This window comes from Clostridium fungisolvens (assembly GCF_014193895.1).
GTDB lineage: Bacteria > Bacillota > Clostridia > Clostridiales > Clostridiaceae > Clostridium_AR > Clostridium_AR fungisolvens.
Genome location: NZ_BLZR01000001.1, coordinates 3,575,627 through 3,633,297 on the forward strand (window position 1 = coordinate 3,575,627; position 57,671 = coordinate 3,633,297).

Genomic DNA, 57,671 nt, shown 5'->3' on the forward strand with positions numbered 1-57,671 from the left:
GTATACTGATCCATCATTAGGGTTTTGAACTAAAACATATTCTTTTTCTTTATATTCAAAAGCATCTATAACTTCACAACTTACTACATTGCCGTTTTCATCTTCTAAATCTACAACGAAGCTTTCATGATCATGATCATGGTCATGGCCACATCCACAGTCTTCGTCTCCGCAACCTTCGTCGCCACAGCCACATGTATTTTCTTCTTTTAATTCTAAACCATTATCTTCGCAGCCACAGCCACATCCGCAAGTATCTTTTTCTTTATCTGACATATGTGATTCACACAATCTAAATGATGTGTGAAATTCACCTCCTTTAATAAAATAGTATGTTTTAATTTTACCCTAATATTAGGATTAATAAAAGCTTTTTTTATTCTATAATAAATATTATTACTTTTAACGAGGCTTTATACATAGAAAATTAGTGTATATCCCTATTATTTACTATAACAACTTCATACTATAGAAAAAAGATTTTATATTATCTAGCTTCCAACCTTCATATTATGATAAATTTTCATCCTTGTCATGCACAATTTCATAATTTTCTCATAAAAAATCACTAAAGAATTTCTATATTGAAACTTAAGTTACACTCGTTCTATAATCACGGCTTCAGGTGATTATCTGGCACGTATAACTTAATAGTTGAGTTAAGAATTCTATAAGCTCATACTTTTCAAGAAAACAAAGGAACTAGCAGAGCTAGTTCCCTTATTATTATTCAACTATTCTTGAGTAGCAAGTCTCTTATAGTTATCTAATCTTTCCATAGCATCTTCGTAAGTCTTTTCAAATAAAGCATCTGCAGCTTCTGGGAATGCCTTAGCAAGAGAAGCATATCTTACTTCGCCCATTAAGAATGCCTTAAAGTCAGCAGTTGGTTCCTTAGAATCAAGTGAGAATGACTTCTTTCCTTGTTCCTTAAGTGTTGGGTTGTATCTGTACATTGACCAATATCCACACTCAACAGCTTTCTTAGCTTCTAATTGGCTGTTACCCATACCAGCTTTTAATCCATGGTTTATACATGGAGCATAAGCTATTATTAATGATGGACCTGGATAAGCTTCAGCTTCAGCTATAGCTTTAAGAGTTTGGTTCTTATCTGCACCCATTGAAACTTGAGCAACATATACATAACCATAGCTCATAGCCATCATTCCAAGATCCTTCTTCTTAGTTCTCTTACCGCTAGCAGCAAATTTAGCTATTGCAGCAGTTGGAGTTGACTTAGAAGATTGTCCACCTGTATTTGAGTAAACTTCTGTATCAAATACAAGAACATTTATATCTTCTCCTGATGCAAGAACGTGATCTAATCCACCGAAACCGATGTCGTAAGCCCAACCGTCTCCACCGAAGATCCATTGTGATCTCTTAACTAAGAAATCTTTTTCTTTTAATATTTCTTTTGCTATTTCAGCAGTTTCAGTTTCTAAAGCAGCTATAACTCTATCAGCTCTGTCTCTAGTACCTTCACCGTTGTTCATGTTTTCTAACCAGTCACCTAAAACAGCCTTAGTTGTTTCACTTAAATCAGCTTCTAATGCAGATTTAACTGTTACAGCTAATCTTTCTCTTATAGCAGCAACTCCAAGGTACATACCCATTCCAAACTCAGCATTATCTTCGAATAATGAGTTTGCCCATGCTGGACCATGTCCAAGATGATTCTTAGTGTATGGAGTTGAAGGAGCAGATCCTCCCCAAATTGATGAACATCCAGTAGCATTAGCTACCATCATTCTATCACCGTATAATTGAGTTACTAGCTTAGCGTATGGAGTTTCTCCACAACCAGCACAAGCACCTGAGAACTCAAGTAATGGTTGTTCAAATTGGCTTCCTTTTAATGTTGTCTTACTCATTGGGTTAGCTTTTGGAGCTACCTTTTCTGTTGCATATTCCCAAGCTGGAATTTCAACATGTTGTGAAGCTTGTGGCTTCATTATTAAAGCTTTTTCTGGAGCTGGACAAACTTGAGCACAGTTTCCGCATCCTGAACAGTCAAGAGGGCTTACTGCCATTGTGAATGACATTGGTTCAGCAGTCTTAAGAGCCTTAGCTGCAACTATCTTCATTCCTTCTGGAGCATTGTTCTTTTCTGTTTCACTTAATAAGAATGGTCTGATTACAGCGTGTGGACATACATATGAACATTGGTTACATTGTATACACTTATCTGCTTGCCATTCTGGTACGTTTATAGCAATACCTCTCTTTTCGTAAGCAGCTGTACCATTTTCAAAAGTTCCGTCTTCCATTCCACCTAGGAAAGCTGATACTGGAAGTGAATCTCCTTCTTGTCTGTTCATTGGTTCAACTATCTTAGTTACGAATTCTGGCTTAACCTTAGTTTCAACAACTTCTGCATCAACTGCATCAGCCCAGCTTGCAGGCACTTCTATAGCAACAACTGAGTCAACACCCTTGTCTATAGCAGCATTGTTCATATCAACAACGTTTTGTCCCTTCTTACCATATGAAGAAACAACTGCGTCCTTTAAGTACTTGATTGCATCTTCTACAGGGATTATGTCAGCTAGTTTGAAGAATGCTGATTGCATTATCATGTTTATTCTTCCACCAAGACCGATTTCTTGAGCTATCTTAACAGCATTTAAAGTGTAGAACTTAATGTTGTTCTTAGCGATATATCTCTTATAGCTTGCTGGTAATTTTTCTTCTACTTCTTCTGGTGTCCAGATAGTGTTAAGTAAGAATGATCCATTCTTCTTTAATCCATCTAGTACATTATACTTGTACACATATGATTGGTTATGACAAGCAACGAAATCAGCTTTGTTTATTAAGTAAGGTGATTTTATAGCTTTCTTACCAAATCTTAAATGTGATACAGTTATACCACCAGATTTCTTTGAATCATATGCAAAGTAACCTTGAGCATACATATCAGTATGGTCACCGATTATCTTTATAGCACTCTTGTTAGCACCAACAGTACCGTCTGATCCAAGTCCCCAGAACTTACAAGCTTTAGTTCCTTCTGGAGTAGTATCTATATCAGCTGTTACAGCATCTAATGATGTATTAGTAACATCATCTACTATAGCAACTGTAAATCCATCTTTAGGCTCGTCCTTAGTTAAGTTTTCATAAACTGCAACTATATGAGCTGGAACAGTATCCTTTGAACCTAAACCATATCTTCCTCCAACTATTACTGGAGCATTTTCTTTTCCATAGAAAGCATTCTTAACTTCTAGGAATAATGGTTCTGCAGCTGATCCTGGTTCTTTAGTTCTATCTAAAACAGCTATTTTCTTAACTGTTGAAGGTATAACCTTTAACATTCTTTCAACTGAGAATGGTCTGAATAGTCTAACCTTTACAAGACCAACTTTGTTTCCATTTGCATTTAAGTAATCTATAGTTTCTTCTACAAGGTCAGTAACTGATCCCATAGCAACTATAATTCTGTCAGCATCTGGTGCTCCATAGTAATCGAAGCAGTGATACTCTCTACCAGTTAACTTAGTCATTTCAGCCATGTAGCCTTCAACTATTTCTGGTACTGCATCATAGAATTTATTAACAACTTCTCTTTCTTGGAAGTATACATCTGGGTTTTGTGCTGTTCCTCTTGTTACTGGATGATCAGGATTTAAAGCTCTTCTTCTGAATGCTTCTACTGCATCTGTATCAAGAAGTTTAGCTAATTCATCATACTCTAAAACTTCTATCTTTTGTATTTCATGTGATGTTCTGAATCCATCGAAGAAATTAACAAATGGTATTCTTGATTTTATAGCTGTAAGGTGAGCAACTGCTGATAAATCCATAACTTCTTGTACAGAACCTTCAGCTAACATTGCAAAACCAGTTTGTCTTGCAGCCATAACGTCTTGATGGTCACCGAATATATTTAATGAATTTGCAGCTAATGCTCTAGCTGAAACATGGAATACTCCTGGTAGTAATTCACCAGCAATTTTATACATATTTGGGATCATTAATAGTAAACCTTGAGAAGCTGTAAAAGTTGTAGTTAAAGCTCCTGCTTGTAATGAACCGTGAACTGCACCAGCTGCACCAGCTTCTGATTGCATTTCCATTACCTTTACCTTTTGTCCAAATATGTTCTTTCTTCCTTGAGCAACCCATTCATCAACATGCTCTGCCATTGGTGATGATGGTGTTATTGGGTATATAGCTGCTACGTCTGTAAATGCATATGCGATATGTGCAGCAGCAGTATTACCATCCATAGTTTTCATTTTTCTAATTGCCATCGAGTTGACCCCTCTTTCTTATATTGTTTTGATAATTGTTTTGTATGATGAGTTATTCTAAAATAATAAAATTTTAGAAAAATAAGATTGACTGTTATTTTTGATTATTTACTGAGAGTTCTATCTTGCAAGCTCTTTTCCTAGTTCTCTAGCTTTTCTAAGTTGCTCTTCACTAGGTGATTCTTTAACTGCAAGAATATCAACTACATTAAAACCATAATCTTTCATTCTATCTGACCAATCGATTATGAATTGACCTTCATCCCAACCGTATGATCCAAAAAGAATTAGTTTTTTGCCATTGTTAGGCAGTAACTTAAATTGGTTTATGTAAGGTTCCATCTCTTGTTGTTCTATTCTATTACTGTCCATTGATGGACTTCCAAAAGCAACTGAATCGGCATTAATAACATCATCAACAGTAGCATCAGTTACATGTTTAATCATAACTTGTGCGCCATTTTCTTTGGCACTTGCTGCTATTGCATCTGCTAAAACTTCAACGTTTCCCCCGTTGCTCCAGTAAATTATTGATACTTTCTTCATCGTAACAGCACCTCATTCGCTTGTTAAATTCTTAACAACTTGTTGTGGCTACAAATTCTGCCCTTTGTCCACATAAATATTATACAGTATGGAAATTATTTTTCAAGTTTCATATTTTAATATATTTCGTAAATTTATTCATGCAGAGCACAAACCAGTATAATACCACCTATTTTCATTACAAAATCCCTTATTTGCTTGTTAATACTAATTATTCTATTTTATCGAACTATTTTTTAAATTTTCTCTCAATTCCGCATTTTTGGAAAAATTATTTTTTCTCTTTAACACAATTCATTATTACTGCAACTATATTAGATACTCCGTCCTTACCCTTACTCTCACGCATATTGCTTATATATTTATTTCTGTCATTTTTTAATATCTCCAGTTGCTCTAAAAGTTTTTCTTTTGTTAGCTCTTCATCCTCTATAACAAGACTATATCCGTTTTCCTTAAATGACCTCGCATTTAAAACCTGATCTCCTCTGCTAACCTTTGCTGATAACGGAATGAGAATATTAGGTTTTTTTAAAGCTAGTATTTCAAATATTACATTTGCTCCTGCTCTTGAAATAATATAATCTGCGGCATTCATTAAATGTGGCAACTCTTCAGAGACATACTCAAACTGAACATATCCCTTTATATCTTTACAAGATGAATCAAAGTTCCCTTTTCCGCATATATGAATAATATTGTATTTTACTACCAACTCTTTTAATGAACTTCTTATAGTTTCATTTATTACTTTTGACCCAAGGCTTCCACCTATAACAAATAGTACCGGTTTATTATCATTAAATCCACACAATCTCTTTCCTTTTATAGCACTGCCTTCAAATAATTCTTTTCTTATAGGCGTGCCTGTATAAACACCTTTGTTATCTTTTATATATTTTAGACTCTCTGAAAAAGTTACACAGAGCTTATTGCAAAATGGCGCTGCAAGCTTATTAGCAAGCCCAGGAGTTATATCTGATTCATGAGATACCACTGGTATTTTTTTAATTGATGCGGCTATAACAACAGGAACAGTAACAAATCCTCCCTTAGAGAACACTATATCTGGTTTTTCTTTTGTTATTATTTTATAAGCCTCTACCATTCCTTTTACTACCTTAAATGGATCCGAGAAATTTTTCACATCAAAATATCTCCTAAGCTTACCACTAGATATCCCAAAGTACTCCATATTAGAGGAGTTTTTTATTATATCTTTCTCTATCCCATCTTTACTTCCTATGTATTTTATATCAAAGTTTTCTTTCATCAGCTCAGGTACTAGCGCAAGGTTAGGAGTTACATGTCCTGCAGTTCCTCCACCAGTCATAATTATTTTATATTTTTCCAAAAAATCATCCCCTTAAATTTTTCCCTAATTGAATTATAGCCAACTATATTATATTAAAATCAGTTAAAAAGATGAACTAGATTTTTTAATATAGACTTAATTAATTACTTTTATACCATCAATATTATAATATCAATTTATAACATTAAGGACAAAATATTATTGTGTTCTTAAACATTGTCTAAAGCTAATTAAAAAATATAACAACACAGTTAATTAAATGGGAGGTGTATTATATGGCTCAAAAGGTATTGATACCAGAATCTAAGAACGGATTGTCTAAATTTAAATATGAAGTCGCTAATGAACTTGGGGTTCAATTTTCAGACTATAATGGAACTATTTCTGCAAACCAATGTGGGAAGGTTGGTGGAGAAATGGTAAAGAGAATGGTTGAACAGTATGAAAAAAGTTTATAATTTTCAAAGCAACAGGGATACGATAAGCATATCGCACCCCTGTTTATCATAGTCTAATACTTTTAATTATCGCTTGAATACTTCTATTACCGTTATACTCATTTACAGAAGGATAAAAAAGGAAATCCATTTTAAAGTTACAAAATGAAGTATCTAAAGCCCTAAGAAATTCATTTTCTCCATATTTATCGATGAATTGCTCTTTAAATTCTTCATATTTATTAAAGCAAATTCCATCCATGCTATAATTGCTACCAAGCATCTTAAACCTAAACTTTAATATATTCTTTTCTTTCCCTATAGTCCATATTCTAAGAGTTTCCACAGACTTTTCTCCAAACAAAGGAGTATTATTCCCTTTTCCAAATGGCTCAAGCTTCTCTAATTCATCTACAACTTGTTCATTTACATATGCTAAAGGAAGTCGCAAGTCAATTCGAACTTTTGGAACTATATCTTCATCCTTTAGCTTACAGCTTTCTAGCAACTTTTCTCTAAGTTTAGGTATATTCTCTTCCTTAACTGATAATCCTGCTGCCATTGGATGGCCACCAAACTTATCCAACAATTCTTTGCAATTGGATAATTCCTCAAACATATTATATTCTTCTATAGATCTTCCTGATCCTTTAGCCATTTCTTTTCCTTGCGTCAAAATCAAAGCCGGAACATTATACTTTTCTCTAATTCTACCAGCTACAATACCCGCAATACTTTCATGAATTCTATCATTATAAACTACTAACACCTTATCTTTTTCCATATGATTTCTTAAAATTTGCTCTTCAATTAGCTCAACACTCTCAGTAGTCATTTCTTGTCTTCTTTGATTTAATTCATGTAGTTCTTTTGCAAGTTCAGATGCTCTATCATTCTCATTTGTAATAAGCAGCTCAACTGACAAATCAGCGGTTTCTAATCTACCAGTAGCATTTACGCAAGGTCCTATTATAAATCCTAGATGATATGCTCCTACAACCTTACCATCTAGATTAGTTTGCTTCATCAAAGCTTTCAAGCCTATGTTTTTAGTATTATTAATTCTTTTTAAACCTTCTTTTACTAGTATCCTATTTTCATCTATTAAATCAACCACATCACATACAGTAGCTATAGCTGCAAATTCAAGTAAATCATAAGCCTTATTGTTTGAAATCCCCAAAGCTTCGTATAAGCACTGAACTAATTTAAACGCTACCCCAGCACCACATAGCTTTTTAAATGGATATTTACAATCATTTCTTTTAGGATTAACAACTGCATCTGCATTAGGGAACTTCTCAATGGTAGTCCCATCATCCTCTTTAAAAATCGGAATATCATGGTGATCAGTAATTATTACATCCATTCCTAGAGACTTAGCTAAATCTACCTGCTCAAAAGCAGCAATTCCATTATCGCAGGTTAATATTAACTCATATCCCTCTTCCTTTAACCTTCTTATTCTATTACTATTCATTCCATAACCTTCGTCTTCTCGGTTAGGGATATAATAATTATAGTTTGCATTACAGTTCTTTAATGCATTATTTAAAATTACTGTGCTGTTGACACCATCACAATCATAATCTCCATATATTATAATTTTTCTATTATTTTCAATAGCAAGCTTTATCATAGCTACTGCTTTATCCATATCTTTCATAAGGTGCGCATCATACAAATCATTTAGCTCGCCATATAAAAATTTCTCAGCCTGCCTTACATTAGTTATATCTCTATTTACCAACAATCTCGCAGTGAATTGGCTTATATTTAGTTCCTTTATAAGCTTATTTGCATCTGCAATTCCTTTATTTATCAAAAGCCAATTTTCACTCATATATATCTCCATTACCAAAGTACTTGCTTTGAAGGGTTCACAAATACTTTCTTTATCACGTTAATTATATCTTTCTTACTAATTTCGTATTCAAATTCTAACTCATCGAAAACCATTTTACCTCTTTTGTACATAAGTTCGTAGATTGTGAGCCTATTTGCTAGCACAATACTCTTTTCTAATTCTAGAGCACGCTTAAGTTTCAATCTCTTTATTAAATAATTAATATCAGCTTGTGTTAGCGTATTAAAATCACCAACTACATTATCAACAAGCAAATCTATGATATTAAGACATCTATCCACACTATTTTTAGATGTACTACAGTTAATAGAAAGCAACTTTATATTAGCTTCATTTTTCACAGCGCTGAATATCTCATATGCCAATCCACCTTTTGTTCTAACCTTATCAAACAATCTAGAACTTACACCTTCACCAAACCACATATTAAATATTCTAAGAGCTTCCACTTCTTTTGCGTCTAACATACTTATATCATATATATATTGTATTTTTGCTCCCTCAAATCCACTAACTTCCTTATAGTAAAGCCCTGAACTTATAGACTCACTGTTATCTACCGCTTTACTATATTCTCCTTTAAAATTAGAAAATATATTTTCAACTACTGTTTTTATATCCTCAAAAGAAATACTAGTAACTACTGAAATGACACAGTTTTCCGGCACATAGTATTTTTTGTAAAACCTTTTTAAATCATCTATATGGATTTCTTTTATTGAAGATTCAGTGCCGATGATAATATCTTTTAGCCTTTTTCTTTCATATGAATTATAAAACAACTCATCTTCACAATACTGGCTAAAATCTTCCTTCCATTCATTAAATTCTTGTATTATTACTTCCATCTCTTCCTTAAATCCAGCTTCACTTAAAGCAGGATTTAGTATTATATCAGCATATAAAGAGAAAGCTTCAACAAAATCTTCATTAGAGGAAGTTCCGTAATAAATACAATATGGAAAATTTGTCATTGCATTATTAAATCCCAAAAGTCTATCGCATTTCAAATTAATTTCATCTTCATCTAGAGTAGTTGTTCCCTTAAATAGCATATGTTCAAGTGCATGTGCGGTTCCAAGCTTGAAACCCACTTCTGCATTAGCACCAGCTTCAAACCCAATACAAAATGAAGTTACATAAGATTCTCTATGTTCATATAAGAGCCTAACTCCATTATTTAAAACAAACTTTTCCATAAAAACCTCCAAAAGAAAATTTAAAAGTTCCTAGAGGATCCCCTCTAGGAACAAATACTATTGGCTAAGTAGAAAATTAAACATCATACCTTCTTTTAAATCATTAGCTTCTTGTTCATATCCTAGTTTCTCTAGAAGTTTGAATGCAAAAGGCAATGTAGTAGCTGGCCCTCTACTTGTTATTATGTTTCCATCTACCACAACTAGCTCATCTTTATAAATACAGTGCTCTAATTGCTTATCAAACGATGGATATGAAGTTAATAGCTTACCGTCAATTATTCCTGCTTTAGCTAAAACGATTGGTGCAGCACAAATTGCTGCAACAATTTTTCCGGAAGCATAGTAATCTTTAACAAGCTCAATAACTCTTATATTTTCTTTAAGATTAGAAGCTCCTGGCATACCTCCTGGCAAAACTATAGCATCATAGCTATTTAAATCTTCATTTTCTAAAGTCATATCCGCCAATACTAATATATCATGAGATCCAGATACCTCTTTATCTTTAATGCTGCATGTTTGACACTCTACATTTGCTCTTCTAAGTACGTCAACTACAGTAAGCGCTTCAATTTCTTCAAAACCTTCCGCTAGTAATACCAATACCTTTTTCATATAACTTCTAACCTCCTATTTAAGTTGTACTTCTTTAATATAATCATTTTGCAGTACAACAATTAGACAATTCCCTCTACCAGCTCTATTTTGTGTCTTAATTTCCTCTAATATAATCTCTTTTTTGTCACCACTATTTGCAACCAAAATAATTTTCTCTGCTGCAGCCATTTCCGCTGCAATTTCATTATAACTCTTGTTATTTTTACTTTCAATAACCGACCTTAAGACTGACCCAAAAACAACAGAGTCATCTTCCTTTAAACTTATCCCAGTTACTCCAGATGCAACCCTACCCATAGGTGAGACATTTTCTTCTGAGAACTTTATAACCATACCCTTTTTGGTTACCATTAGAATGTCTGAATTACCTGTGTTTTTATATACCTTCACTGCAACTACTTCATCATCATTGCTTTTTAACTTGTAGGCTACCTGGCTGCTACTATTTCCTTCAAACTCCTTCATTATGGTCTTCTTTACTAGTCCATTCTTTGTAAAGAACATTACAGACTTTTCATCATTAAAGTCTTTTTCAGAGTTCAAACTTAAGACCATTTCATCTTCACTAAATCCATCTACTAGCATTCTTATATTTATCTCATCTGAAATATTTTGTACTAAATAACTTGGAATTTTGTACATATTACCTTTTGATGTAAATATCAAAATTTGTTCGTTTGACAGTGTAGCACTCTTCATAAAGGAGTCTTTTAATGCCTTCTTATATATTTTCATATTTCCTTTTTTATTTACACCAACTATAAAATCAGCAAAATTATACTCGTCTATGTACTCTATTTTCACAACTTCGTCTTCTTGGCTTATAGGACTTAACGGAATTCCTATTATATTTCTATCAACAAGCTCTAATTCAGGTTCTTCAACTTGAAAATCTAAACCTAACTTCGTTTTCAAATGTATAAACTTAGCTTCTTTTTCAAAATCCACTAATCTTACATCTACAAGCTTTTCGTTTTCCTTTAATCTAATGGCCAAAAGTTTAGAGTATGCTGTTACGAATTTATCCATAGCAGTCTTCTTTATAACTGCCTTTGAAGTTATAAATTCAAAACATTTATTCGGCATAAAATTATCTACCGATAAAGCCATTATTATCTTTTCTTCATCTACAGATAATACCTTTATAATTTCATCAATTCTTTCTCCCTTATCCTTCCACTTGTACTCTGGTATAAGGTTACACTTAGCTTGATACATATTCCCCTTATCAGTGAAAAATAATATGTTATCCTTTGTATTAGAACTGAAACAATACTTAAGGTAATCTCCTTCTCTATATTCAATATCTTCCGGATTTGAGTTTGACCTATTATAAGATTTTAAAGGTACCCTCTTTATAAATCCATCATTTGATAATGTCACCATAACATCTTCAGCAATTATAAGTTCTTCAATGTCTATTTTCGCTTCACTATCATCTTCTATTACTGCCGTTCTTCTAGCACTAGCAAATTTATCAGTAACTTCTTTTAGCTCTTCTTTCACTACCTTCAGAAGCTCTTTTTCGTCACTTAATATTTTTCTTAAACTCTTTATAAGCTTATCTAGTTCTTTATGTTCCTTTTGGAACTCTTTTATTTCAAGACCAGTTAATCTATAAAGCATTAACTCCAATATAGCTTCAGCTTGAATTTCACTAAATCCAAATCTGTCTATTAGATTTATAGATGCATCTTTTTTAGATTTAGAAGCTCTAATTGTTTCAATTATTTGATCCATTATATCGATAGCCTTTATAAAGCCTTCCACAATATGGAATCTCTTTTCTGCAACTTCTAGCTCTCTTATAGTTCGTTTTGTAACGATATCCTTTTGATGGTTAACATAGTGACCTATTATAGTCTTTAGCCCCATTGTTTCAGGTTTTCCGTCTGCAAGAGCAACCATATTAAAGCTTATATTACACTGCAGGTCTGTCTTTTTAAATAAATATTTGAGAACTTTATCAGCAATATTTTCATCGGCATTTTTTCTTAGCTCAATTACAGCCCTTATACCAGTTCTATCAGATTCATCTCTTATATCTGTTATAGCCTCTAACGCTTTAGCATGCCTCTTATCTCCTGTCATCTCGGAAATAAGCTGAAGAAGCTTAGCCTTATTTCTTCTATACGGAAACTCAGTTATAACAATACCCAATCTTCCGTTTTCTAGTTTCTCAATACTTGTCTTAGCTCTCAGCGTAACTTTTCCTTCGCCAGTCTCATAGGCAGAAAGCATAGAATTTTTACCTATTAATATGCCTCCAGTTGGAAGGTCAGGCCCTTTTATAAAGTGCATTAGCTCTTTCGTTGTTATCTCTGGGTTTTCTATATAAGCCAAAACCCCATCTGAAACCTCTTTTAGATTATGAGGTGGAATATTTGTAGCTAAACCTACCGCTATTCCGAAAGCTCCGTTAACTAAAAGATTTGGGTATCTACTAGGTAAAACCTTAGGTTCTAATTCAGTGTCTGAATAGTTAGGAACCATCTCAACTATTCCCTTATCAATATCTCTTATCATTTCCATTGCGATAGGCGCAAGTCTCGCCTCTGTATATCTCATAGCAGCTGCACTATCACCATCAATTGATCCCCAGTTTCCATGACCATCTATCAATGGTTCTCTAGTAGTAAAATTTTGAGCCAAGATTACCATTGATTCATAAACAGATGAATCACCGTGTGGGTGGAATTTACCTAAGATATCTCCAACTATTCTTGCAGATTTATAGTATGGCTTATCAGGAAAAGCTCTTAGAAGGTAAGCTCCATAAAGAATTCTTCTATGAACTGGCTTTAATCCATCCCTTACATCTGGCAAGGCTCTATCCTTAGCCACCTCAACTGCATACGGCAAATAGTTATCAGGCATAGCCTCTTCTATAGCTATAGGAATTATATTATTATCCTTAGGAATTGCTTCATTCTTTTTCGCCATTTAAATACTCCTCCTATCTAAAACTCAGCATATTTATAAAGATACTTTTTACGAGGCTCAACAATGTCCCCCATAAGTAAAGAAACCATTTTTTCAGCCTTAGCAGCATCATCTATGTTAACCTGATAAAGTGTTCTTGTCTCTGGATTAAGTGTTGTATCCCACAACTGTTCTGGATTCATTTCTCCAAGTCCTTTATATCTCTGTATCAAAGCACCTTTTCCGATGGCTTTCTTTGCTTGGTCTAATTCCTCATCACTATAAGCATACTTAGAAACCTCGCCATTTTTTGTATTCTTATATACCTTGTACAGTGGAGGTTGTGCAAGATATAGATGTCCATTAGCTATTAATGGCCTCATATATCTATATATATATGTCATCCACAAGGTTCTAATATGATATCCATCAACATCTGCATCACTCATTATTATAATCTTGTCATATCTTAAATCTTTTTCTTTATAGTTGTCTAAAGTTCCAGTACCTATTGCAGCATTAAATATCTTTAACTCCTCACTGGCAAGTACATTTTCTAGTTTTTGCTTTTCGGTGTTCATTATCTTTCCCTTTGAAGGCATTATGGTCTGAAATCTTCTGTCTCTAGCCTGTTTAGCAGAACCACCAGCAGAATCTCCTTCCACTACTATAAATTCAGTTTGAGTATTATCCTTCAAAGTGCAAACTGCTATCTTTCCCGCAAGAGGTGCAGCACCTTTGCCTATCTTTTTCTTTTCTGCTTCATTTATTTTTCTTATTTTCTCTCTTCTAGCTGCAGCATCAAGAGCATTATTAATTACAGCTGTAGCTATTTCTTTATTATCTTCAATCCATTCAGAAAATCCAACATAAGCTAGTTCATTCATCATTGTATAAGCTTCATTATTGCCAAGCTTAGTTTTAGTTTGGCCTTCAAACATAGGATTAGATATCTTTATTCTTACAATTGCAGTCATGCCTTCTCTTAAGTCATCACCTTCGAATTCCTTATCTTTCTCTTTAACTAAACCAAGCTTTTTAGCCCATTCTTTGTAGGCTCTTGTCATTCCTGTCTTAAATCCAGTTTCATGAGTACCAGCTTCTGTTGTAGGTATATTATTTACATAACTAGCGATATACTCAGTTGATGAATCAGTAAACTGTATGCATGCCTCACCATACATATTTATACCAGCAATTTCTTTTTCACCTGAAAACAGTATTGGTTCCGGATGAATAGGTGTTTTACTCTCATTAAGATACTCTATAAAGTCTAATAGACCTCTTTCTGAATAATATTCTTTTACTACACTTTCTTCTTTTCTATCATCAATAAATTTAAGCCTTATTCCTTTATTTTGAAAAGCCAGTTCTTTTAATCTTTCATCTATTACGTCAAATTTAAAATCTGTACTAGAAAACACTTCATCATCAGGCATGAAAGTTACTTTAGTACCAGTCTTATCAGTTTCACCTATAATCTCCAGCTTAGTTACAGGTGTACCTGGCATAAGTTTTTTTAATTGCTTATCCATTGCATACTCAAATCTTTGTCTATATATCTTACCATTCTGATAAACTTCCACTTCTAGCCATTTTGACAATGCATTAACTACAGCAGCGCCAACTCCATGTAAGCCTCCAGAAGTCTTATAGTTCTTATTATTGAACTTACCACCTGTATGAAGCTCAGTATACACCATCTCTACACCAGATTTTTTCTTAATTGGATGTATCCCAGTTGGTACTCCTCTTCCATTATCAAGAACTGTTACACTTTTATCTTTATTTAATAATACAATTGCTGTATCTCCAAATCCATTTGTTATTTCATCAATAGCATTATCAAGAACTTCCCACACACAATGATGCAGCCCTTTACTACCAGTAGACCCAATATACATTCCAGGTCTTATCCTAACTGGTTCAAGTTTTTCAAGTGACGTAAGATCAGTAACATCATAACTGCTATTTAAAATTTCCTTTTCCATGATTCTCCTCCAAAGTAATTAATACCTATACAATTCACTATATACTATTCTTTCGTATCCTATCTTCCAATTCTTGAATTATTGGTACAGGATTGAATTTTCATTTGCAGCAGGCAAACATACTTATATAAATATTTCTATTCCTCATTATCAAAGTATAAATACTTTAAGAAATTATGTCAAACATTTGTTCGCATACATCTATTTCGTCTTAATATTAGTAGATATACTACATCATGTAATTGTAATTAAAATTTCAACTATTATCAAGATAATTGTAATAATATTGAAATTTTATATATCTTGAAAACAAAATACCCAATGCTTAAGCATTGGGTATCAATCTATACATCATATATTCCAATTTGTCTTACATGTTTAGTATGTGACCACTCTTTGTTGTTTTTATTCATTATTCCTTGTATTGTTATTGGTACCCAAGTTAAAGTGTATATTCCATATAAAAGGTATCTAAAAAACATCAAAGTAGCTTTCTTGCCCATAGCAATCATAATAACAGCTATGAATCCAAGCGTAAATACTATGTTCACTGATGCTATAAACGTAAAGTCCTTAGTCTTTTCCATAATTCCGATAAACCATGGCAGAACTAAAACATTTGTTGAATATAATAGCAGAGCAGCAAAAAATTTCTTTGTAAGTTTTCTATCCATTATTAATATGAAAGGAGTTAGTAGAAATTGAAACATACTAAAACTTCTCCATATCCATATACTATCTCCGGAGAACATTTGATCCATTGTAAACAACCCTATACCAAAATTACTTTGAATAACAGTAAGACAAAGTGACAATGCTACCATCAAAGTCATAAAAGGTTGAGCCACATAAAGTGCACAATCAAAAGCTACATAATCTCTATCTTTAACAGCCTTTTTTATAAGTCTAACAAAAAATCTTGAAGCTACATCTGAGAAACCTTGCATCCATCTTTTTCTCTGATTCCATGAGTCTTTTAAAGTAAGAGGTTTTTCATCAAATACTATAGCATCATGAGCCCATCCTACTTTTTCTCCATTTAGTACTAGTTTACAAGTGAACTCTAAATCTTCAGTAAGGCATGTTGCGCCCCATCCTAATTTTTTGAGTATTTCTACATCCACTGCGAATCCTGTGCCACCTATCTGATTAGATAGTCCTAGATTAGCTCTAGCTAACTGAAAGGCCCTATTTGAAGACCAAAAGGATATAGAGTAACTTTGAGTAATCCATGAATCCTCTGGGTTTTTACTGTCCAAATATCCTTGTACAACCTTGTATCCTTCACACATCTTTGAATTCATTTCTTTGATAAAATTAGGTGAAACTAAATTATCAGCATCAAATATTGCTATAGCATCATACTTCTTGTCCATTTTAAATATCTTATCAAACATCCATTCAAGTGCGTAACCTTTACCTCTTTTTTCCTTATTCATTCTTTCAAAGACCTTAGCGCCATGTTTCCTTGATATATCTGCAGTTGAGTCAGTACAATTATCTGCAATTACAAAGATATCATATAGCTCTTTTGGATAGTCTTGATGTTTTAAGCTTTCAATAAGGTTTGCAATAACCACTTCTTCGTTGTGAGCAGCAACTATCATAGCAAATTTTTTATTTGGTGTATAGTTCTTCTTCTCTTTTCGTCTGTATAGCCCAAACAAGCTTAACATTAAATAATACAAAGTTAGTGTGTAGACTACAATCTGGAATACCTTGGTAGCAGCGGTTATATAATAAACAAAATTCCCCATGTAATTCACTCCCATTTTTTATTAGTACCATGTACTGGAATTTGTATTTTATAACAATAAATATTAAAAATCTCGATTATAAATACAGTTCAAAATCCTTATATACTATATTTCAATCACAAGAAAAAATCAAGTCCATTTGCATATTAATATTTATATTTTTTCATTTTAAAGCGGTGCTGTATTTACATATAAAAAATGTAATCGTTTGTTTATTGATATTTTCATCTTTTTTTGACTTTTAAATATAAAATTCTTATTTCCCAAAAATATTTTTCCCAATAATTATTAATATTATTTGTACACAAAATAAAAATGGTAGTCCATATTTGAAATACCAATGCTTAGTTTTATGCCTAAATAAATTCATTGAGATAATTGCTCCTAAACTTCCTCCAATTATGGCAACCAAGAACAAACTCTTTTCAGAAATTCTCCACTTACCCTTTATGGCTCTTCTCTTGTCTATATACATAATTAAAAAACCTATAAGGTTTATAAATAAAAAATAATATATTATCATCTTTACTCCTCTAACATTATTTATAGTACTTATGTGCTAAATACTGCATTTATATCATAATTTTATATTGAATACAAGTTTGTATATTTTCAAACTATATATCCAAAATAATAGATTGTGGTGATTTTATGAATAATAAGTTTTTAGTTATTAATTTCAGTAATAATATTTTTTACATAAAACTTAAAAATGCATCTATAGAATTATTTAATTCTACATTTCATAGGGTACTACAACAAAATGTAGAGATGTTCGATGTAAAATATAGTACAAATTTTATTTTTATATTATTTCTAACCTTTGATTCTAAGCTAGGGTTGCTTAAATTTAATATTTCAAAATTTGATGAAGTAGAAACTCAGTGGCTTAAAACCTCAAACTATTCATATAGAAAAATTGACTTTATATCACTAGCAATTACTAAAACATCAATCCATTTTTTCTATAGATTATCTAATTTAAAAAACACTATATCATATATTTACCATGGAATTGTGTCAAATAGTTGTCAATCATATGAATTATGTAAAATTAATTCCTTAAAATATTCTTGCCCATTATATACTACGTTATTAGATGACAAATTAATTTTATTAATTTGCGAAGACTATAGCAAAAATATTTATTCACTACGAGTTATACATGACAATAACTCAACTAAAATACGATCCTTCGATATCCCTAACGCATTTACTATAAATGTTTTATCTGCTGAAAATGAAATTGTTATTTTTTACAACAAAACTATTAATAAAGATATTTTTCTTTTCCAAAAATCTATCACTTGTTTCCAAGACAAATTTCTTTTTTCTGATGAAAATAAGATTAATGTCAATGTACCTATAACAAAACCTATGCTATCTTTTTATAACAACAAATTTTATATAAATTGGTCTACTGGGCTTAACTTTTATATTACAACTTCATATGATCTCAAAAATTGGACAAGTGTCGTTGCTATTGAAAATAACAACAACAACATTGCAGCAACAATATTTAAGATATCTTCTACTTTGTCTGTGTTCAACGGCTTTATATCGGAAAAAGTCTTTGCTAAATCGCTATTTGATAACGAACTTCTAAAAAACAATGATGCTTCTAGTCCACAAACTATACCACCTTTAATTACACCAACTGCAAATACCGATAGTCAAAAAAATACATTAACAAAAAATAATGATAAATTTATTAATTACCTATTATCTACTATGAACTCCCTTAGTTCAAGTTATATAAAATTACTTTATCAAAAAAATAAGGAAATTGATATTTTAAAAAACTCTCTTGATTCAACAAATAAGCAATACGAGAAAAAGTTATCTAAATTTATCAATCTTAATATTAAAACTAGAAAATACTATGAAGACTTGATATCAAACTTATTAAATGTAATTGATGATAAAAGTAAAATTATAGACGAACTATTGAAACTTAACAGTAAGAATAATAAGTAAAACAAGTACTATCTCCATATTGTCACTGCATATTCTATATTAGTAGATTTATCATTTCGAAATGAAAATCACTTTATAATTATACCTACAGTTAGAGTAATTTAATGCTTAACTTAGTTATTATTAATATATAAGTATGGAGGATGCAATTTTATTATGTTAGCTAATAAATATAACGAATACGCCTTAGAAATAGGTAATTCTATCTGGTATTTCTATCAGAATGAATCTCAAATTTGTCTTAGAGTTTTTGATAATAATGGATTTGGTAATGAAAGAGTTATTATTGACAGTTGCAAAGCCTTACTTAGCGTTATTTTAACAAAGAACGATACTATATATATCTTTACTCAAAACCTCAATAATAGCATAATCATGCATTGCATGAATGATGAAACACTAACAAGTTCAATAATTACAAACAATCATTTATCTAACGATTACATAGAGATAATTTCACTTAATAATTATTTAAATATTATTTATTCAAAAACAACAGATAGTACAACTTTTTTATATCATAGACTTATTACATCTGATTTAAAACTTACTCCTCCACTTATGTTGGATCTAATTGATAACTCTATTCCTTACTCGTTTACATCCTGTACCGTAGGCAATAACATATATCTATGCTATAACAAAAAAATGAAAAATAGCTGTCTAGGCTTTAGAAAATATGATGCTGTAAAAAATAACTGGGAAGGTTTTAACATCTTAGATACCTCTTACCTGCCGATTGAAGACTATTCTTTTATTGTAGCTGATGGTGAAATACTATCATATTGCTATAAGGTTAATAGCCAAAAAAGAGGCCAACTTAAGTATGGGTATGGAATTCCTTCCAACTTGGTTAGAAATTCAATAAATAGCAATTCTAGATTACTAGCCTGCTCAACAGCTTTTTTTCACGGCAAATTCTTTTTTACTTCAGTGACTGATCAAATAATATCAACCAAGATTATAGACTTTTTGAAAGGAGATTCTGGTTCCAATGATATTCAGCTGGAACCAAATAATCTAATATTTAAAGTAAAATACCAGTCAAATAATCCTATAGTAGTTAATGATATATTCTTTTCAAAAAATAACAACAGTAACATGATTATTGGAAGTTCTTACTACATAGATCTTTCATTATCAGATAAAGAAAGACCTGATGTTACAACAGATCCAATTGGAGACAACTCATTGAAAATGAGTGCATTAAAATTGGTTGAATATGAAAAACAACTCTTTGAAAGACAACAGTATATAGCTACACTTGAAAATACAATTAAGGATCTGAAATATAAAACAACTCTCAATGAAGATAAGATGAAAAATTTATCAAAAGCCACCAATACAAACGATGAAGAAAATCTAAAGTTAAAGGCCAATATTGCATCTTTGTATCAAAACTTACTTAACAAAGAAACTAAAATAACCGAACTAGAAAAAAGACTTGCGGATAAACATAGCGCCTTATCCACATATAAGAATAAAATAGAAGAGCTAAATAAGGTAATATCTGATTTAGATAGTCAAGTAAATGCCAACAAAAGCAACTCTAATTTTAATGAACTACAATCTTTAAAATCCTCCCAGGCTAATCAAATAGCTACACTAACTAAAACAATCGAAACTCTAAAAGAACAGTTAACAAGTAAAGAAAAGACTTTATCATCCATTACTCAAAAGAACTTAGAACTTCTTAATCAGGTAAATAACTTGAACAGTGCTTTAGAAGAACTTAGTGCTAAGCAAAAGAGATCCTCATTTATAAAACGTATATTTAATGATGAGGATTAATTATATAGGAAATAATCTTCTTCATTTTTCAACTTTTTTATCTCATAACATGCAATTACATTTTCAACCTATAATTTAGGAGGAGTATCAAAGATTATAATCTTTGATACTCCTCCAACCTTTATATATTATATATTTTTAAGTCCATACAAATCTTTTACTGCAGACAATAATTTTTCTACGTCTTCCATTGTATTAAAATATCCAAAACTTGCTCTAACTGTACCTAAATTCTTAGTTCCTATTATATTATGAATAATAGGAGCACAGTGATATCCTGTGCGCAAGTATATATCTTTATTATTTAAAAACGCTCCTACTTCTGAGCTATCATACCCATCTACATTGAAAGAGACTACGGGACACTTCTTTTCACACTCATCTTCTCCATACATAAGAATATATGGTAGCTTTTGTAGTTCTGATGTTAGGTATAAGGCCAAATCTTGGTCATGCTTTCTTATTTCATTAAGACCTACTTTTGAAATAAAATCTATTCCAGCACCAAGTCCAACGATCCCAGGAGTATTCAAGGTACCACTCTCAAATTTGTCTGGCATAAAACTTGGTTGTTCCATTATATTTGAGTTACTTCCAGTGCCGCCTTCCTTAAAAGTATCAATTTTAACAGAATCTCCTATATAAAGTCCTCCAATTCCTTGTGGGCCATATAAACATTTATGGCCCGGAAATGCCATAATATCAATATTCATTTTTTTCACATCTATATTAAAAACGCCAGCTGTTTGCGCTGCATCTACAATAAATAAAAGATTATTTCCTTTTGCTATCTTTCCTATTTCCTCAATATTTTGAACAGTGCCCAATACATTTGAGCCATGATTTATTATCAATGCCTTAGAGTTTGTTTTTATATTTTTTTGTAATTCCTCTAAATTTATATATCCTTTTTTATCAACAGAAACAATTGAGACTTCAACTCCTATTTCTTTCAATTTTCTTAAAGGTCTATATACAGAATTATGCTCAATAGAAGTTGTTATTACATGATCCCCACTCTTTAATACCCCTTTGATCGCTATATTCAACCCTTCAGTAGTATTGCTTGTAAAAATAATATTCATAATATCATCTATATTGAATAGCTCACTTATCCTTTGTCTTGTATCAATTATTTTCATCTCACATTCCAGTGATAATTTATGTGACCCTCTTCCTGGGTTTGCACAATATCTTTTCATGCAATTTAAAACCGAATCATAAACAGCCTCCGGCTTCGGGAAAGATGTGGCGGCATTATCTATATAAACCATATTAACCTCCCTAATATTGCTTTAAATATCAAGTTCAGAGTAATAATAACGTCTTGTACTTTCGTTTAAAGTTTTTCTATATATCCCCTTAATATCAATTTTACTTTCTTTTATTTCATTTACTATGGCCTCTAAATCTTTCTCTTTAATCTCTATTGATCTAGCACAGCCTGCTGATATAGTACAAGGTGTTTGTATCATATACACATTGTATTTCTTATTTTTTAATATCTTATAGAGATTTACACTCTGACTCGCGGAAGAAAAAGCTATTATACATACATTTAAGTCTCTCATTTAATTCACCTGCTATAAAACAATTTAATATAATATATTCTACAAAAGTTAAAAATTGCACTGAAATCTAAAAATAAAGTATATAGTATTTTTTTCAGATTTTGTTCTTACTGTGTATATAAATGTACCACTTCGCCCCGAAATCTATTTTAAAAGACTCACGGCTTCTGGTGAGAGAATTTAAAAATATAAATTTCATCGCAAATTAGTACATCCATATTACATTAGTAACCAAAATACGACAAATATCATAATATATAATAGATTTGCATGAAAGGGAGGTTTTTAATTCATGGCTACACCTTTTTTAATTGAGACTCCAAGTAATTTTGCTACAATAACAGGTTCAACAAATATTACTATTCCTGTCCCTAACACTGGCGCAGGAACTCCAGTTACTATAGGAACTTTGACATTGCCTTTATCTTCTAGGAATGATGTAGTTTTTATTGAAGGTACAATTCCTTTAGTATTGTCTGTAACTTCTACTACTGCTGCTATAAACTTAGGATCTCTAGATGTAATTTTAGAAGTGTTTAGAAGCACTACTTCAACCGCTCCAATATTTAGATCCAGACAGACTATAGTTAGTGGATTAACTGTTGCTACAGGTACTTCAACAACAATATATGATGTTCTACCTTTCCAATTTGTAGATGATCCAATTCTTCCATTATGCGGAGCCGAAGCTGATTATGTGTTTAGAATGTATGTAGTTGTATCTGGACTTACTGGTAATGGTAGCGTTACAGTAACTGTTAACAGTACTACACAAGGATTATTCTACAATATAACTGCTGAAGAAAAATTAGTTGCAGGTGCATTAGGCGATCCTATAATACCTGAAACTATTACACCATAATTTTATAGGGACTGCCTCTTGGCAGCCCTTTTTTACTGTGAATAAAATATACAGTCTTTATGCCAGATAAATCAAGGTATTTAGATAACCTTACAATTTTTTAAAGGTATATAGTAAAAATATAGCCTAATAGCTAAAATTATATTGGACTTATCTCCTATATATTAGCTTTTTTAATTTTATATACAAATAGTGCCAACATATCCTGAAATATGTTGGCACTATTTATTCTATTTATTCTATAAAGTTGTTGGTGGGTCAAAATCTTCAAATGGGAATGGCAAGCTGTTAAAGAATTCACATGGATCTCCTGTAACAGGTTCACATTCTGGTATATCACAGTCTCCACTTGAACTAACTGTCATGTTAACTATTCTGTAAAGTTTAATAATTGTAAATAAACCTATAACAACATCAGCATGATATTCAATTGTTCCTGGAGCATTTTCATAAACTCCAATTACAGGTTGCTGTAATGGATTAGCAATAGCTTGAACAAGTGCGTATGGAAGGTTGCCATAGTTTACATTTACTGTTTGTGGGCTGTATAAAGTATTAGCTGTAGTAATTGTTTGTTCACTAGCTTCTCCACCGAATAGACACAAAGTCTTTGTGTAAGTTGTGAAAGCACAAATATTAGTAATTGCAGTTGGTGGTTCTCCTGTTACAGTAAGAGTAACTGGTATTGCAGTTCCAGTGGCATCAAGCAAATTGATTACATACGTAAAAGTATATACTATTGTTACGTCATAAAATCCTTCTTGTCCAAATGCGCTTGGGTTAACTGTAACTCTTATGTCAGATACTCTGAATGATCCTGGCACAATCCTAACTGTAGCTACTGAGCTATTGAAAGCAATTATCTCACCTGGAGTGATAGGTCCTCCAACTATTACACTACCATTGATACTTCCTGCTTCTCCTAATCTAGATGAACTTATTTCTATTGCTCCTGGAGGTGGTGTTAAAACTGTGCTATCAAATGGTCTCAAGCAATCTTGTTGTCTACATTTCCCGTATACTCTCTGAGCTATTATACATTCATCGCTTATTGGTGAAGGGCATGGAGCCATTCCTTTTACCTCGAAATTTTCTTGCATAACATATCCTCCTATTCCATTTTACGTTAGACACTTCAATAATATATTATGTTGCTAATATAAAAGTGTTCTTAATTACCTTGTGATATAGCACAATTTTGCTAATTTTTTTATATTTTCTTCAATTTGTTTAGATAATCAGTTAACCGTAAAAAGATTTTTGCAAATTATTAAATATTGTGAATAAATATGTCATCATTTAAGACTTTTTTATACAGTAAATTCCTACTGAATTAACCCTTGCATATAATTACTTAATCGTTCGGTATATAATATTCAATAGCACCACAATTTGCTATCCAAAATTCATAAAAATATGAAGTTTTTTATAAATTTAAAAAAATAAAGTCCACTACCAACTCTATTTTCTAGAATCGATAGTAAACTTTAAATAAGTTAGCTTATTAATCTAATTTTATGTGGCAATAACCGCCTGGGTTTTTCTTTAAATATTTTTGATGATATTCCTCTGCATCATAAAAACATTTTAGTGGCATTATTTCAGTCACAATAGGTTTATCATAATTTTCTTGCTGTTCTTGCTTACTTTGCTCAATCACTTTCAAATCATCTTTATCAATATAGTAAATTCCAGTTCTATATTGATGTCCTATATCATTTCCTTGCCTGTTAATTACTGTTGGTTCTACTATACTCCAATATTCATCTAGTAGCTGATTTAAAGATATGTTTTCTTCATCGTACTTTACATAACAAGCTTCTGCATGACCAGTAGTTCCTGTACATACTTGTTCATAAGTAGGATCATTTTTTTCTCCATTTGCATATCCAACTTTAGTTTCTTTCACACCATCTTTTCTAGACATGAATTCTTCTACGCCCCAAAAGCATCCACCTGCAAACACTATTTCTTTCATATATATAACCTCCTTATTCCTATATTTTATATAGGATTTTCTGCACAATTCTAATTTATACCCAATTCACTAAATTACAAAAACAACTTGTAGTTAATATTAGTTAATTATAATTATATTTTATCAAAATATACCTATAATACAATATTTTAATTATTTATTTATATTTTTTCGACTTTTTTCTATTTCAAATTACACTTTTCTTGCATATATGTATAAGAGAGAAATAATTACTTAAAGACTATTTCTTTACTAAGGAGGTTTTTTTATGCTACATCATAGATTAGGCTGGATTCCTGACTACAATGACATAAATGATTATACAGAGGATACCCCTGAAGTCAAAGCTATTTTAAACAACATTTATTCATCAAGTAAAAAAACTGAAGACAATCTCCCAAGTTTTATAGACCTCAGAAAATGGTGTTCACCAATAAAAAATCAAGAACTACTCAATTCTTCCACTGCTGAAGCATTAGTAAGTCTAATTGAATATTTTGAAAATAGGTTGTTCGGAAAAAACTCTGATGGTTCATCACTTTTTGTTTATAAAAATTCTAGGTCCCTTTTGGGGAACATTGGAGATACTGGTGTATCATTTCGATGCGCACTAAACTCCTTAATCCAATTTGGTATGCCTCCTGAAAGATATTATTCCATAAGCTCTGCTCAAATTGATGAAGAACCAAAGGCCTTTTGTTATGGTTTTAGAGATAAATATAAAGATTTGATTTTTTTCAAACTGGATATAAATAAGGATTCAGAGAATCTTCTCAAAAGGGTTAAAGAACTATTATATTTACAGCTTCCATGTATCTTTGGTTTTTCCGTATACGACTGCATAGACTTCGCCGAAAAATCAGGAGAGATATTATTTCCAACTATCCATAATCAACTAATTGGTGGACATTCAGTTATGGCTGTAGGTTATGATGATAAATACTGTGCAATTAATAAGTTAACTGGACATTCTAGCTCAGGAGCTTTAATAATAAGAAATTCCTGGGGCGAAAACTGGGGTGAAGATGGTTATGGTTATCTTCCTTACGAATATATATTAAAAGGATTAGCCAGTGATTTTTGGTATGTTCTAAACAAGGACTGGCTTTTTAAATAAACTTATATAACCTTATTATAGAAAAACTATGTTGTACTTGTTCGAAAATCATGTTATTTACTGATTTTCGAACATTTATAAATTCTAGGTTTGAAAAATATGAATTGGTATATGTAAATTTAAGCTTAAGTTTTGAATAATAACTTTTTCAAGAAGCCTACTTTTATTTTAATTTATACCATCCAATTTCTGTAACACATATCTATTCTCTCCAATATATTAAAATTAAGTCACAAAGGAGGGATAACATGAATTTACTTGCAATAATACTATTTGTTTTTACAAGTAGTATCGATAACTTTACTGTAGCTCTCGCCTATGGAGTAAAGAATATAAAGATAAGTTTTTTTAGTAATTTAGTCATAAGCGTAGTTTCTTCCTTAGGTACATTTATATCGATGTCTCTAGGTTTAGCTCTTGCAAATCTACTTGCTCCCCATACAGCCAATATTATCGGTAGTACTATTTTATTGCTAATTGGATTATGGTTTTTATATGATTATTATAGATCCATTAAAAACATAAAATCAATGAACCAATCAGATTCTAGTAGTAAAAGAAGTTGCATGAATCTACTGGATAATCCTGAAGTAGCTGATTTTGATCACTCTGGTACAATAGATTTAAAGGAATCCTTTTCGCTATCTGTAGCATTAGCAATTAATAATGTAGGACTTGGCATTGGTGGAAGCATAGCAGGTTTAGATATTATTAGAACCACCTTATTTACCTTTATCTTTAGTATAATTGTTATTCCAATTGGTATGTTTTTAGGTAACAAGTTCCTAGCAAAAAAATTAGGTAGTACAGCTCCATTAATTTCAGCATTAATATTAATAGCTTTAGGATTATTTGAACTTGTATTAAATTGAGAAGATAAAACCCACAAGTTTTTAACAGATAATAATATACTCCCAAATAATAAAACACCAATTTAAAACTTTTTTAAATTGATGTTTTATTATTCATTAAATTATAAATGAACCACTTCATAATTAAATTTATATTTTTAAATTCTCCTCTCAGAACCCAGAGGAGTTTTGAAAATAGATTTCGGATTGAAGTGTTTCATCTTTATTTATTATCAGCAGGGAACTTGACACCTGTTTGACTTCTTATCTCGTCTACTACCTTCATCACATTTAGAGAATGTTCGTGTGAATTAACCTTTGATTCGAATTTTCCTTCATTTATGAGGTTAATAAATTCCTCTGCCTCATAAAACATATTATCTTCTATCTGAGGTACAGTCAAAACTTCTCTTTCACCATTCCTATAAACTATTTCAATATTTTCTGGAGACCCTATCTTGTCTATAATCATTGTTCCATTCTCACCTTGTATCTCACTTGGTGAATAAGAATATGCTATCTTTGAGTGCATTACAACAGCATCCATATCATCATATTTTGCTAGCACCGAGCCTTCTCCATCTACCCCTGACTTAAGAAGATACGCAGATGCAGTTATTTGTTTTGGAATCCCAAAAAGCTTTATCATTGGGTGAATACAGTATATTCCTATATCCATGATTGATCCATTTGAGAAACTTGCATCGAAAGTATTAACTCTTGTTCCGGATTTATAAGTATCATATCTCGATGAGTACTGACAATAATTTCCTAAATATCTTCTTATTTTACCTAACTTATATATATTTTCTTCTATAACTTTAAAATTGGGTAAGAAGTGTGATTTTAAAGCTTCCATCAATACAACCTTGTTCTTTATTGCCTCTTTTATCATAACTTCCACTTCCTTTGAGTTAGAAGCAAAGGCCTTTTCACATATTACATGTTTTTTATTCTTAAGAAATATTATTGACTGTTCGTAGTGTAATGAATTAGGACTTGCTATATATACTGCATCTATAACATCACTTTGAGCCATTTCTTCTAACGACGTAAAATATGTTATTCCATCATATCTTTTACCAAATTCTTTAGCTTTCTCTAAATCACGAGAATAAACAGCTGATAGCTTAAAATCATTTACATTACTAGCCCCTTTAATAAATGCGTGAGTTATCCAACTTGTACCTATAACACCAAATCTAATCATACTTTCCTCCTAATGTGAGAATAATATTAGAGAATCCAACATTATTACAATCTAATCATATAATTGTATATTAAAACAATTGTAATATTAATAGTACAGCATTTCAACTTTATCTATTTTCATATATATATTTAGAAAGCTTTGCTATAAGTTCATCGGGATCTCCATTAGTATCCTTTGTAAATATTGTTAATATATAAGGTTCATCAGCATATATTATTCCTATATCATTTACGTAATCTTCGTAATCTCCAATCTTATGTGCAACAATTTCTTGTGGTATGTACTTATCAATCCTATCATGATAGACTGTATTTTTCATGTCATCAATAATTGTCTTGTAATACTCATTATCGTCATTATTAAAATATAACTTTTTTAGTATTTCTAAAGAATCCAAAGCTGATGATTCATTTTCCGCTCTGTTTACTGTATGCTTGACTATATTCTCAATGTAAGAGTACTTGTACTCTGCTGTTATAGTCCTTAAAAGCATATTTACAGCTATATTGTCGGAATACTTTATGGAATAGTCAATTAATGTACTTATATTTATAGGCTTTGTAAGTCTGCTGCTCCCCTGCAATATACCAGCTCCATCCTCATAATCCTGAGAAGAGTAAATAACACCTTGATCCATAGTTAATTTTTTTTCTTTTATAAGATCAACAGTAGCCATGCTAATTGGAACCTTTACAGTACTAGCAGCTTTAAATGTCTTATCTCCATTTATGCTAAATCCTAAAGACGAATTTAAATCATAATAAGCTATTCCAACTTTATCCTTATTATCTTTGATAAATTCTTCAACCTTTGCTTTAAGTTCATCCAGTTTTTTTTGTTTGTTTATTTTTATTTCCTCAGCCTCTTTTATTTCTGCTATCTTTTCATGGTCTACTTCTTTATGCTCAGCTATTAACGTATCTGTATCTTCTATAGCATTTGTATTAGAATTTGCAGCAACTGCATTTTGATTAGCCAAAACCTCAGCCTGTCCATTATTTCTATAGCCTATAAAAACTATTAAGATTATAGCTACAACCATACAGGCATACAAATATTTCTTTTTCACACCTATCAACCTCTCATATAATATTACCTTCTAATATGTAACAGTTCGTACCGAAATCTATTTTTAAAACTCTCACGGCTTCTGGTGAGAGAATTTAAAAATATAAATTTTATTACGAAGTGGTACATCCATATTAATTTATTATAGAAGGTATTTTTATAATAACTGTGAGATGAGTATGTGAAATTGTGTGCCTTTAAATAATTGTTACACAAATTTTACACATAATTATATAATCAGTCTATTAATTTACCTTGTTTATACAAATCATCTTTTGGGTTAATTTTAAAATAAAAACTATCTAGCAAATATTTTGTGTTATACTTGCTAGCTAGTTCATAAAGGAATTCTTTCACTTCTTGTAAAGTACATTCATCATTCTCGTACATTTTTAGACAACTAAAAAACCTTATCTTTTCCTGTTCATCCGCGATCTTCTTAAAATAACCCCATACATGCTGCAATGTGTTTATTACCTGTCCTTTAGATAAATCCATAAGCAATACATTGCCTAAAATTTGTCTAATCTCACTTAAGTTAACGTTCTCCCTTGAAAAATACTCACTTATTTTTTTATATTCATAGTAAGATCTTTCCATTATGCAATATTTATATTTTGCCCACAATTCTTGTGCTTCCCTTATATTGTTATTTCTCATAAAAACCTCTAACAACTTTTTAATAGTATTATAATAATTATATCAAAACTAACCAACTAGTCATGCCTTTTCTCTGTCAACAACAAGTACTAAAACAGTCCATACAACAATAAGAACAGATATGGATGTAAAAATTATTTCTACATATTTTCCAAACATAGAAACACCCCTTTCTTCTCTTGAATATAGACTTAACTTAAATGGATTATTTTATTCGAATTGTATATTAAATAACTGCTCTACTTCTACTGCTGGTAAAGCCTTGCTGTATAGATATCCTTGACCCATATCGCAACCATTTAGCTTTAGAAATTCCTTTTGCTCAATGTTCTCAATACCTTCTGCAACTACCAACAAATCTATACTATGTATTAAATTCATAACTGCCATTACTATGATTGCATTCTTATCTTTATCAAATATTGATTTTATAAATTCCTTATCTATTTTCACTACGTCCATTGAGAGAGAATTTATATATGTGAGCGACGAATATCCAGTTCCAAAATCATCTAATGCAATTTTGAACCCCATATTTCTTAGTTTATTTAAAACTTCACTGGATGTTTCTAAATTATCTATTACCGAAGTTTCAGTTACCTCTAATTGTATTTCTGATTTATCAATCTCCAAACTATTCGTCATCGAACATAATTCATCTATAAAGCAATCATTAGATATTCTCTTTGATGATAAATTAATAGATATTTTTATTGCTTTATAACCTTTTTCATTCCAGAATTTCTTTTGCATCAATGCTTTTCTAAATACCCATTGTTCAATATTATCTATAAGACCTATGCTCTCGGCTAAGGGTACAAAATCCATTGGCGACACAAATCCTTTTTTGGGATGAATCCACCTGATTAAAGCTTCAACTCCTATTACTACATTTCTTTTCAAATCCACTATAGGTTGATAGTATAAACTAAACAATTCATTTTCAATAGCATGTATAATCTCATTAATAAGATTTATTTTTACTGTGTTTATTTCTTCAATTTTCTTATTATAAAATGAAATTTTATCTTTTTCCAAAGTTTTTACTTTTGATAAGGCCATATTTGAATTCTTTAATAGGTCATTAAAGTTATTTGCATCAATAGGGTATATAGAAATACCTAAATTATATGTAATATGGAACTCTTGATTATTTACTTTCCAGCCTCTTTTTAATTTCAAGAGAATTTTATTCACTTTATTTACAACTTCATCTTTATCTTTAATATTTACTAATACAATAGCAAACATATCTTCTTTTAATTTAGAAACTTTATTTGAATCGAAAACAATATCTTTTAGTGTATCTCCTACATCTTTTATAAGTAAATCACCATACTTGTGACCTAGTATATCGTTTATATCTTCTAAGTTATCAATTGCTAGGCATATAAATGCAAATTTATCAGCTGAACTTTCGCTTTTATAATTATTGATTAAGTTTATTATCTCTTTTTCTAACATGAGTTTATTCGGTAACTTTGTAAAGGTATCATAGTATGCCAATATATGAAGTTCTTGAAGTTGTCTTTCAATTTCTCTCTCTAGTTCTAGTAAAGTTTCATGGGATTTATTTAGTTCATCATAATTTTGGTAGATCTCATTTATAGCTTTATCAAAAAGCATTAAACTATTTCTAATAGATATATATATAACCAAAGTTGTTAATAATACAAATCCCCACCCTTTATAGGTTTGAATTTGCTCATATAAATTATCACGCCCTGCTAGCTGTATAGCTAAGTTGTCAGATGTTATGATCCAAATAACACCCACTATTGCATAGACTAACGCCACCTTAAATGATTGCATCTTAGGATCTATCTTATTTGAAGAATCCAAGTAGTCTTGTATATTTTTTGCATCTATTTTGTAAATTTTATTTATGCCTCTCAAAAAAAATTCACCACCTCTATATTATATTGTTTCCATAATTTCATAATTAATTAAGTCAAAACTTTGCAGAAGTGAATTTTCTTACAGTAAAAAAGTCGCTGAAGCGACCTTCTTCAGTGAGTTTTTTTGCGCATCTGCCTTTCCGAATGCATATGAGGAAAATTGGGCAGGCGAATATGATTTATTTTTTACTGTTAACTCTAAACAGCTGTTCTAGACAATTGATATTACTAGGTTTAGCTAACAAAAAAATCTATACTGTCCTATACAGTAAAAAAGCCTAGCATTGAAGTATTATTCACTGCTAAGCTTTTCTCAAATTATTAACTCTATCTATTAAGTAAACTGATGGCTTCACTTTGAGGAACTGGTCTACTAAAATAATATCCTTGTATTCTATCACAGCTATGTTTATTTAGATAATTTAGCTGCTCCTCAGTTTCTACACCTTCTGCAACAACTTTTAGATTCATCTTATGCCCTATATCTATTATATTTTCGACTAAAGATATCTTGTGTTCTTCAGCAACATCATCAATAAAGGTCTTATCAATTTTTAAAGTACTAATAGGCAACTGTTTTAGATAACTTAATGAGGAGTATCCCTTACCAAAGTCATCAAGAGCTATTTTAATCCCTATTTCTCTCAATCTATTTAACTTTTCACTTATATTGTCATAAGTTTCAATAAATATAGATTCTGTAATCTCCAATTCAATGCAATTTGGATCTATTGTAATATCATTTATAATCTTTAAAACATTATCTACAAAATCACTTTGCATTAATTGAATTACTGATACATTTATTGATATATAACATTTATCATGACCATTTATATGTACTTCTTTTATAAACTCACATGCGCTTCTCAGTACCCAATTTCCAATGTCTATAATTCTATGATTTTCTTCTGCTAAGGTAATAAATCTATCTGGAGGTACAAACCCTAATTCTGGACTATTCCATCTAATCAGTGCCTCAAAGCTGCATATCATACCACTATTAGCATCAACTTGAGGTTGATAATAAAGGATAAATTCATTTTTATCTAATGCATTTCTTAAATATTTTTCTATTTCCATTCTTTCAATCACTTTATCATTCATTCCTGAATGGAAAAATGTGTAGTTGTTTTTTCCTAAGCTTTTCGATCTATACATAGCTATATCTGCTTTAGTTAAAAGATCATCTAATACTTTACCGTCTTCTGGGTAAATCGCTATTCCAATACTGGATGTTACCTGTAAGTAATTACTATCTACATTAAATGATGTTTCAAAACACTCTAACATAGCAGTGCAGAAATTCTCTACTTGCGCCCTATCTTCGATTGAATTTAATACTATTACAAATTCATCTCCACCTAATCTAACCAATAAATCATCTTCTCTCTTGATTCTATTAAGTCTATCAGCAATAGCACAAATTAAAAAATCTCCAAAGTTGTGGCCTAATGTATCGTTTATGTATTTGAAGTTATCAATATCAATAAATATTAATGCTGTTTTATTATGTTCATAGACACCTTTTTTATCAAAATACTGCTCTGCTACTTTATGCATATACTGCCTATTAGGCAAATCTGTCAAATAATCATGATATGCTATGTATTCTAATCTATGTTGATATTCCTTTATGTCTGTTATATTTTTATGTGATCCAGCTAACCTATATGGTTTTCCTTCTGAATCAAATAATGTTTTCCCTATAGTTTGCATCCATGTGTATATACCATTAACATCTTTGATTCTATACTCTATTGTGAAGACTGAACTTTTATTCTCCCAATTTTCTTTGATAACATTTTGAAGTCTTTCATAATCTTCTTCGTTAACTAGCTTAGTCCAATCTATATCTTTTGTCTCTTCCCTATCATATCCTAATATATTGTACCATTGATCTGAAAAAAACATTTTTCCTTCTTTTATATTCCAATCCCAAAGTGCATCATAAGATGCTTCAGTTATAAGCTTGTACCACTCTTCATTATTTCTTAACAATTCTTCATTTATTGATATTTCTGTATATTTTTCTCTTAGTTCTTGCTCTAAGGCAGTTATTTCCTCAAACGAAGCTTCTAAATCATTATATTTTTCTCTTAATTCCTGCTCCAAAGCTCTCACTTCTTCGTAGGATGCTTCAAGTTCCTCATAACTACTCATCAAGTTTTCTTCGTATTCTCTTCTCTTATCTGCAGCCTTATTTAATGCTATTGCTAACTGACCGATCTCATCTCTGGATTTCATTGTTATTTTGTGCTCTAGATTTCCTTCAGTCAAAGATTTTGCAAAATCTAATATTGTCTTAATTTTACCTGAAATCCTATAGGCTATAAAATGACCTACAAATATTGAGACTATAAACCCTAATACCCCGATCGTAATTGTTGATATGATGGTATCATGATATAACTGTTTATTAGAATTATCATACTTCTCTGCAACTCTTGAGTTATATTCAATATAATTTTCAGTATTTTTTACTATATTCTCACTTACTATTTCTAGATCATTGTATACAATCCACGCCTTATCATAATTTCCTTCATCTATGTATTCTAATAATCTTTCTCTATATTGCCTATATACACTCAATATATTTTTTAGGTCACCAAATAATTTCCTATCATCACTGTCCACTATATGTTTCTCATAATCAGCTAGTAAATTATCATCCTGGTTTTTCAATCTATTTATTTCATCAACCAAAGTTTTTACTTTATTGGAGTTTTTCTCATCTAATACCATATAAATATCAAGATTAATTTGGACTAAATTTGATTTTACTAAGGTAATATCTTTTATTACTCTTGAATTTCTGTCGTGCATAATCACACTATTATTATTGAGATCTCTAATGTTTTTTAATGCAACCAATCCCATTACTCCACTAAAAAGTGATATTGCTGTAAATGCTATTATGAGTTTTGATCTCATCCTTAATCTATAAATAAAATTCATGTTTAATCCTCCTAGTTTTGGCAATCATATCAAATCTAGACATCTATATCTTAAAATTATACCTTATTAACCATGCTGTTATCAATAAAGATGGATAACTTTAAACCTAAAACTACCTATTGAAGCTGTTAAGTTTAAGTTAAAATCCTTACACCATACTAATAACCATCGTAAAATCTAATCTTAACTCTTTATACATCATCTTTCTAAAATTCTATCACTAAATCAATTGAAATAAGTAACAACATTGTAATAATATCTCTATTCCATTTTTAATTTCGTCAGCATATTATAAATTGGATATATTAAAGCATCGCGTTGAAATTAAATAGTTAGCCATCCGATATTACTTTTCTTTTGGGGAGGCAATAAGTTTAATTATGTTAAATATTTTTAAGTTTGTAAAGAGAACTTTTACAAAACTTATGGAGATGCTGAAATTTTTAGTATTTTCAATCATTTTTCTTACTCTGACCCTAATACTTTCCACTATAATCCTAATAGATAGGTCTACGATTAGTAACAATTATGACCTTAATGTCAAACAAAGTGATTTTTCGTATCTCTATAATGAAAAGAATTCGATAATTACCTATGAAGATAATAATACCGTTTTTAACTTCAAGTATCTCGAATTGAGTTCCATACTTTCTTCTAAAAATACTTCTAACACCACTAATGCTAATACCAATTCTGATGAGAACAATAATCCTCCTACTAATGATATATTTCCTATAAATCTAACAAAAACTTCAATTAGATTTGAAGATGCTCTTTCAGAAGATGGGAAAAAAACTGCATATTTAACCTTTGATGATGGACCATCAACTACTATTACTCCAAAAGTGTTAGACACCTTGAAAAAATATAATATAAATGCAACATTTTTTCTATTGGGAAGCAATATACAAAAGAATTCTCAAAGCAGAAGCTTGGTCAGCAAGATATATTCTGACGGTAACGCTATTGGTAACCACACCTATTCACATGATTTAAACAAGTTATACCCTAGTAATAAGATAGATACGGACTATTTTATGTCAGAAGTATATAGAACTAATACTATTTTAAAGGATATCCTAGGAAATAACTTCAATACAAGGCTTATAAGACTCCCTGGTGGATACATGAGTAGATCCTACTATCATGATCCTAATCTCCCTCACTTTGATCAACGGTTAAAACAAGAAAAATATCTATCTGTAGATTGGAATGCCTCTGACTCAGATGCAGAAGGAAAGAAAAAAAATTCTCAGGAATTACTTCAAATGGTTAAGGAATCCGTAGCAAATAAGAATAAGGTAATAATACTTATGCACGATACCTACGGCAAAGAAGAGACTGCGAAAGCCTTGCCTAGTATAATTGAATATCTAAGTACTCAAGGCTACGAATTTAAAACACTAGAATGATTAGGTGATTATATAATGTAGTAAAATAACATTAGGCTATGTTAAAGTTTAATATTGAAATTGAAGTGTAATTGCGTAGATACTATATGAGCGAGCAATTAGAATTAAATGATTTTTACAAATGGAATAGCGTTAAGAAACTGTACTGTTCGAACGTAGTGAGTTTACAGTTTTAGCTATGGAATATGTAAAAATCATATTAATTCTTCGCGTAAGCTCATTAAAGTATCGGAGGCTTTACACTTCAATTTACATCATAGTACTTTAATAGGGCCTAACAAAAAAAGATCGAAAGGGAATTTATCCCGTTCGATCTTTCTTTGTTGAGTAAATAAAATCTATTCTTTTGAATACTGAAGTGCATCTCTTCCTTCTTGTCCAGTGCTTATTCTTATAACATTTTCCACATCATAGACAAAAATCTTTCCATCCCCAATTTTACCTGTATGAAGTACCTTCTTAGCTGTTTCAACTACTAAATCAACTGGAACATCACAAACGACGATTTCTAGTTTTATTTTAGGAAGTAAATTCATTTCTACTGCTAAGCCTCTATAATATTCCTTATGACCTTTTTGCATGCCACAGCCTAATACATTAGATACCGTCATCCCTGTTATACCAATAGCACACAACGCATCTTTCAATTCATCAAATCTAGCTGGTGATATTATTATGTCAATCTTGCTAAGTTTTTCTCCCATTTATATAGCCTCCTTTTCATTTATATTGCTAATTAGATAATTCCACCGTAAGCCTCTTCACCATGTTGTGATACATCTAATCCTGCTTGTTCGTCTTCATCTTTTACTCTTAAAGCTGATACTGCATTCATTACTTTTAATATTATAAATGTAATTATAGCAGAATATGCAACTGTTGCCAGAATAGCAACTAATTGAGCACCTAAAAGATGTAAGTTTCCGTATATTAATCCATCTGCTCCTGCTGAATTTACTGCTTTTGAAGCGAATATACCAGTTGCTATTCCACCCCAGATACCGCCTATTCCATGACATCCAAATGCATCTAAAGCATCATCATATCCAAATTTTTTCTTAAGAACAGTTACAGCATAGAAGCATATTGCTCCACCTATAAGACCTATTGCTAATGCTGAGAAAGGTGTTACAAAACCAGCACCTGGAGTTATTGCTACAAGCCCTGCTACAGCTCCACTAGCTATTCCTAATGAAGTAACCTTCTTTCTGTGTAAATACTCACATAATCCCCAGCTTATTGCTGACATTGCAGCTGATGTATTTGTTGTTATAAATGCGTTAAGTGCAACATCATTTATTGCTAAAGCACTTCCTGCATTAAATCCGAACCAACCAAACCATAACACTCCTGCCCCAAGAACTGTCATTGGTATATTGTGTGGAGTTATTGTTTCTAATCTCTTTCTCTTACCTAGTACTATTGCGAAAACTAATGCTGAAACACCAGAACTTATATGAACAACATTACCACCTGCAAAATCTAATGCTCCAAGATTTCTAATCCATCCACCTACGCCCCATACCCAGTGTGCAACTGGATCATACACAAAAGTGCTCCAAAGTAGTATAAATAATGCAAAAGATAAAAATTTAACTCTTTCTGCTACTGCTCCTGATATTAATGCTGGAGTTATTATTGCAAACATAAGTTGGAATAACATAAATGCTTGATGAGGTATTGTTGCTGCATAATCAGCATTTGGTGCAAATGTTACACCATTTAATCCTAAGAAATTGAATCCTCCTAGAATTCCTCCAATATCATTTCCAAAACATAATGTATAACCGATTAAGATCCATTGTATTGATACTATTGCTACCGCTGCATAACTATGCATTGTAGTACTTAGTACATTCTTTCTTCTTACCATTCCTCCATAAAATAAAGCTAGTCCTGGAGTCATTAGCATAACTAATGCTGTTGCAAAGATCACAAAGGTTGTATCTGCTCCGTTTACCCCGTTCATAAAAATTTCCCCCTTTTTAATATTATTTTTCAGTAGTTAAAATTATTAAACTACAAATTTAAAATTTAAATTATTTCATGTTCTTATTTTATTAATCTTAAAGGGGGCTATCAACAAAATGCTAATTTTTCAACAAAAAACTGCACTTTTTTATGAAAATAAGATTTTACTAACGTTTTCATTAGTATCTAGGGATTAATTTAATATTTTTTAATATTTTATGACGATGATCATTGAAATTTTATATTAAACCTGATATAATATTTTCCCTTATATATAACAATATAACAATATAATTATTTCATAAAAAGTAAAGTAAAAAAATCACTAATACATTTTCTTATTAGTGATTTTTGGTAAATCTGCATTTCTGAATGAAATTTAAAAATTCCGTTATTAAAATTAGTTTCATTTTACCATTGGCTATATGGATGTACCACTTCATAATAAAATACCATTAATGGTTAAATAGATTATTTGTTTTTTTAAATCGTGGAAATGGAATATTTATGGTTATCTAATTACTAATTCAGTAGATTTTATATTTTTATTAGTATACCTATGCCTTCTCTCCGTTCCTTTTCCGTATTGTATTGCTTTAACAGGACACCAATTTATACAAGCTAAGCATTGTGTACACTTATCTCCCCATTTAGGTTTTCCATTAACTTTTATAGTATTTGAAACACAAATCTTCTCACATAACCCACAAGAAATACATTTATTGTTTGCATAAAACTTTTTGGTGTTATTTAGCGCAAATTTGTTAAAAAGAGGACTAACTATCTTTGTTAAAGGCTTATCGTAAAAAGTGTTTACACTTTCAAATACATTTGATTTTCTATTCTTTATATTTTCAACTATATATTCTATATAATCTTTTGCTTTACTAAGCTTTTCTTCAATAAGCTTCTCATTATCAATATCCGAAGACACAATATAGTTATTTGGCATACGAACCACAAACCCGCTATTTAAGGTCATATTTTTTTCATTTATTAAATTTCCAAAGGCTTTTAATAAATGCCCACTATTCTCTCCACAAGTTGCTACAGAATAAATGTAATTATCTTTATAATTTTTTAATTTCAATTTATCTAGAAAAGCTTCCACAACCTTGGGTGCTGCCCAAGCATAAGTTGGGAAAACAAAGCCTATTGCTTCATTTTCTTTTAAGCAGTAAACATATTCTTCACTAGAATCATTTATTACTGATGCTATTGACGTATAATCATCTCCTATATTTTTAGCTATAGACTTAGCCACATATAGCGAATTACCTGTACCTGAAAAATAAAATATCATACCCTCACCCCATAAAAAATTATATTGCTAGTCTCTTCTTTAACAATGCCATCTTTATATGATCATAAGTTATGGTGTCATCAACCTTTTCTTTTATTGGCTTAAGCTTATCATCACCAACTTCTTTAGCAACTTCTAGTATTACTGTTTCTTGTTCTTTACTAAGTATATCACTAAAATCTACTGAAAAATTTATTTGATTTCCTTCTAGCGCATACTGCTCTAGATGACTGCAGATGGTAGAGATGGTTATCTCTCTTTCTTTAGCAATATTTAATAAACTTAAGTTTTCCTTCAGCATATCAATAGTTAACATGTAAGACTTCTTCTTAGGTTCTTTTGGTTCTTTAGCATCTTTTTCTTTTTTAGAGCCTTTTTTTTCTACCTTTGGTTTTTCTTCATTAACCTTTATACTCTTTTCTTTCTTCTTGTAATCAAACTGTACTTCAATTTTATTGCTTTCCACATATTCTACAACCACATTAAGAAATCTTTCTCCATACTTATTTAGCTTAAGCTCACCTACTCCAGATATATCACTAAGCTCCTCTATAGTTCTCGGCATTCTTCCACTGATTTCCTTCAAAGTTGAATCTCCAAACACAATATATGGTGGTACTTTTTCTTGAACCGCAATTTCTCTTCTTAGGTTTCTAAGTATATCAAACAAAGCATTGTCCTCTATTATCTTTGTTACCTTTTGTATTTCTTTAAACCAAACTTCTTCTTCGCCTCTAAGCACAGCCATAGATCTTTCATTTAATCTTACTACTGGATATTCCCCTTCATCATAGCTTAATATCCTATGTGAAACTAAGGTGTTTATGAAGTTTTTAAGATCATCTTTTGAGTAGTCTTTCATTATTCCATAGGTTGAAAGTCTATGAAAGCCTAGATCTTTTATCTTTTTATTCTCTGAACCTCTTAAAGTGTCTATAAGAACCGTTGCTCCATATGATCTTTTCATCCTGAATACACAGGATAAAACCTTTTGTGCATCTAGGGTTTTATTTGTAAGCTCACCTTCTACTTCACAGTTACTGCAGTTATTACAATGCTTATCATACTGCTCTCCAAAATAATTTAGTATATATTTTCTATAGCAATCGTTACTATATACCAGATCAGTCATGCTTTGAAGCTTCTTATACTCATTAACTTTTCTTGCTTCATTACCTGTTCCGATATCAATAATATATTTTTGTGTATGTATGTCTCCTGGAGAAAATAAAAGTATAGCCTCACTTTCTTCTCCATCTCTTCCTGCTCTACCAATCTCTTGATAATATCCTTCTATATTCTTAGGCATGTTGTAATGAATAACATATCGAATATTAGGTTTATCAATTCCCATTCCGAAAGCATTTGTAGCAATCATTACATTATATCTATCATAAACAAAGTCTTCTTGGTTCCTGCTTCTTTCTTCATCGCTTAGTCCAGCATGGTATCTAGTACAACTTATATCTTTATCGTTTAATTGATCATAAAGAGAATCTACTTCTTTCCTAGTAGCTGCGTATATAATCCCAGCTGAATTAATATTTTTCTTTATAAAATCAACTATATATTTCTTTTTATTGATGCCCTTAACAACATTTATCTTGATATTTTCTCTATCAAATCCAGATATAAAAACTTTAGGATCTCTTAATCCTAGAAGCTTTATTATATCCTCTCTTACTTCATTTGTAGCAGTTGCAGTAAACGCCGCCACTATAGGTCTTACCTTTAATATACTTATAAAACTTTTGATAAATCTGTAGCTGGTTCTAAAGTCATGTCCCCACTGTGATACACAGTGTGCTTCATCTATAGCAACAAAACCAACATGTACTTTAGAGACTAAATCTAAAAATTGCGAAGTTTCAAGTCTTTCTGGTGCTACATATAGAATTTTCAAATTCCCTTCTAATGCTAATTGAAAAATATCATCTATTTCTCTATTGGACAAAGTGCTGTTTATATACGCTGATTCAATTCCTATATCTCTAATTGCATCTACTTGATCCTTCATGAGCGATATCAAAGGAGAAACAACAATTGTAAGGCCTTCTATAATCATCGCAGGTACTTGATAACATATAGATTTTCCTCCACCAGTTGGCATGATGGCTACAGTATCATTGCCTTTTAGAATCTCTTCTATTATTTGTTTTTGTCCAGCTCTAAAAGAACTATATCCATAATATTTATTTAATATCTCTAAAGCTTTATCATTTAAATCTGTAATATCCTTATTAAAATCTAAATTCATTATTAATGTTACTCCTTCTATAAGAAACCTACTCGTATCATATTTAAGATTATATCCAATTTTTTCACTGTACAACGACCTTATATCATTTATGTTTTTAATTATATCATAACTTAATTATTTAAACGTAGCGTCTTTAGAGATGTCATTAATTACTATAGTATTCCCTCAAAACTCACCTTAATCATTGAAATTAGTGGATTTAGATAGTATTACTTTTTTCTCTAAAGTAAAAATGCTGCCATTATTATTAAGATAACAGCAGCATTTTATATAGGTAAACTACTTCAATACTTATAGCTTGTTTATTATCAAATTACCAGATTCATACTTTTTCAGTCCTTTATAGAATGCAATGTAGGCAATGGTTATCCACACTACAGTAACTGCTAAAACTTCTAATGCTTTTATCAATGAAAAATTTATTACAATCTCTGCTGGAATGTAAACCATAAATACCGTTGGGATGGCTGTATAAAGTACATATTTTATTGCTCCCTTAAAGATGCCTTCTGGATATATTGCAAAACTAATCATGAATTCAGTTACAAGCTGAGCTAAACTATCTAAGTTTCCCGCGTAAAAACTAAAACTATGACAGGTTATAAGCACTGATGCAAATATAAGAGCTCCAGTGATGCAAAACAGTATAAACAACATAAAACTCCTAATATGAAATCCATTCATGATAATAAATAATATTACACCATACAGAGTATCCCCCCATGCTGAAACTATTGTTTTAGAACATAGTATATTTATAAGAGCATCTTTGGGTTGAAGAAGATAAGTGTCTAGTTCTCCATTTAGTATCATCTTCGTTATATTTCCTACGTTACCAAAAACTAAAAAACTTACCCCAAAACTTGTGGACATTATAGACCAAAGCATCATAACATCCTTAAATCCATAGCCCCCTATAGAACTTACGTTATTAAACAATACCCACCAGAAAAATATAAACGCTGAATTATTTAGTATCATTCCAAAAACTTGTACTAAAAAACTCACTCTATACTCCATTACCGCGGATAAATTGAATTTAAAATAATATAATATTAATTTTATTGATTTTCTAACCCCCATTAACATTTAAATTCTTTGCCCCCTTTCTATACATTGTCGCTGATACCAAAATAAATATACCAAGGTATAGAATTTGAATCATAAACTGCCTTGAGAAATCATAAAAGGAAAAATTAACTGCCAATTTTGCAGGTACATAAGTTACATAGGAAAAAGGAAGAAAATTAGAGATATTCTTTAGCCATTTAGGGAAAAGCTCTATAGGCATTAGCATTCCGCCTAATGTAAAGATAAGTTTTGAGTAGATCCAAAAGAAAGCATTATTGTCTTCAAACCAAAATGAGGTCAGTGCTATAGTTATATAAATAAAAAAGTTTATTATACAGCCTACTACTAAGGATATAAATATAAAAGGCAAAGTAATTAAGTTAAAACTATTAAGTGGACCTACATATACCACTCCTATTATTATTCCTATAATAGCATTTGTTAATAGTTTGATTCCTAATTCTCCTATAAAATACGAAAAGCAATATGCAATGTAATTGTAAGGCTTATTTAAAAGATATGCTATATTACCGGTCTTTACATCATCATTTACTTGAAGATGAATATCCGTTCGTGATAAGGTTATGAGTTCTGTAAATATCAAGTACCATATCATTTGATTTAAACTAAGTCCAGCTATTGTATTACCTTTGCTACCATATATATTCTTCCAAAGCATCAAATATATAAACATTATAAATACGAAAAATAAGTTTTTACTTATAAAGTTCCAAAAGTAAACTAAGTTGTTGGACATATTTATCTTTGATATTTGCAGATACTTATAAATTAGCCTCATGAACTTCCCCTCCCCTACTAGATTGGTATATATGAGAGATTACATCTTCTAATGGAGGATCCGATATTGTTATATCCTTTACTCTTCCTTTATTTATTAGATTATTTAAAACAGCTTCTATATCTTGATTTGATGTATCAACTTCAACTTTTAAGGCATTTTCCTTATTTTTTATTATATTAAGATCTTTGTCAGCTACATTTACAGGAGTATCATACTTTATATTAATAACTTTCTTATTTAAGTAATTGTGCTTAAGGTCCTTTATACTTTCATTTAACACTATCTCTCCATGGTTTATTATTATAGCTCTTTTGCAAAGCTGCTCTATATCCCCAGAATCATGTGAGGTTAAAAATATTGTTGTTTTTTCTTCACTATTTAACTTGAGAATTAAATCCCTTATATTCTGTTTTACTACAACATCCAATCCTATTGTAGGCTCATCCAAAAATATTATTTCTGGTTCATGGAGTATTGAAGCTGCTATTTCGCACCTTATTCTTTGACCTAAGGAAAGTTTTCTAACAGGTATATCCATAAGTTCTTGAATTCCAAATACTTCTTTTAGATAGTTTATTCTTTTTTTTAGTTTACTTTTATCCATATCATAGATATTACCTAATAAATTGAAACTATCTATCGGAGGAAGATGAAACCACAGCTGTGATTTTTGGCCGAAAACAGTCCCAATATTATAGCTTAATTGCTTTCTGTCCTTTGCAGGATCCATACCAGCTACCTCAATGTGTCCACTGGTTGAATGAAGTATACCCGTCATCATTTTTATAGTTGTTGACTTTCCTGCACCATTGGGACCAATGAAAGCTAAAATTTCTCCCTTATTGACACTAAATGAAACATTGTTTACCGCTTCGATTTCCCGATAATTTGGAGAGATAATTGAACGTAAACTTCCTTTCAATCCAGGCTCTTTAGTTTTAACTTTGAACTTTTTGTACAAATTTTTTACTGTAATTATTTCCAACTATACCGCCTCCTTTATTGATGTTTTAAATAAAATTCAAGCTATGTTTTAGGAATACTTTTGAAATTAAAACAAAAAAGTTCCTGAAGCGATTTTCTTCAGTGAGCTTTTTTAACGCATCTGCCTTTCCGAATGAATATGAGGAAAATTTGGCAGGCGAATAAGTTTTATTTTTTTACTGTATATCCATAATAAACTTCTAAAGTCATTGAAATATCAAGGTTTAACCAACATAAAAATTTTATATTTTCTTATACAGTAAAAAAAGCCCAAAAGACAAATCTCATCTTGAGACTCGTCCTTTAGGCTTTTATCCTAAAAGTGTAGAAAAAATCCTGTATCGCTCGGACCAGACATACTAATACCGGAACCCTAGATACACTCTCATCTTATGGATATTATACATTATTTGTAATTAAATGTAAACACAACTTAATACTTAGTTCATATATTTGTAACATTTATAATAACACCACTATTTTTATACAACTTTTCTAAGAAACTACAATATACCATAAACATATCTTCACATAATTATCCAATTACTTGGCAAAGTGTTAAAAATAAACTACACAGAACATGCTTCATTTCACATCTTACAAATAACTAAAAAATAAAGAGGCTTATTAAAGGGTTCCATTACGAAAACTTAAGTTATATATGCCTGATAATCGCGGCTTCTGGGGATTATCAGGCATATATAACTTAATAGTTGAAGTTGGAACCCTATATTTAAACAAATAAGTTCAATAATATATCTCAAAAAAACATTAGGCGCTTTCATTTTTAAGTTTTTCTAACTCTCTTATATGCTTCTTTTCTTCAGCAATTATATCTGATAGTATCTTATAATTTTCAGTTCCAATATCAGCATGTGATTTTATCAAAAGTCCATGTATACTTAATAGTAATGATAATCCTTCTTTCTGAAATCTTAGTGCTGTATCGACTACATCTTTTACATTACTATAAACCACATTAGTTCTTTTTAGTTTTACAAATTCATATATCAATTTAGCAGCTTTATCATATGTAAAGAAGTCTATCTCTATGTTTACATCCAAATCAATTTTTCTTTTTATGTCAGCATATTTGTCAGCGTGCCTTCTATGTTTCTTTGCGAAAACCTTTGCAATTATTCTTACTCTTTCACTTAACTCTTTATTTTCACTTACTATCGTATAACCTTCTTCCGAATTTTTTTCTATAGAAATAAGCTTATCTATTAAATCAATAATGGTATACATTCCTTTACATCTCCACAAAACATTCATTCTCTATTAAATTATACACTAATTTTTATAATTTCCCATAGAAAAATTGTAAAATATTTCAATTTTCTTCTTTTTTCTTTATATATTTTGCATATAAGCAAAATAAAAGCCGCTTTATTTTAGGCAGCTTTATTTTTTATAATTTAATTAGATTTTGTTTTATCCATAAGTATATTATTTAAAGCATTAATAAATGCCATAGCACTAGCTTTAATTATATCTGTATCTATTGCTCTTGATATATAATTCTTCTTATTATGACTTAAATTAATTGTTACTTTTCCTAAGGCCTCTTTACCTCTAGATATACTGCTTATTTTGTATTCCCTTAAATCAACATCAAGTTCAGCTACCTCTTTTATGGCTGTGTACAAGGCATCTACAGCCCCGTTTCCTATACTACTCTTTTTATATATCTTGTCGCCTCTTTTAAGCTTAACACTTGCAGAGGGGAAGATACTATTACTTATAACTTGTAAATCCACAAGTTCATATAGATTTTTTCTTTTCTCGATAATTTCATCGCCTAAATCTGTATTCAATTCAACTATATCCTCTATAAGAAAATAGATGTCATAATCATATACCTCTTTTTTTAGTTCCACAATTTCTTGGAACTTATCAAATATATGATTAAACTCTTCATCAGTAAACTTTTCAAATCCCATCTTTATTAGCGCATCCTTAAGCTCACTTCTACCAGAATGCATTGTTAGGATTATGTCTGAATCCTCTCTACCTATATCTTCTGGATGAATTATCTCATAAACATCTCTGCTCTTAATTGCTCCAGCCTTATGAATTCCAGAAGAATGCTTAAAAGCATTTGCCCCTACAATTGCCTTATTTGATGCTACATCTAGCCCCATTATATAACTAACTAAACTAGAAGTTTTCTTCAACTCTGTAGTTATTAAGTTCGTATATGATTTATAATATTCCTCACGAACTTTAAGTGCCATTACCACTTCCTCTAAAGCTGCATTACCAGCTCTCTCACCTACACCGTTTATGGTTCCTTCAATTTTATCAGCACCATTTTTTATAGCAGCAAGCGTGTTAGCTGTTGCCAGCCCCATATCATTATGGCAATGTACGCTAAGTAAGGTTTTATCATTTAAATTTTTCAAGCGATAATTTATTTTATTAACTAAATCCCCGAACTCTTCAGGCACTCCAAATCCAACTGTATCTGCTATATTCACAATTGTAGCACCTGCATTCACAGCATTCTCAATACTTCTCCAAAGAAATTCAAAGTCAGCTCTTATTGAGTCCTCAAAAGAAAACTGAACATCATCGCAAAACATTTTAGCGTACTTTATAGCTTCTTCACTTTGAAGTAATATCTGATCTCTAGTTTTTCTAAATTTTTTATCAATATGTATATCTGATACTCCAAGAGATATATGAATTAGAGGATTCTCAGCAAATTTCAGGCATTTATATGCTAAATCAATATCTTCCTTTACAGCTCTTGCAATTGCTGATATTGAAGTATAGCTACCAAGCTTTTTAGCTATAGTTTCTACAGTCTTAAATTCTTGTTTTGAACTTGCTGGGAAGCCTGCATCAATTATATCTACATTTAAGTTCTTTAATTGATCTGCAATTTTTAGTTTTTCATATAAATTAAGCTTTACCCCTTGAACTTGTTCTCCATCTCTTAACGTTGTATCTAATACAAAAATTCTTCTATTCATATATTTAACCCCCAACATATACATCTTTTATTAAATATATATACTCTTTGTATACAGTGAAAAAATCACTGAAGCGATTAGCATAAAAAGTTTATAACTTCTATACAGTAAAAAATATGCCTAATTAAGTTAGACATATTCTTAATTGCAATATTGATTTTAGATTATGTTAAACTCTAGCAACTCCAGTTTCTCTTGCTGCTTTTGCAACTGCATCAGCTACCACCTTAGCTATTTCCTTATCTAAGGCACTCGGTATTACGTTATCAGGTGTCAATTGTTCTTCTTTTACGAAGTTCGCTATAGCATATGCTGCTGCAATCTTCATCTCTTCATTTATTTCCTTAGCTCTTACATCTAATGCTCCTCTAAATATTCCTGGGAAAGCTAAGACATTGTTAATTTGATTTGGAAAATCTGATCTTCCTGTTCCAATAACTTTTACTCCTGCTTCCTTTGCCTCATCTGGCATTATTTCTGGTATTGGATTTGCCATTGCAAAAACTATAGAGTCTTTATTCATTTTTTTAATCATATCTGCCTTTAATATTCCCGGAGCAGATACTCCTATAAATACATCAGCCCCAACTAAAGCATCAGCTAAACTTCCTTGTATTTTATCAGGATTTGATATCTTAGCTAAAGCTTTCTTTGCATCATCAACATTATCAATTCCATCATATAAAATACCTACTTTATCGCATGCAATAAGGTTTTTAACCCCAAGTGATAATAATAGTTTAGCTATAGCAGTCCCTGCAGCTCCAGCTCCATTTACTACCACCTTTATATCTTCTATGTTTTTTCCAACTATTTTTAATGCATTGATTACACCAGAAAGAACAACAACAGCAGTCCCATGTTGATCGTCATGAAATACTGGAATATCTAATTCTTTTTTTAATCTTTCCTCTATCTCAAAGCATCTTGGTGCAGATATATCTTCTAAGTTAATTCCACCAAATCCTGGAGCAATTAACTTTACTGCTTTTACAATATCATCAGGATCCTTAGATGCCAAAGCAATAGGGAATGCATCCACACCTGCAAATTCCTTAAATAATATAGCTTTTCCTTCCATAACAGGTAGTCCAGCTTCAGGACCTATATCTCCAAGGCCTAACACTGCTGTTCCATCTGTTACAACAGCAACTAAATTTCCTTTTGCTGTATATTTATATACATCGTCTTTATTCTCATGTATTTTCTTGCATGGTTCAGCCACTCCTGGCGTATATGCAATACTTAGATCATCCCTTGTTTCAACTTTCAACTTAGAGATAACTTCTATTTTCCCTTTATGTGCTTCATGTACCTTAAGACTTTCTTCAAAATAATTCATAATTTGTCTCCTCTCATGAGTTAACACTTGTTTTAAAATACAAATATTAACTTTATCGCTTTTTAATTCATATAGATGTATCACTTCGTAATAAAATTTATATTTTTAAATTCTCTCACCAGAAGCCGCGAGAGTTTTAAAAATAGATTTCGGTTCGAACTGATACATCTTTATATCTTCTGTATTAATAAAATTAAACTTCAACTGATTTAACATTTTTATCACTTTCAAGTATATCTACAATATCAATAGGTGTAATTGATGACTTTACTTTCAAAATCATCTTTAAATCTATAAGCTCATCTTCGTGTCTTTTAATAATTTTTATCTTCAAGATAGTAATCCCATTACCTTTTAATCTCTCATTTATGTCTCTAACAACTTTTTCTTGGTTTACGGCTGTGATATTTACCTGTACAGCCTTCGGTGATGATAACCATTTATAATCTGCATGCAAAACAGTTTGACCTATTATGATTATTATAGTAGACGCAAACCCAACAGAATATATTCCAGCACCAATAGCCATTCCTATACCTGCTGTTACCCAAATTCCTGCTGCAGTTGTAAGGCCTCTAATAGTATTTTTTTGCATAAAGATAGCGCCAGCTCCTAGAAAACCAACACCGCTAACAATCTGAGCCGCTATTCTTGTGGGATCTATAGGAACTTTTAGAAACGCTTCTGAATCCTGAAATCCATACTTTGAGATTATCATCATTAAGGCAGCTCCTAATGCTACAATAAAGTGAGTTCTAATGCCAGCTTCCTTCATTCTACTTTTCCGTTCCCATCCTACCAGTATTCCACAAAAAGAAGCTATTAGAAGTCTAGATAAATGTTCAAGTATTATCTTATAATCCATTATACCACCTTTGTCTGCAATTAATTGATATTTTTACATTTCTTCTTATTTTTTTCTATATACATAGATGCGTCAGCTTTACTTATTAGTTCATCAATATTCGTTCCTTCATGAGGATATGTAACATACCCCACACTAGCTCCAATGCAATATTCAGCTTCACTTAAGTACATAGGCTTTGCAATGTCTTCTTCAATTATTTTAACAAGTTCATTAATTTCTTCTTTTTTAGAGAATTCTTCTAAAATTATTGTAAATTCATCGCCTCCAAGCCTACATACCAATCCTCTTTTCTTAGTAGCATCCATTAATCTTTTAGCTACTTCTTTTAAGACTATATCACCCATTTGATGCCCTAGATTATCGTTTATCCACTTAAATCTATCTAAATCTATAAATAGAATTGTAACTGTACCTCTAGTCTTTTCTGATTCTTGAATTATTTCCTCTAATCTTTTCATAAAGAAAGCTCTATTTGGCACACCTGTCAACCAATCATGATTTGCGACCTTTTCAGATAAATCCCTTGCCTTTTCCACTTCATAGTAACTTTCTATTAATTTATCTAACATTTTATTAACTGAATCACCTATCTCTTTAACTTCATCCTTACACTCTAATTGTATTCTTTCTGACAAATCACCTTTTGCGATTCTCGCTGCAACAGCTTTTATTGATAATATGCTTTCCAAAATAGATTTATAAAATCCGCCAAAAAGATAAATTATGATAAAAAGTATCAATATTATTATAGTAGTAATAATATTTCTACTGAATTCTAACCGTCTTATCTGTTCAGTATAATCATTTTGTAAGACTGTGGCCTCTACCAGTGATAGCTTATCAACCTTATCAATCATCTCAGTTGCATAGCTAAAATAATTATCCGCATTAATAGTTATCTTTTTACTATATATTACTTTATTATTTAAAGTTAAGATTAGATTTTCTAGCCCATTTGCTGCTTCTTTATAAGATTGCTCTATCTCGGCTTTTTCTATTGAGTTTTTTGAGATCTTATTCATACTTTTTTCAGTACTTTTCAATTCTTGCTCAAGTGATTTACTTATAAATTCAAGTGATTCTCTATCATACTCATCCAGCTTTCCTTTTGCCACTGCTCTTGCTCCAAGGGCTCTAGCTTGTCCCATCTGTTCAGTAATTTGTGGTAATGTATTTATTAAGTTATCAGCAAGATAGTAATTTTCTATCTTGCTTTGTATTCTTAATTCTGAGATATCAGCAACATATTGAGCCATATCACTTATATCTTCTATAAGTTTTGTATGTTCATCAAAGGATTTATCTAGTGAAGAAAAATTTAGATTATTTTTTACTTCTATCCATTCCTTGCTAAACTTCGTTAATCGTTCTTCAATCTTTAATTGCTGGTTGTATTTGCTACTAAGCGATACAATCTTTTCATTGTCATCGTCAATATCTTTTTCATTGTTCTTAATATAACTATAAAAATCTATATCTCCGCTTAGAAAAACATTTACCAGCCCTCTATGCTTTTGAACATCTCTTGTTAAATTAGTTAGTGCTATATTATATTCCAATCCTATCTTTTGTTTTGTAGCATACTCTAATTGTTTGCTTACTTGAAGTATAAATATAGCCATCATTATAGACATAGGCAAAAGGATTATTGCAAATATAAGTGCAAATTTTTTTATGTATCTGAGATTTCTCATTAATGCAATTGATGGCTTTAGTAATCTCAATTTGGTCATCCTCCATAATGTTTTTAATATCATCGAATATGTTAAGAAACTTTTCATATAGCTATGAAAAAAATCGCTAATATACATTTCATTAGTGATTCTTTGTTTTCCTTCTTCTTTCTAACAAGTATTAGCAAGCTTACTAGTCCTATATTATTTATTATTTACACCACCATATTAATCTTTTCAATAATAAAATATACTTATCCACTGGTCTATTCGTTTTATATTTTATTAAATAATAATGATTACATTTAATATGGTGTATTATTATAATTTTTACATATATTTTATAATATCATAAAAAGACACTATTAGTTCATCTAAATATATTTAATATTAGTTAAACTAATAGTGACTTCTTCAATATTAAATTCCGGCTTCCTTAAATTTATGTTCCATAAATTCAGTTAACTTATGAAATGGTTTCTTAAGGACAGAAATCATAATAAAAATAAACGAAAACATAAATAGTGCAATTAGGTTTTTATAAACAGTATCCCAAATTGGACCAGCTATAGCTTCCCTAAATCCATTTATGGCGTAGGTAAAAGGCCATAACGGCTGTAATACTCCAAATATCTTAGGATTTGTCTGAATTGGGTATATGCCACCTGCTCCTGCAATTTGAAATACCATTATTACTACAGCAATAGCTTTTCCTACATTCCCGAATATAGATACTAAGGTGAATATTATGATTGTGAAGGTTACAGCAGATAATAATGCAAAAATAATCATAAGTCTCATATCTACTGGTTTTACCCCTAAAATGTATTTATCTCCTAAAGTAACTATTACAGCTTGAATCATAGAGATCATTAGAAATAATAGCATCTTTCCAAAATGCCTTTGCATAAGGTTCATTTTTTCTCCATCTTCAAAGTCCTTGGCCTCCACAGTCAGTAAAGATGATAACAATAATGCTCCAACCCATATAGCTAATACTGTGTAAAATGGAGTAAGCCCAACCCCAAATATTCCAGCATCGTATACATCTGTCTCATTTACATTTATAGGAGAAGAAATAAAACCAGCTATCTCATCAGGATTCATTTTCATAAGCTTTATTATCTGATCTATGTTATCACTATTTAAATCCTTCATCTTATCACTTAATTTACCTAATTCAATTTGTAGTGCAGAAAGCTTGTTATTTAGATCATTAGCCTGTTCTACTGATGCTTTACTGCTTGCTATACCAAAGTTAGCAAGTGCGTCTAATTGCGGAACTATAACTTTTGTAGACTCTAGGATTGAATTCATGTTATCCAAGCTTGCAGTCATACTATCAGCAATACTATTTAGAACTGAGATTCCATTTGAATAAAAACTATTTGATACACCAACAACTTGATTAGACAAATCGCTACTTATTTTAGAGATTTGATCTAAAGATGCATTTATACTTTCCTTAGATGACCCGCTATTTATTGATGTTTTTAAACTATCTAGATTACTTTTTTCTATTCCTATTATAACTTTTAATGATTTTAGTGAATTTATAACTGCTGTAATCTGACTGTTTGGATGATTTTGATTTACTGCATCTAAACTCTTAATATCAGCATCTACTAGTTTATCTAAGTCATCCATTATATTAGACATCTCTCCTATTATTGAGATGATATTATCTGTACTTGTTCCATTATTTATATCTTTTAATTTCTGCAAAAGCATTTGATTTTGATTATTTATGCTTTGAATTTTCCCTATATCATTATTTAAAGTCGAAGCCAATGAACTTATGCTTTGTTTTGTTGCAATAGTAAGATCTTTACTTGCCTCGGTTGCTTTTTGTAGACTATTTATCTGCTCTGTTATCTTTGGTAATTTTGTTTTTACATCATTTAAATATTTTTGAAGTTGTTCTGAGTTAGAATTTGCTTCTGATATGTACTTTTTTATTCCATCTATATCACCATTTGCTTCTGTCATTGTATCCTTAAGTTGGATTATCTGAGCTTTGTTTATATTAAACTCTTCACCGACGGAATTAATGGTTTTAAGTGCTTCTTTGTTTACTGTATCTACAAAATTGCTTTTAATATTTCTTGCAACTTGATCCTTTGCTGCATTTGTAATTTTTGCTGCAATTGCATTTAACTTTTGGTTAACTCTGTATATGATATCTGGTTTTTTTGGAGTAACTGTAGTAAGGCTCACAAGTCCCTTTGAGAAATCCGAAGGGATTTCTATTAAGGCATAATATTTACCTTCGTTTAGCCCGTAGTTGCCTTGCCACTGATCCACAAAAACCCATCCAATCGATTTGTTCTTCTTTAATTCAGAAACAATCTGTTCTCCAGCATTTATATTTTTACCATTAAATGTTGTTCCTTCATCACTATTTACTACAGCCACTGGTAAATTTCCTGTGTTTGCATAAGGATCCCAGCAAGCTTTTATATTTATCCAAGCGTAAAGAGATGGTAAAATACACAGTCCTACTACAATAACTAAAGCAGCAGGATTTTTCAATATACTTTTCAAATCTCTCTTAAATACTTTAAAAACTTTCCTCATAATTAACTCCTTAAATTTTTATTCTCCAATGCCAGACTCTTCAAATCTCATTTCAAATTTATGAATTTTATTATGCAAAGGTTCTTTAAAAAAGAAGCCTATCAAAATAAATACTATAGCTATGATTAGTAGCATAGTAAAATCTAACACCACACTACTTATTAGCGGTCCAGCTATTGCTTCTCTAAAACCGCCTACACTATAGGTAAAAGGAAATAGAGGTTGAAGTATTCTAAAAATCAAAGGGTCTACCTGAATTGGATATGTTCCTCCACTGCCAGCAAGTTGTATTATCATGAATACTATGGCTATAGCCTTACCAATATTACCTAATATCGAAACCAAAGTGAAGGTTATTATAGCAAAAGTTATAGACGATACGATTGCAAATATTATCATTAAAGGTGTGCTAACTGTATAGACATTCAATAATACTTTATCTCCTACTGACATAATAAAAGCCTGTATGGATGCCAGAGTAATAAATGTTAGCATTTTCCCAAAATGTTTTTCTCTCAGTGTTATATTTTCACTACCTTCGAAAGGTACTACAGTGGTCTTTAATAATGAAGTTAGTAATAAACATCCAACCCATAAAGCTAGAACAGTATATATAGGTGCCATTGCTGAACCATAGTTAGGTATTGCATTTATTGCTTCTTCTTTTAGATTAATAGGGTCTGCTATAAAATCTCCCATAAACTTAGGATTACTTTGTAAAATGCTTATTATTTGGACAAGGTCATTGTTATTTACAAGTTGTAACTTTTCGCTCAGTTTACTTATGGTATCTTTAAATTCAAGCAATCTATAATTCATGTCACCAGATACTTTATTTGCTAGATTTGTACCATCAATTGCTGTATTCATAAGTTTATCTATTTGATTGTTAAGGTCTTGAGCTGACTTTAGTAAGTCGGTAGCATCATTTGTTGCCGTTACTAGATTATTAGCAATAGTGTTTAATGAAGTTCTAGCACTTGCATTATATTCTTTGGTTGCACTAATTATTTCAGTATTTATATCAGTTATTCCGTTATTTATTGAGTCAATCATATTCTTATTAATTTTATTTGCTTCGTTTATCTGCGTTCTTGCATTTTCTAATCTACTTTTCTCATCATTTAATGAAGTTTGAATATTTTTTAATGATGCAATCATCTTAGTCACTTCACCATTCGGACTTGCTTCATTCACCTTTTGAAGAAAATCTACAGTAGAACTAATTCCATTACTTATATTACTTATTTCCATAGTAACCTGACCAATAATTGAATTGGTTTGCGAAACTGCAGTATCAGAGGTTATTGTATTTAGTTCCTTCATCGAAGCTTGAATCCTATATACTGAAGCCTGTGAATTATTTAAAGTCGTATTGATGTTATCAAAAGAATTATTCATTGAATTTTGAGTAGATTTTATTAAGCTTTTATTGTTTTCATTGCTTTCTATCACAGCACTAAGCCCACTGCTTATTGAAGGCATCGTTGATTTTATTTCAGTTAAAAATTTACTTAAGTCTCCAGATCTAGTATTAATGTTTTGAAGTGTACTCAGAATAAGATCCATATTTTTATTCATATCAATTATGTTATCTTTTAATTTTATTATATCTTGTTTATTTTTCTCAGCATTTTGCCCTACATCATTTAACGATGAAAATATAGTTTCATTTACTGTCTCTACGAAATTTGCAGTTATTTCTTCAGTCAATGTATTTTTAGCAACACCTGTAATCTTAGTTGCAACAGGATTAGCCTTTGTATCTACTTTATAATTTATTTGAGGTTTTTTAGGATTATCTGATAAAACACTTATAAAACTTGAAGAAAAATCTTCTGGTATCTCAATAGCAGCATAATAAGTGCCATCAACTACACCTAAGCTTGCAGATTTAGAATTTACAAATGTCCATCCTATTTTTTTGTTATCTTTAAGTTTTTTGATAACTTCTTCACCAATATTTATTTCCTTCCCTTTAAAAGTTACCTTTTTATCGTTATTTACCACAGCTACCGGTATAGTGCTTGTATTTTCATATGGATCCCAACAGGCTTTTATATTAACCCATGCATATAAAGAAGGAATAATGCATAATCCTCCAACGATTAGTAACGCAATTGGATTCTTTGCTATACTTTTCATATCTCTTTTAAATACTTTTAAAATATTCTTCATTGTATACCCCCATTTTATTACACATACTACCTTAATAGGCAGCAAGTAGTTGTCCCACCTCAATAAATGTACTATATATCACTTTTCTTTATAAGACAATTACGCCAAATATCAAATTACCGATGTTTGACACATATAATCTATTAAAATATAATAAATTCTTGTGATTATTGTTTTCTTAAAAACATGATTTTAATCAATTGAAGCTACATTTATAGAATTTGCAAATATGAATTAATATATTTATATATATTTTGACTTTAAGGAGATTATATTTAATGGATAAGAAAAATACTTTATTGCCTTATATATCAGTATCTATTAGTTCTACAATTTTTGGTCTTAGTTTTTTATTTTCAAAACAAGCACTCACTGTAGCAAGCCCTTTTATGCTTGTATCATTTCGTTTTTTACTTGCTTTTTTGGTTATGACTGTATTAATAATCTTTAGGATAATAAAAGTAGACTACAGAAAAAAACCTCTAGGTGGGTTACTTCTCCTAGGACTCGCGGAGCCAGTAGTGTACTTTATATTTGAAACTTTCGGTGTTAAAAACGCCTCTTCATCTGTTTCTGGGCTTATGCTCTCATTGATACCAATTGCAGTAACCTTATTAGGTATTTATATATTAAATGAAGTTCCTTCTATAACAAGAGTAATTTTTATAATAGTTTCTGTACTTGGGGTTGCTTTAATCGGAATTATGAGCAGTACTAGTGGACAAGAAACTTCCCCCTTAGGAATATTATTATTACTTGGAGCAGTTACTTCAGCTGGTTTTTATACAATAATATCAAGAAAAGTATCCAAGCATTATACTCCAGTTGAAATTACATATTTTATGATGTTTTTTGCAGCACTCTGTTTTACTATAATGAACTTAATAGATGTATCAATAAATGGAGATATTCACCGCTACTTTGAACCTCTACAAAACAAGACCTTTATAGCTTCTATTTTATATTTAGGGATACTATCTTCCATAATCGCATACTTTTTAACTAACTTTACCCTTTCAAAGATTCAGGCTTCAAAAATGTCTGTTTTCTCCAATGTGTCAACAATAGTTTCAATAGTTGCTGGTGTTTTAATTTTAAAAGAAAGCTTTCATATATATCACCTAATTGGATCTATACTTATCCTTACTGGGGTTTGGGGAACTAATAAATTTAAATAACTTAAGGTTGGATGTACCAAAATAAAAGGTGGTCTAAAAGTAAAATAATAATTTACTTCTAGACCACCTTTTCGTTTCATCCTTAGATGAACCACTTCATAGTTAATTTATATTTTCAAATTGTCCTCTCAGAATCCAGAGGAGTTTTGAAAATATATTTCGGATTGAAGTGTTTCATCCTCCCTTAGCTTACCTTTTCATTTTCTTCAA

Annotated in this window: 43 protein-coding genes (2 of these 43 running past the window's edge); 8 read left to right on the forward strand and 35 right to left on the reverse strand. The window is 30.8% G+C overall.

Going from position 1 to position 57,671, the window contains the following annotated elements; genetic code table 11:
* From bsdtw1_RS15830 to murG, 4 genes are all read right to left on the reverse strand, one after another.
* On the reverse strand, positions 1-276 hold the 5' portion of the coding sequence (locus bsdtw1_RS15830; protein WP_183278525.1) for a DUF1292 domain-containing protein. It extends 99 nt beyond the left edge of the window; only the first 276 of its 375 coding nucleotides appear in the window; its start codon is at positions 274-276; the stop codon falls past the left edge of the window.
* 458 nt (positions 277-734) lie between these two features.
* Positions 735-4,256 (reverse strand): pyruvate:ferredoxin (flavodoxin) oxidoreductase, encoded by a 3,522-nt coding sequence (gene nifJ, locus bsdtw1_RS15835; RefSeq protein WP_183279831.1) that lies wholly within the window; start codon positions 4,254-4,256, stop codon positions 735-737.
* Between the two features lie 126 nt (positions 4,257-4,382).
* Positions 4,383-4,808, reverse strand: a complete 426-nt coding sequence (locus tag bsdtw1_RS15840; protein ID WP_183278526.1) for a flavodoxin — start codon at positions 4,806-4,808, stop codon at positions 4,383-4,385.
* A 271-nt stretch (positions 4,809-5,079) separates the two neighbouring features.
* The gene (gene murG, locus bsdtw1_RS15845) at positions 5,080-6,162 is read right to left on the reverse strand and encodes an undecaprenyldiphospho-muramoylpentapeptide beta-N-acetylglucosaminyltransferase (protein ID WP_280514152.1); all 1,083 of its coding nucleotides are present in this window, start codon (positions 6,160-6,162) and stop codon (positions 5,080-5,082) included.
* Positions 6,163-6,398: 236 nt separating this feature from the next.
* On the opposite strand from murG, the gene bsdtw1_RS15850 reads away from it, so the two are divergent.
* Positions 6,399-6,581 carry an alpha/beta-type small acid-soluble spore protein gene (locus bsdtw1_RS15850; protein WP_183278527.1) on the forward strand — a complete coding sequence of 61 codons (183 nt, stop codon included), beginning with the start codon at positions 6,399-6,401 and terminating at the stop codon, positions 6,579-6,581.
* Positions 6,582-6,627: 46 nt separating this feature from the next.
* Here bsdtw1_RS15850 and recJ read toward each other — a convergent pair whose 3' ends face one another.
* The 7 genes from recJ to bsdtw1_RS15885 form a co-directional block, all read right to left on the reverse strand.
* The gene (gene recJ / locus bsdtw1_RS15855) at positions 6,628-8,403 is read right to left on the reverse strand and encodes a single-stranded-DNA-specific exonuclease RecJ (RefSeq protein ID WP_183278528.1); all 1,776 of its coding nucleotides are present in this window, start codon (positions 8,401-8,403) and stop codon (positions 6,628-6,630) included.
* 11 nt (positions 8,404-8,414) lie between these two features.
* Positions 8,415-9,626 (reverse strand): M16 family metallopeptidase, encoded by a 1,212-nt coding sequence (locus tag bsdtw1_RS15860; protein WP_183278529.1) that lies wholly within the window; start codon positions 9,624-9,626, stop codon positions 8,415-8,417.
* A 57-nt stretch (positions 9,627-9,683) separates the two neighbouring features.
* Positions 9,684-10,244, reverse strand: coding sequence for a DJ-1 family glyoxalase III (locus bsdtw1_RS15865; RefSeq protein WP_183278530.1), 561 nt, complete (start codon positions 10,242-10,244; stop codon positions 9,684-9,686).
* 15 nt (positions 10,245-10,259) lie between these two features.
* Complete coding sequence (locus bsdtw1_RS15870) at positions 10,260-13,190, reverse strand: DNA topoisomerase IV subunit A (protein ID WP_183278531.1); 2,931 nt, start codon at positions 13,188-13,190, stop codon at positions 10,260-10,262.
* Between the two features lie 17 nt (positions 13,191-13,207).
* Entirely contained in the window at positions 13,208-15,160 is a 1,953-nt protein-coding gene (locus bsdtw1_RS15875; protein WP_183278532.1) for a DNA gyrase/topoisomerase IV subunit B, read from the reverse strand.
* A 344-nt stretch (positions 15,161-15,504) separates the two neighbouring features.
* Entirely contained in the window at positions 15,505-16,917 is a 1,413-nt protein-coding gene (locus tag bsdtw1_RS15880; RefSeq protein ID WP_183278533.1) for a glycosyltransferase family 2 protein, read from the reverse strand.
* Between the two features lie 256 nt (positions 16,918-17,173).
* On the reverse strand, positions 17,174-17,440 hold the full coding sequence (locus bsdtw1_RS15885) for a DUF1294 domain-containing protein (protein WP_183278534.1): 267 nt from the start codon (positions 17,438-17,440) through the stop codon (positions 17,174-17,176).
* Positions 17,441-17,568: 128 nt separating this feature from the next.
* Here bsdtw1_RS15885 and bsdtw1_RS15890 point away from each other — a divergent pair, with 128 nt between their 5' ends.
* Entirely contained in the window at positions 17,569-18,894 is a 1,326-nt protein-coding gene (locus tag bsdtw1_RS15890) for a hypothetical protein (protein ID WP_183278535.1), read from the forward strand.
* A 156-nt stretch (positions 18,895-19,050) separates the two neighbouring features.
* Positions 19,051-20,685 (forward strand): GumC domain-containing protein, encoded by a 1,635-nt coding sequence (locus bsdtw1_RS15895; RefSeq protein ID WP_183278536.1) that lies wholly within the window; start codon positions 19,051-19,053, stop codon positions 20,683-20,685.
* A gap of 128 nt (positions 20,686-20,813) precedes the next feature.
* Here bsdtw1_RS15895 and bsdtw1_RS15900 read toward each other — a convergent pair whose 3' ends face one another.
* Together bsdtw1_RS15900 and bsdtw1_RS15905 are read right to left on the reverse strand one after the other, a co-directional pair.
* Positions 20,814-21,959, reverse strand: a complete 1,146-nt coding sequence (locus tag bsdtw1_RS15900) for an aminotransferase class V-fold PLP-dependent enzyme (RefSeq protein ID WP_183278537.1) — start codon at positions 21,957-21,959, stop codon at positions 20,814-20,816.
* Between the two features lie 21 nt (positions 21,960-21,980).
* On the reverse strand, positions 21,981-22,256 hold the full coding sequence (locus bsdtw1_RS15905; protein WP_183278538.1) for a putative Se/S carrier protein: 276 nt from the start codon (positions 22,254-22,256) through the stop codon (positions 21,981-21,983).
* 292 nt (positions 22,257-22,548) lie between these two features.
* Between bsdtw1_RS15905 and bsdtw1_RS15910 the strand changes: the two genes are divergently transcribed.
* A complete protein-coding gene (locus tag bsdtw1_RS15910) occupies positions 22,549-23,118 on the forward strand; it encodes a hypothetical protein (protein WP_183278539.1) in 570 nt (189 codons plus the stop codon).
* Positions 23,119-23,357: 239 nt separating this feature from the next.
* Here the strand turns inward: bsdtw1_RS15910 and bsdtw1_RS15915 are convergent, their stop codons facing one another.
* Both bsdtw1_RS15915 and msrA read right to left on the reverse strand, forming a co-directional pair.
* Positions 23,358-24,218, reverse strand: a complete 861-nt coding sequence (locus tag bsdtw1_RS15915) for a hypothetical protein (protein WP_183278540.1) — start codon at positions 24,216-24,218, stop codon at positions 23,358-23,360.
* Positions 24,219-24,622: 404 nt separating this feature from the next.
* A complete protein-coding gene (gene msrA / locus bsdtw1_RS15920; protein ID WP_183278541.1) occupies positions 24,623-25,096 on the reverse strand; it encodes a peptide-methionine (S)-S-oxide reductase MsrA in 474 nt (157 codons plus the stop codon).
* Between the two features lie 268 nt (positions 25,097-25,364).
* On the opposite strand from msrA, the gene bsdtw1_RS15925 reads away from it, so the two are divergent.
* Positions 25,365-26,213, forward strand: a complete 849-nt coding sequence (locus bsdtw1_RS15925; protein ID WP_183278542.1) for a C1 family peptidase — start codon at positions 25,365-25,367, stop codon at positions 26,211-26,213.
* Between the two features lie 224 nt (positions 26,214-26,437).
* Positions 26,438-27,085, forward strand: a complete 648-nt coding sequence (ytaF, locus tag bsdtw1_RS15930) for a sporulation membrane protein YtaF (protein WP_280514171.1) — start codon at positions 26,438-26,440, stop codon at positions 27,083-27,085.
* Between the two features lie 202 nt (positions 27,086-27,287).
* On the opposite strand, the gene bsdtw1_RS15935 is transcribed toward ytaF, so the two are convergent.
* From bsdtw1_RS15935 to bsdtw1_RS15955, 5 genes are all read right to left on the reverse strand, one after another.
* The gene (locus bsdtw1_RS15935) at positions 27,288-28,274 is read right to left on the reverse strand and encodes a Gfo/Idh/MocA family protein (RefSeq protein ID WP_183278544.1); all 987 of its coding nucleotides are present in this window, start codon (positions 28,272-28,274) and stop codon (positions 27,288-27,290) included.
* A gap of 109 nt (positions 28,275-28,383) precedes the next feature.
* A complete protein-coding gene (locus tag bsdtw1_RS15940; RefSeq protein WP_183278545.1) occupies positions 28,384-29,346 on the reverse strand; it encodes a serine hydrolase in 963 nt (320 codons plus the stop codon).
* A 236-nt stretch (positions 29,347-29,582) separates the two neighbouring features.
* Positions 29,583-30,005, reverse strand: a complete 423-nt coding sequence (locus tag bsdtw1_RS15945; RefSeq protein WP_183278546.1) for a DUF1722 domain-containing protein — start codon at positions 30,003-30,005, stop codon at positions 29,583-29,585.
* A gap of 210 nt (positions 30,006-30,215) precedes the next feature.
* Positions 30,216-31,901, reverse strand: a complete 1,686-nt coding sequence (locus tag bsdtw1_RS15950; RefSeq protein WP_183278547.1) for a putative bifunctional diguanylate cyclase/phosphodiesterase — start codon at positions 31,899-31,901, stop codon at positions 30,216-30,218.
* A 329-nt stretch (positions 31,902-32,230) separates the two neighbouring features.
* Complete coding sequence (locus bsdtw1_RS15955) at positions 32,231-34,864, reverse strand: EAL domain-containing protein (RefSeq protein WP_183278548.1); 2,634 nt, start codon at positions 34,862-34,864, stop codon at positions 32,231-32,233.
* 380 nt (positions 34,865-35,244) lie between these two features.
* On the opposite strand from bsdtw1_RS15955, the gene bsdtw1_RS15960 reads away from it, so the two are divergent.
* Complete coding sequence (locus bsdtw1_RS15960; protein WP_183278549.1) at positions 35,245-36,276, forward strand: polysaccharide deacetylase family protein; 1,032 nt, start codon at positions 35,245-35,247, stop codon at positions 36,274-36,276.
* Positions 36,277-36,614: 338 nt separating this feature from the next.
* Here bsdtw1_RS15960 and bsdtw1_RS15965 read toward each other — a convergent pair whose 3' ends face one another.
* The 14 genes from bsdtw1_RS15965 to bsdtw1_RS16030 form a co-directional block, all read right to left on the reverse strand.
* Positions 36,615-36,980 carry a P-II family nitrogen regulator gene (locus bsdtw1_RS15965; protein ID WP_183278550.1) on the reverse strand — a complete coding sequence of 122 codons (366 nt, stop codon included), beginning with the start codon at positions 36,978-36,980 and terminating at the stop codon, positions 36,615-36,617.
* 32 nt (positions 36,981-37,012) lie between these two features.
* Positions 37,013-38,245 (reverse strand): ammonium transporter, encoded by a 1,233-nt coding sequence (locus tag bsdtw1_RS15970; RefSeq protein WP_183278551.1) that lies wholly within the window; start codon positions 38,243-38,245, stop codon positions 37,013-37,015.
* A gap of 513 nt (positions 38,246-38,758) precedes the next feature.
* On the reverse strand, positions 38,759-39,550 hold the full coding sequence (locus bsdtw1_RS15975) for an EFR1 family ferrodoxin (protein WP_183278552.1): 792 nt from the start codon (positions 39,548-39,550) through the stop codon (positions 38,759-38,761).
* 19 nt (positions 39,551-39,569) lie between these two features.
* Positions 39,570-41,807 (reverse strand): DNA helicase RecQ, encoded by a 2,238-nt coding sequence (gene recQ, locus bsdtw1_RS15980; protein WP_183278553.1) that lies wholly within the window; start codon positions 41,805-41,807, stop codon positions 39,570-39,572.
* Between the two features lie 294 nt (positions 41,808-42,101).
* Positions 42,102-42,818 carry an ABC-2 family transporter protein gene (locus bsdtw1_RS15985; protein WP_244638176.1) on the reverse strand — a complete coding sequence of 239 codons (717 nt, stop codon included), beginning with the start codon at positions 42,816-42,818 and terminating at the stop codon, positions 42,102-42,104.
* A 64-nt stretch (positions 42,819-42,882) separates the two neighbouring features.
* Positions 42,883-43,680, reverse strand: a complete 798-nt coding sequence (locus tag bsdtw1_RS15990) for an ABC transporter permease (RefSeq protein ID WP_183278555.1) — start codon at positions 43,678-43,680, stop codon at positions 42,883-42,885.
* Positions 43,664-44,668 carry an ABC transporter ATP-binding protein gene (locus bsdtw1_RS15995; protein WP_183278556.1) on the reverse strand — a complete coding sequence of 335 codons (1,005 nt, stop codon included), beginning with the start codon at positions 44,666-44,668 and terminating at the stop codon, positions 43,664-43,666. Before bsdtw1_RS15995 ends, bsdtw1_RS15990 begins: the two co-directional genes overlap by 17 nt.
* Positions 44,669-45,438: 770 nt before the next feature.
* Positions 45,439-45,915: a rubrerythrin family protein gene (locus tag bsdtw1_RS16000; RefSeq protein WP_183278557.1), complete on the reverse strand. Its 477-nt coding sequence runs from the start codon at positions 45,913-45,915 to the stop codon at positions 45,439-45,441.
* A 170-nt stretch (positions 45,916-46,085) separates the two neighbouring features.
* Complete coding sequence (locus bsdtw1_RS16005) at positions 46,086-47,645, reverse strand: 2-isopropylmalate synthase (RefSeq protein ID WP_183278558.1); 1,560 nt, start codon at positions 47,643-47,645, stop codon at positions 46,086-46,088.
* Positions 47,646-47,814: 169 nt separating this feature from the next.
* Positions 47,815-48,987, reverse strand: coding sequence for an NAD(P)-dependent malic enzyme (locus tag bsdtw1_RS16010; RefSeq protein ID WP_183278559.1), 1,173 nt, complete (start codon positions 48,985-48,987; stop codon positions 47,815-47,817).
* Between the two features lie 193 nt (positions 48,988-49,180).
* Positions 49,181-49,852: an MgtC/SapB family protein gene (locus tag bsdtw1_RS16015; protein WP_183278560.1), complete on the reverse strand. Its 672-nt coding sequence runs from the start codon at positions 49,850-49,852 to the stop codon at positions 49,181-49,183.
* A gap of 20 nt (positions 49,853-49,872) precedes the next feature.
* Positions 49,873-51,579, reverse strand: a complete 1,707-nt coding sequence (locus tag bsdtw1_RS16020) for a diguanylate cyclase domain-containing protein (protein ID WP_183278561.1) — start codon at positions 51,577-51,579, stop codon at positions 49,873-49,875.
* 369 nt (positions 51,580-51,948) lie between these two features.
* Complete coding sequence (locus tag bsdtw1_RS16025) at positions 51,949-54,105, reverse strand: YhgE/Pip domain-containing protein (RefSeq protein ID WP_183278562.1); 2,157 nt, start codon at positions 54,103-54,105, stop codon at positions 51,949-51,951.
* Positions 54,106-54,123: 18 nt separating this feature from the next.
* Positions 54,124-56,283, reverse strand: a complete 2,160-nt coding sequence (locus bsdtw1_RS16030; protein ID WP_183278563.1) for a YhgE/Pip domain-containing protein — start codon at positions 56,281-56,283, stop codon at positions 54,124-54,126.
* A 278-nt stretch (positions 56,284-56,561) separates the two neighbouring features.
* Here bsdtw1_RS16030 and bsdtw1_RS16035 point away from each other — a divergent pair, with 278 nt between their 5' ends.
* A complete protein-coding gene (locus bsdtw1_RS16035; protein WP_183278564.1) occupies positions 56,562-57,461 on the forward strand; it encodes a DMT family transporter in 900 nt (299 codons plus the stop codon).
* A 184-nt stretch (positions 57,462-57,645) separates the two neighbouring features.
* Here bsdtw1_RS16035 and bsdtw1_RS16040 read toward each other — a convergent pair whose 3' ends face one another.
* Positions 57,646-57,671 carry the 3' end of a SulP family inorganic anion transporter gene (locus bsdtw1_RS16040; protein WP_244638177.1) on the reverse strand. It continues 1,621 nt past the right edge of the window, so the window shows 26 of its 1,647 coding nt (coding positions 1,622-1,647); its start codon lies off the right edge, out of view — the gene reads right to left on this strand; the stop codon is at positions 57,646-57,648.

Bases quoted from the DNA above. Each gene is read 5' to 3' on its own strand.
- bsdtw1_RS15840 (WP_183278526.1), bottom strand. From the start codon at position 4,808: ATGAAGAAAGTATCAATAATTTACTGGAGCAACGGGGGAAACGTTGAA.
- bsdtw1_RS15850 (WP_183278527.1), top strand. From the start codon at position 6,399: ATGGCTCAAAAGGTATTGATACCAGAATCTAAGAACGGATTGTCTAAA.
- recJ (WP_183278528.1), bottom strand. From the start codon at position 8,403: ATGAGTGAAAATTGGCTTTTGATAAATAAAGGAATTGCAGATGCAAAT.
- bsdtw1_RS15860 (WP_183278529.1), bottom strand. From the start codon at position 9,626: ATGGAAAAGTTTGTTTTAAATAATGGAGTTAGGCTCTTATATGAACAT.
- bsdtw1_RS15865 (WP_183278530.1), bottom strand. From the start codon at position 10,244: ATGAAAAAGGTATTGGTATTACTAGCGGAAGGTTTTGAAGAAATTGAA.
- bsdtw1_RS15870 (WP_183278531.1), bottom strand. From the start codon at position 13,190: ATGGCGAAAAAGAATGAAGCAATTCCTAAGGATAATAATATAATTCCT.
- bsdtw1_RS15875 (WP_183278532.1), bottom strand. From the start codon at position 15,160: ATGGAAAAGGAAATTTTAAATAGCAGTTATGATGTTACTGATCTTACG.
- bsdtw1_RS15880 (WP_183278533.1), bottom strand. From the start codon at position 16,917: ATGGGGAATTTTGTTTATTATATAACCGCTGCTACCAAGGTATTCCAG.
- bsdtw1_RS15885 (WP_183278534.1), bottom strand. From the start codon at position 17,440: ATGATAATATATTATTTTTTATTTATAAACCTTATAGGTTTTTTAATT.
- bsdtw1_RS15890 (WP_183278535.1), top strand. From the start codon at position 17,569: ATGAATAATAAGTTTTTAGTTATTAATTTCAGTAATAATATTTTTTAC.
- bsdtw1_RS15895 (WP_183278536.1), top strand. From the start codon at position 19,051: ATGTTAGCTAATAAATATAACGAATACGCCTTAGAAATAGGTAATTCT.
- bsdtw1_RS15900 (WP_183278537.1), bottom strand. From the start codon at position 21,959: ATGGTTTATATAGATAATGCCGCCACATCTTTCCCGAAGCCGGAGGCT.
- bsdtw1_RS15905 (WP_183278538.1), bottom strand. From the start codon at position 22,256: ATGAGAGACTTAAATGTATGTATAATAGCTTTTTCTTCCGCGAGTCAG.
- bsdtw1_RS15910 (WP_183278539.1), top strand. From the start codon at position 22,549: ATGGCTACACCTTTTTTAATTGAGACTCCAAGTAATTTTGCTACAATA.
- bsdtw1_RS15915 (WP_183278540.1), bottom strand. From the start codon at position 24,218: ATGCAAGAAAATTTCGAGGTAAAAGGAATGGCTCCATGCCCTTCACCA.
- msrA (WP_183278541.1), bottom strand. From the start codon at position 25,096: ATGAAAGAAATAGTGTTTGCAGGTGGATGCTTTTGGGGCGTAGAAGAA.
- bsdtw1_RS15925 (WP_183278542.1), top strand. From the start codon at position 25,365: ATGCTACATCATAGATTAGGCTGGATTCCTGACTACAATGACATAAAT.
- bsdtw1_RS15935 (WP_183278544.1), bottom strand. From the start codon at position 28,274: ATGATTAGATTTGGTGTTATAGGTACAAGTTGGATAACTCACGCATTT.
- bsdtw1_RS15945 (WP_183278546.1), bottom strand. From the start codon at position 30,005: ATGAGAAATAACAATATAAGGGAAGCACAAGAATTGTGGGCAAAATAT.
- bsdtw1_RS15955 (WP_183278548.1), bottom strand. From the start codon at position 34,864: ATGAATTTTATTTATAGATTAAGGATGAGATCAAAACTCATAATAGCA.
- bsdtw1_RS15960 (WP_183278549.1), top strand. From the start codon at position 35,245: ATGTTAAATATTTTTAAGTTTGTAAAGAGAACTTTTACAAAACTTATG.
- bsdtw1_RS15965 (WP_183278550.1), bottom strand. From the start codon at position 36,980: ATGGGAGAAAAACTTAGCAAGATTGACATAATAATATCACCAGCTAGA.
- bsdtw1_RS15970 (WP_183278551.1), bottom strand. From the start codon at position 38,245: ATGAACGGGGTAAACGGAGCAGATACAACCTTTGTGATCTTTGCAACA.
- bsdtw1_RS15975 (WP_183278552.1), bottom strand. From the start codon at position 39,550: ATGATATTTTATTTTTCAGGTACAGGTAATTCGCTATATGTGGCTAAG.
- recQ (WP_183278553.1), bottom strand. From the start codon at position 41,807: ATGAATTTAGATTTTAATAAGGATATTACAGATTTAAATGATAAAGCT.
- bsdtw1_RS15990 (WP_183278555.1), bottom strand. From the start codon at position 43,680: ATGAGGCTAATTTATAAGTATCTGCAAATATCAAAGATAAATATGTCC.
- bsdtw1_RS16000 (WP_183278557.1), bottom strand. From the start codon at position 45,915: ATGTATACCATTATTGATTTAATAGATAAGCTTATTTCTATAGAAAAA.
- bsdtw1_RS16005 (WP_183278558.1), bottom strand. From the start codon at position 47,645: ATGAATAGAAGAATTTTTGTATTAGATACAACGTTAAGAGATGGAGAA.
- bsdtw1_RS16010 (WP_183278559.1), bottom strand. From the start codon at position 48,987: ATGAATTATTTTGAAGAAAGTCTTAAGGTACATGAAGCACATAAAGGG.
- bsdtw1_RS16015 (WP_183278560.1), bottom strand. From the start codon at position 49,852: ATGGATTATAAGATAATACTTGAACATTTATCTAGACTTCTAATAGCT.
- bsdtw1_RS16025 (WP_183278562.1), bottom strand. From the start codon at position 54,105: ATGAGGAAAGTTTTTAAAGTATTTAAGAGAGATTTGAAAAGTATATTG.
- bsdtw1_RS16030 (WP_183278563.1), bottom strand. From the start codon at position 56,283: ATGAAGAATATTTTAAAAGTATTTAAAAGAGATATGAAAAGTATAGCA.
- bsdtw1_RS16035 (WP_183278564.1), top strand. From the start codon at position 56,562: ATGGATAAGAAAAATACTTTATTGCCTTATATATCAGTATCTATTAGT.